This window comes from Nonomuraea rubra (assembly GCF_014207985.1).
Lineage (GTDB): Bacteria > Actinomycetota > Actinomycetes > Streptosporangiales > Streptosporangiaceae > Nonomuraea > Nonomuraea rubra.
Genome location: NZ_JACHMI010000001.1, coordinates 8,474,308 through 8,529,702, shown reverse-complemented (window position 1 = coordinate 8,529,702; position 55,395 = coordinate 8,474,308). Strand labels below are relative to the sequence as shown.

The following is a 55,395-nucleotide window of genomic DNA, read 5'->3' as shown; positions in this document are numbered from 1 at the left end:
ATCGGTGAAGGGGAACGGGATCGCGCCGTCCACGACGAGCCCGAAGGGGCGGCGATGGCCGGGCGGCAGGGCCGAGCAGGAGGCGCAGCGGCATCCGGGTTCCGGCCAGCCCGCGCTGCCCGCCGTACCGGTGAGAAGGACTTTCACCGCGCCGAGCGTACAAAGCCGCCGGAACCCCGCCCCGACCGGGTCAGCGGGTGGGTGTGGCCTTCGTGCGGCGGCGGCGGGTGGCGACGGCGGTGCCGGCCGCCAGCAGGGCCAGGGCGGCCGCGCCCGCCGCGATGAGCAGGGCCGGCGGACCGGCGGGGGGCGGGGCGGGGGTGAGGGCGGTGCCGCTGCGCGCCGGGGCCGCCGGGTAGCCGTCCACGGACGTGACGCCGCCCGAGCCGTCCACCCGCACCCGGGAGGCCGCGGCGAGGAGCTGGGCCGTGGTGGCGTTCTCGGCGCCCGCCACGCACGCCGGCGCCACCCGCGCGGGCGGCTGTTCACCCGGGTGGGCGTCCGATTCCGCGTCGCCGTAGTCCACGGCCAGCACCACCCGCTTGTGGCCCGAGCCGGCCGGGTCCCCGCCGCACACCGCCTCGAACGAGGGCAGGTCCCCGCCCGGAGGCTCCCCGGCGGCCCCGTCCGGCGCCACCGAGAAGCGCCAGCCGACCACCGAGCCGTCCGGCGGCGAGTCCCCGGGACCGGCGGCCAGCCACGCGGTCCCGTCGCTCAGCCAGACGCCCCACGCCCGCGCGGAGCCGTCAGGAGGGGGTGAGGCGGCGACGGGGGAGGGGAGGGAGAGCAAGGCGGCCACCCCGAGGGCGACCCCTGCCACAACACGATACGCGCGCAGCATCGATTGACCTCCAAGCTCGGGAGTAGGGTTCCAGTGCCTGCGGAGGGTGCGCCGGCGAACCCGCGGAAAAGGAGCGTATGGCATGACATGGCGATGGCGTTATGAAAATGCAAATGGTGGTGAGGTAACCGATCGCCCCTTGCCGCGAGAGGTTTTTCCGAGCCAGGCCGACGCGGAGTCCTGGCTCGGCGAGAACTGGCGTGACCTGCTGGATTCGGGAGTCGAGCAGGTCGCTTTGCTGGATGAGGACCGTGTCGAGTACACGGGTTTGTCATTGCGTCCGGAGTGATTCCCGGATAAACGAAAAACCCCTTGAGCGCTTTGCGGCTCAAGGGGTTTTCGGTGCGGGGGATGTTACGGACGCGAACGCGGGCTCTGCGTCTTGGACGGGTCGCGCTCCACGACCGAGCCGAGCACGTCGTCGATGCGCTTCAGCACGTCGGCCTCCAGCTTGACGCCGGCCGCCTTCACGTTGTCACGCACCTGCTCGGGCCGGCTGGCGCCGATGATGGCGCTGGAGACGTTCGGGTTCTGCAGGACCCAGGCGATCGCCAGCTGGGCCATGGACAGCCCCAGGTCGGCGGCGATCGGCTTGAGCTCCTGCACGCGGGTGAGCACGTCGTCGTTCATGAACCGCGCGATCATGGCGCTGCCGCTCTTGTCGGTCGCGCGCGAGCCCTCCGGCGGCTGCTGGCCGGGCAGGTACTTGCCGGTCAGCACGCCCTGGCCGATCGGCGACCAGACGATCTGCCCCACGCCCTCCTGCTCGCACAGGGGCACGATCTCCGACTCGATGACCCGCCACAACATGGAGTACTGCGGCTGGTTCGACACGAGCCTGTCGAAGCCCATGTCGTCGGCGATCTTCAATGCCTGGGCGATCTGGTCGGCGTTCCACTCGCTCACGCCGACGTAGAGCACCTTGCCCTGGCGGACGAGGTCGTCGAACGTCTTGAGCGTCTCCTCCAGCGGAGTCTCGGCGTCGAACCGGTGCGCCTGGTACAGGTCGACGTAGTCGGTCTGCAGCCGGCGCAGCGAGCCGTTGATCGACTCGGTGATGTGCTTGCGGGACAGGCCCCGGTCGTTCTTGCCGGGCCCGGTCGGCCAGTAGACCTTCGTGAAGATCTCCAGCGACTCCCTGCGTACGCCCTTGAGCGCGCGGCCGAGCACCTCCTCGGCCTTCGTGCCCGCGTAGACGTCGGCGGTGTCGAACGTGGTGATGCCCTCGTCGAGCGCCGCCTGCACGCACTGCTTGGCGGCGTCCTCCTCGACCTGGGAGCCGTGGGTGAGCCAGTTGCCGTAGCTGATCTCGCTGACCATGAGACCGCTGCGACCAAGGTGACGGAATTCCATGGATCCGACCTTAATCCCGGCACATGGGATGATCCGATTCGGGATAGGGTGCGCGACGTGCTGAAGCTCGTTCGGCTGGCGCTCACGGCGGCCATCCTGACCGCGATCGCGGTACGGCTGCGCCGGCGCGCCCGCATGTCAGAAAGGCCGATCGCCACCCAGGCTCCGGCGGCGGCTCCCCGCACGCGGATGGGCCTCGTGTGGGCCGGCATCGCGGCGATCGTCGCGGTGACCCTGACGGCCGCGCTGGTGCCGGGCGGCACGGGCAGGGCCACGCCGGCCCCGACCGGCCCGCCGAGGGCGATGACCCCGGAGGAGTCCAGGCTGGCGGCCCTGCTGGCCCAGACGGCGCGGCAGGCGTCGCCCCAGCCGCCCGCGACACCGGCGCCCACGCCGGCCGAGACCCCCGACCCCCACTGCTCGCCCGCGCCCCGCCCGGTGACCGTGCGGCCCATCGACTCGAAGGTCAAGCGGGCCGTGGACCGGCAGTGGCGGCGGATCGAGCGGTGGCTGAAGGCGAACGCGCCCCGTACGTACCGCACCCTCGGCGCGCCCGGCAGGGCCCGCACGATCGCGATCGCCGAGGCGCAGATGGGCGTGGACCTCCCGGACGACCTGCGCGCCTCCCTGCTGCGCCACAACGGCTCGCGAGGGATGGACGGGTTCGGGTTCGGGGCCTGGTTCGACGGCGCGCCGAACCTCAGCATCCGCGACATCAGGGACACCTGGCGCCACATGTGCCGCTTCGACCCCACCGACCGCGGCGATGACCCGTGGAGGGAGTTCTGGAGCGGCCGGTTGATCCCGTTCCTCTCCTTCGCCGAACTGGAGGACGGCTCCGCGCAGTGGGCCGTGGTCGACTCCGCCGACGGTTCGGTCGGCTGGGACGACACGATCGCCGGCCTGGCCCCGCGCATGCCGTCCTACTACGCGCTCATGCGGGCCGTGGCCGACGCCCTGGAGAAGGGAACGGAGTTCGACGGCTGGCGGCCCGCGGTCGAGCGAGGCGTGCTGCGCTGGGAGTACGCGGAGTACGGCAACCCGTAGCGGCTAGCGCTTCGGCGGCACCGGCTTGCCGCCGGGCAGCACCTGGGGCGGCGGGAAGCGCAGCTTGCGGATCTGCAGCGCCCGCATGGCCGCGTAGAAGCCCACGCCCTTGACGCTCTCGCCGGGCAGCTTCTCCGCCACCAGCTTCTTCACCTTCCACGACACGTAGACCGAGGTGAAGAGCACGCCGATCATCATGATCGGCCAGCCGATCGTGACGACGTAGCCGAGGACCTGCGCGCGCACCGCCATCGGCCACGGAATCCACGTGGCCAGGAGGATCAGTAGCGAGAACGGCAGGAAATACTGGCTCGGGAGCCGCCGCGAGTCGACCCAGTCGCGCGCGAACTTGCGCGCCGGGCCCTTGTCACGAACGGGCAGATACCGCTCGTCACCTGCGAGCATGCCCTGGCGGGCCCGATCGCGCTCGGCGGCCTGCTTGGCCCGCATCTGCCGGTATGCCTCTTTGCGGTCTTTCGGCGCGGAGACGTACTGGCGCCGCTTGCCTTCGGCTTCCCGGCGCTTGGGTGTGGGACGACCTTTACCCTGGGGCTTAGGATCGTCAACGGGGACGGGGGTGTCGTCCACGGAGGTTTGGGAACGGCGTCGCAACACACGTCAACCCTACCTGGACTGCAACTTAGTGACGCCCCCGTGCGTTATGCGTAGGGTAATCCCAAGGCGGCTGCGCTGCATTGGGATTGACACCAGCACGACCTAGAAGGGGACGGCCGACGCGCATGAGCGTGATGAAGAGACTTTCGATGATCTTCAAGTCCAAGGCCAACAAGGCCCTGGACAAGATGGAGGATCCGCGCGAGACCCTTGACTACTCCTATCAGCGGCAGCTGGAGCTGCTGCAGAAGGTGCGGCGGGGGGTGGCCGACGTCGCCACCTCGCGTAAGAGGGTGGAGCTGCAGATCTCCGGACTTGAGAAGCAGGCCACGCGGCTGGAGGAGCAGGGCCGCAAGGCGCTGTCCGTCGGGCGCGAGGACCTGGCCCGTGAGGCGCTGCAGCGCCGGTCCAGCCTGCAGACGCAGATGGCCGACCTGAAGGTGCAGCACGACAACCTGCAGGCCGAGGAGGAGAAGCTGACCACGGCTTCCCAGCGGCTGCAGGCCAAGGTCGACTCCTTCCGCACGAAGAAGGAGACGATCAAGGCCACGTACACCGCCGCCGAGGCGCAGACGCGCATCAACGAGGCGTTCTCCGGCATCTCCGAGGAGATGGGCGACGTCGGCCTGGCGATCCAGCGTGCCGAGGACAAGACGGCGCAGATGCAGGCCCGTGCGGGCGCCATCGACGAGCTGCTGGCCAGCGGCGCGCTCGACGACTTCAGCGGCACCCGCGGCGACGACATCCAGGCCGAGCTCGACCGCATGGGCGGCGGCATGGACGTCGAGCTGGAGCTGGCCAGGATGAAGGCCGAGCTGGGCCAGGGCCCGGCGCCGCAGTCGGCGATCGAGCAGGGCCAGCCGCAGCAGCAGGCCCAGCCCCAGCCGCAGGCGCAGCCCCAGCAGCAGGGCGGCCAGACCCAGCAGTACCGCCAGCCCGGGGAGGGTGCATGATCGTCAGGATCATGGGCGAGGGTCAGGTGGAGATCTCCGCCGACGACATCTCGGTCCTCAACGAGCTGGACAGCGAGCTCGAAGCGGCCATCGAGGCCAGCGACGAGAAGGCCTTCAGGGTCAAGCTGCACGCGTTGCTCGACAAGGTGCGCCACGTGGGCAAGGCGCTTCCCGACGACAGCCTTGAGCCGTCAGAGCTGATCCTTCCCCCCGCGGACGCCTCGATCGAGGAGGTCCGGGAGATGCTGGGCGACCAAGGCCTCATCCCGGGCTGAGCCCGTGCGTACGCGGTTCGCGTCCGACCGCGGCCTGACCAGCCGCATGGTCGTGACGATGTTCCTGCTCGGGCTGCTCTACGTCGTGTTCGTCGGCGTCCTCGTCGCCCTCGGCGTGCGGGCGCTGACCGTGCTGGTGCTGGCGGGCGGCCTGCTGCTGGTGCAGTACTTCCTGTCCGACCGCATCGCGCTGTTCGCGATGCACGGGCGGGAGGTCTCGCCGCAGGAGGCCCCTGAGCTGCACGGCCTGATCGACAGGCTGTGCGCGCTGGCCGACATGCCCAAGCCGCGGGTGGCGATCGCGGATTCAGACGTCCCCAACGCGTTCGCCACCGGCCGCAACCAGAAGAAGGCGGTCGTCTGCGTGACGACCGGCATCCTGCGCCGCCTGGAGCCGCAGGAGCTGGAGGGCGTGATCGCCCACGAGCTGTCCCACGTCGCCCACCGTGACGTGGCGGTCATGACGATCGCCTCGTTCCTCGGGATCGTGGCGGGCCTGATGACCAGGTTCGCGCTCTACAGCGGGCTGGCGGGCCGCCGCAACGGCGGCCAGGGCGGGCTGCCCATCGGCGCCATCGTGCTGCTGGTCTCCGTCATCGTGTACGCCGTCAGCTTCCTGCTCACCCGCGCCCTGTCGCGCTACCGCGAGCTGGCGGCCGACCGGGCGGGCGCCCTGCTCACGCAGCGGCCGTCGGCCCTGGCCAGCGCGCTGACCAAGGTGACCGGCGACATGGCCAGGATCCCGACCAGGGACCTGCGGGAGGCGGAGCCGTTCAACGCCTTCTACTTCGCCCCGGCGCTGGCCAAGGGCCAGTCGGTGGCCGGCCTGTTCGCCACCCACCCGCCGCTGGAGCGCCGGCTCGAACAGCTCGCCGACATCTCCCGGCAACTCGGAAGGGGCTGAACGTCCATGGGCTGGCTCGACGCGCTGCTCGGCCGGTCGAAACCGGTCAAGCCCGACCTCGACGCGCTGTTCGCGCTGCCGTCCGCGGCCGTGACGCTGCAGGCGGCCACCGGGCTGGTGCCCACCGGGCTCGGCTCCGTGGCGTTCAGGGCCGCGGAGGGCGGCGCGTTCGCCACGGCGGAGAGTGACGCCAAGGCGCTGCTGGGGGAGCGCGTCGAGGAGTCCGACGACGGCTACGGCTACACCTGGCTGCTGGCCCGCCGCCCGGCGGAGGCGCTCGGCGACCTGGTCACCGAGCTGCACGCGGTCAACTCCACGCTGGAGGGGGCCGGGTTCGGGCCGTCGCTGCTGTGCTCGCTGGTGTCGTTCGCCGGTGACGGCAGGCGGCTGGCCGTGGTTTACCTGTACAAACGCGGAACCTTCTACCCGTTCGCCCCGCTGCCGGGGCAGAGGCGCGACAACCCGCTCGAACTGCAGGCCAGGGGAGCTCTGGAGGGCGAGCTCCCGCTGGAGAAGGATCTCAGCCGCTGGTTCCCTGTCTGGGGCGCTCCGGGGCTCTGACCGGGGTGCTTCTGGGCGGAGGTAGCCCGGAGTGATCTAATTGTTACGTGGAGCGAAGGTTGTTCGTGCTCGCCGCGTGCGCGTTCATCGTGGCGGCGGTGCTCGGCAGCGCCTGGGTGACCGGCCAGTTCACCACGCCCGCCGTGGACAGGACCGAGGGGTACGTCAGCGAGCTGGCCGCCGGCGACCAGCCGTGGACGCGGCTGTTCAGGGTCAGCGACGTCCTGTCGGGGCTGGCCTGCCTGGCGGGGGTGGCGCTGGTGCCGAGGGTGGCGCGCGAGTGGCCGGGCTGGCTGGCGCTGGCCGCGTTCGGGCTCCTCACCCTCGTGGCCGGGCTGTTCCCGCTGGACTGCGCCGCGCTCAGCGATCCGCTGTGCGGGCGGCGGGAGGCGTCCTTCGCGCACGTGGCGCACGGGCTGGCGCGGGTGCTGGGGACGGTCGCCGTGCTGGCGGCCATGATGCTGCTCAGCGCGCGCTGGGCGTCGCGGGCGTCGTGGCTGCTCACGTGGCTGACCCTGGCCGCCACCCTGGTCACCGCGCTCGCGCAGGCCGCCGGGCACGGCGTGGGGCTCGCGCATCGCGCCCAGCTCACGATGATCGCGGTGTGGCTGGTGTACGTCGCGCTGCGGCTGCTCGTCGCCGACGACCCCGAGGAGGCCGGGCCGAGGATCGCGCCCGGCCGCATGGGAGGGGTGGGCGGCGCCCGGGTCCGTACGGACGACGCCCCCGCCTGGAGCGGCACCCGCAGCGGGACGGACTCTGTGGCGGGATGCGGGCGGGCGCATGTCGTCGTGCAGGGGGCCGGGCCGGCGGTGCTGATCACGGCCGGGCTGGCCGGAGCGTGGTTCCACTGGGACGCGGTGGCCGCGCGGCTCGCGGGCGGTCACCGCGTCATCCGGTTCGACCGGCCCGGCCTCGGGCTCAGCCCGTGCGCACCCGTCCCGCCCACTCTGTACGGCGAGGTCGCCAGGCTGGCCGCGCTGTCGCCCCCGCACCCCCAGCGGGTGACCCTCATCGCCGACGGGGTGGCGTGCTGGCACGCGGAGGCGTTCGCCAGGCTGCACCCGCTGTGCCTGGCCAGGCTGGTGCTGGTGGAGCCCGCCTGCGCGGGCGAGCGCCGGCCGCTGCCGTTCGCCGGGACCGCCGGCAGGTGGCTGCCCGCGGTGGGCCGCACCTGGGGCGCCACCGCCCTGGCCCGCCTGACGGGGCCGCCCGCGCACCGGCTGCTCACCGGGACGGCCGACCCGTCGGGCGTCTACGGCACGGGCAGGGTGCTCGCGGCGGCGGCGGGGGAGTGGCTGGCCCGCCGCGGCATGGCCGCCGACCTGCGCCGGCTGCGGGCCGAGACGCCGTTCCCCGACGTGCCCGTCACCGTGATCAGCTCGGACGACCCCGACGGCTGCGCGGGCCACCTGGCGGGCGAGCTCGCGGCCGAGCACGTACGCCTGCCCCTGGCCGGCCGCCACCTCCGGCTCCGCGCCCCCCAGGCCGTCGCCGACGCGGCCACCTGACCCCGGCGGCCACCGTCGTCCGAGCCCCGCGCCCGGCGGGCGTCACCCGAGCCGCCCGCGCGCCTTCCCCGAACACATGACGGAACCCCGGGCGACCCACCAGAATGGCGGGAAACACGCCATATAGGGGGAGTCGCCAATGCCGGACCTCGCGGCCCTGAGAGCTGGGGACCCCGCGACGGTGGGCGAGTACCGCCTGGCCGGGCGGCTCGGCGAGGGCGGGCAGGGCATCGTCTACCTCGCCACGAACCCCACCGGCGGCAAGGTGGCGCTCAAGCTCCTGCGCGCCGACCTGGCCGGCGACGCCGAGGCGTCGGAGCGGTTCGTCCGCGAGGTGGCGCTGGCCAGGCGGGTGGCGCCGTTCTGCACGGCCCAGGTCGTCGAGACCGGGCTGTTCGGCGGGCGGCCGTACATCGTCAGCGAGTACATCGACGGCCCCACCCTGACCGACGTCGTACGCGAGCAGGGCCCCCGAGCGGGCACCTCGCTGCACCGGCTGGCCATCGGCACCGTCACCGCGCTGGTCGCCATCCACCAGGCCGGCATCGTGCACCGGGACTTCAAGCCGTCGAACGTGGTGCTCGCCTCCGACGGGCCGCGAGTGATCGACTTCGGCATCGCCAAGGCGCTCGACCTGACCTCGACGCTCACCGGCGCGGTGATCGGCACGCCGTCGTACATGGCGCCCGAGCAGCTCACGGAGAGCGGCCCCGGGCCGAAGTCGGACCTGTTCGCGTGGGCGTGCACGCTGCTGTTCGCCGCGTCGGGGCAGCCGCCGTTCGGGCAGGACAGCGTGCCGGCGGTGGTCAACCGGATCCTGCACACCGAGGCCGACACCGGCTCGCTGGCCGATCCCGCGCTGCGCGCGCTGGTCACGGACTGCCTGGCCAAGGACCCCGCCAGGCGCCCGTCGTCGAGCGAGGCCCTCATGCGCCTCCTCGGCCACAGCGCCCCCACCGGCCCCACCCCGCCCAGCGGCCCCCGCGGTCCGGCACCCGCCCTCCTGCAGCAGGGCACGGCCGCGGCCGCACCAGGCAGCGCCGCCGCGGGGAGCCTGCCGAGCGGAGCACCGGGTTTCGGGCCGGGCGTGTACCGGCCGCCGGGGGTGCAGCAAGGGCCCTACGTGCCCGGCCCGGCCACCAGCCCGGCGGGGCGCAGGCGTACCGGCTGGGTGGTCGCGGGCGGGGTCGCGGGCGCGCTCGTGCTCGCCGCCGCCAGCGCGTTCGTCGCCGTACGCCTGTCGGGGATCCCCGAGCGCACCACCTCGCCCGCACCGACCACCGCCGCGGCGGCCACCACCTCGCCCCCGCCCACCACCTCGCCCCCGCCCAGCACCACGGCACCGCCGACCGCCCGCGCGCTCACCCTCCCCGGCACGTCGGTGAAGCTGGAGGAGCGCGACGGCGACCCCATCAGGCTCGCCTCCTACACCGTGGACAGCGGCAAGCGCCTCTACGTCAGGAAGCACGCCACCGGCCGCTTCACCTCCGACACCCGCTACTTCGAGTACGCCCTCGACCCCGCCACCAACCGGGCCCTGGGCACCGACGTGGACTACAGCACCGACCTGTACGCGACCGTCTCCATCATCGACCACGTCAGCGACGCCAGACGCGTCGTCAAGCTCAGCCCCAAACCGGTCTTCCCCACCACGCCCCGCTGGTCGCCCGACGGCAGGTACGGCCTGGTCACCCTCTACAAGAGCAGCGGCGGCGAGACCGTCGAGTACGGCTTCGGCATCATCGACGTGGCCGCCGAGAAGGGGAGGACGTTCGAGATCAAGGACGCCGGCGCGGGGGAGTGGCGCTTCTTCTGGGACGCGGGCGGGCAGGCCGTGGGCACCTGGACCGGCGGCCGGATGAGGTTCTACGACCTGAACGGCAAGGTGGTGCGCACGCTGTCCGGCGTGGGCACGCCCGTGTGGGTGGAGGGCGACGACATCTCCCCGTCCGGCACCCGCTTCCTGGCCCACTGCAGCTCGGCGGGCACCTCGCTGTGCGCCCGCCCCACCTCGGGCGGCGACGCGGAGCCGATCGAGATCCCGTTCGCCAGCAACCGGCTGATCGGCTGGTGGGACGACGACCACCTCGCGGTGTGGCGGGCGAAGGGCGGCGGGTACGAGGCGGTGGTGATCGACCTGTCGGGGAAGGTGAGCCGGGTGCTGGCGACGGCGGGCAAGAAGGCGGAGTTCGACAAGATGGGCTTCCGCTTCGGCCGGGTCTCCCCGTAGCCGCGCCGGCCGTTCTAGGATCGAGGCTGAACCCGCCCGGAAGGAGCTGGGGCTCGTGGACATCACCGTGACCGGCGAGGGCTCCGTCCTGGTCGCGCCCGACACGCTGCGGCTGCACGCGGGGGTCGAGGTCCGCAGGGCCTCGGCCGGCGAGGCGTTCGCCGCGGCGCGGGCCGCGGCGGCCCGGCTGGGTGAGGCGCTGCGGCAGGCGGGGATCGCGCCGGAGGACCTGTCCACCGCGGAGCTGTCCCTGGGCCCCGAGTACGAGTCGTACCCGAAGGTGTCGGCCTACCGGGCGGCGCAGGGGCTCCAGGTCGTCGTGCGTGACGTGAGCAGGGGCGATCACGTCATCGACACCGTGGTCGGCGTGGGCGAGGAGGCCAGGCTGCACGGCGTGGCCTTCGAGGTGGCGGAGCCGGGCCAGGCGCTGGCCGAGGCCAGGGTCAGGGCGTTCAGGCAGGCGGCGGCCAAGGCGGCACAGTACGCCGAGCTGGCCGGCCGCCCGCTGGGCCGGGTGGTTCAGGTCGAGGAGGTCGCGGGCGCGCCGCCGGTGCCGATGCGGCAGATGGCGCAGACCCTGGCGGCCGAGAGCGACGCCTCGATCAGCCCCGGCCGCCAGAGCCTCACGGTGCAGGTGAAGCTCGGTTACGAGTTCGCCTGACGCCTATGGCAGGGCGAGCATGCGGTCGAGCGCGACCTTGGCCCAGTGGGTGGTGTCGGCGTCCACGGTGATCTGGTTGACGACGTCGCCGAGCACCAGCGACTCCAGCGCCCACACCAGGTGCGGCAGGTCGATCCTGTTCATGGTCGAGCAGTAGCAGACCGTGCGGTCGAGGAACGAGATGTTCTTGTCGGGGAAGGTCTGGGCCAGCCGCTTGACCAGGTTCAGCTCCGTGCCGATGGCCCAGCTCGAACCCGCGGGCGCCGCCTCCAGCGTCTTGATGATGTGCTCGGTGGAGCCGACGTGGTCGGCCTTGAGCACGACCTCGTGCCGGCACTCGGGGTGCACCAGCACGTTCACGCCGGGGATGCGCTCGCGCACGTCGTCCACGGACTCGGCGGTGAACCGGCCGTGCACCGAGCAGTGGCCGCGCCACAGGATCATCCTGGCGCGCTCCAGCTCCTCCTGCGTCAGGCCGCCGTTGGGGCGGTGCGGGTTCCACACCACGCAGTCGTCCAGCGACATGCCCATCTCCAGCACCGCCGTGTTGCGGCCCAGGTGCTGGTCGGGCAGGAACAGCACCTTCCGCCCCTGCTCGAACGCCCAGTCGAGAGCGCGGCGGGCGTTGGAGGAGGTGCAGACCGCGCCGCCGTTCCTGCCGCAGAAGGCCTTGATGTCGGCACTGGAGTTCATGTACGTGACCGGGATCACCTGATCGGCCAGCCCGGCGTCCTCCAAAGCCTCCCAGCACTCCTCGACCTGGTCGAACGTGGCCATGTCGGCCATCGAACAACCCGCCGCCATGTCAGGCAGGATCACCCTCTGGGCGTCGGTCGTCAGGATGTCGGCGGACTCGGCCATGAAGTGCACGCCGCAGAAGACGATGAACTCCGCCTCGGGCCGCGCGGCGGCCTGCTGGGCGAGCTTGAAGGAGTCGCCCGTCACGTCGGCGAACTGGATGACCTCGTCACGCTGGTAGTGATGGCCGAGCACGAACAGGCGGTCGCCGAGCGCCGCCTTCGCCTTGCGCGCGCGGTCCACCAGCTCGGGGTCGGAGGCGGGCGGCAGCTCGCCGGGGCAGTCGACCCCCTTCTCGCTGTGCGGATCGGCATCCCGGCCGAGGACGTAGAGCGGCAGTCCGGTCTGGGCAACCATGTCCATACCCCCTTATCGTCGATTTGACGATACTCATCATGACACACGGCGCCCCGTGGTTATTCCGGGGGAGCCGACCCCGGGAATGTGTGGCATCGCCCAGGTGTTGGTAGCGTCATTAGTAGGACGTCAGAAACAGACAGCCGGGTTAGGGAGTCAGCAGATGACGGTTGAGAGCAGCGAGACCACGGCACAGGGCCTGATCCTGACTGAGGCCGCCGCCGCCAAGGTCAAGAGCCTGCTCGAGCAGCAGGGCGAGGAAGGTCTGCAGCTGCGGGTCGCCGTGCAGCCGGGAGGTTGCTCCGGCCTGCGCTACCAGCTCTTCTTCGACGACCGTTCGATGGACGGCGACGTCGTGTCGGACTTCGGCGGTGTCAGCGTGGTCACCGACCGGATGAGCGCCCCCTACCTGATGGGCGCCTCCATCGACTTCGTCGACACGATCGAGAAGCAGGGCTTCACGATCGACAACCCCAACGCCACGGGTTCGTGCGCTTGTGGAGACTCGTTCAACTAGCGCTCGACCGGCGCTGGAGGGAGGTCCCGCCCGCCTTTGTGCGTGCGGGACCTTCGCGTATTCTCGTGGGGCCCATTGGCCTGCTGACAACGAGGAAGAAGAATCCCGTGCGCATTGCCGTGACCGGCTCAATCGCGACAGACCACCTGATGACCTTCCCTGGAAGCTTCGGCGATCAGCTCATCGCCGAGCAGCTCGACAGGGTGTCACTCTCCTTCCTGGTCGATGATCTCCAGATCCGGCGCGGCGGTTGCGCCGCGAACATCGCCTTCGGAATGGCCTGCCTCGGTCTCAACCCGATCCTCGTGGGCGCCGTCGGCAACGACTTCGCCGACTACCGCTCCTGGCTGGAGCGCCACGGCGTGGACTGCGGCTCCGTGCACGTCTCCGAGACGCAACACACCGCGCGCTTCCTGTGCACCACCGACGAGAACCACAACCAGATCGCCTCCTTCTACACCGGCGCCATGGCCGAGGCGCGGCTCATCGAGCTGCAGCCCGTCGCGGACCGGGTGGGCGGGCTCGACCTGGTGCTGATCAGCCCCAACGACCCCGACGCGATGCTGCGCCACACCGACGAGTGCCGCCAGCGCGGCATCCCGTTCGCCGCCGACATCTCCCAGCAGCTCGCGCGCATGGCCGACGAGCAGATCCGCCAGCTCGTCGACGGGGCCGCCTACCTGTTCTCCAACGACTACGAGAAGGGGCTCATCGAGCAGAAGACGGGCTGGTCCGACGAGGAGATCCTCGGCCGGGTCGGCGTCCGCGTCACCACGCTCGGCCCCAAGGGCGCCGTCATCGACCGCAAGGGCGAGCCGTCCATCCAGGTCGCCCCCGCCCCCGAGCGCGGCAAGGCCGACCCCACGGGCGTCGGCGACGCCTTCCGCGCCGGCTTCATGTCCGGGCTGGCCTGGGACCTGTCGCTGGAGCGCTGCGGCCAGATCGGCAACCTCACCGCCACGCACGTGCTGGAGCGCGTGGGCGGGCAGGAGTACGAGCTGGGCCAGGAGGTCTTCCTGGAGCGGTTCGGCGCCGCGTACGGGGCGGAGGCCGCCACCGAGATCGCCGAGCACATCCGCTGCTACCACCCCTGAGCCCGGGAAACGGTGAAGGCCGCCCCGGCTCGCGGGACGGCCTTCACGTGTGCGGTCAGCGCAGCGCGTAGACCCGGTGCACGAACTCGGCGAGCTGGTCATCGGGCAGGTGCCTGGCCAGGTCGGCCTCGCTGATCATGCCGACGATGCGGCCGTTGTCCATCACCGGCAGCCGCTTGATCTGGTGCTCCTCCATGCGGGCCAGCGCTTCCTCCACGGTGGCCTCTGGCGGCACCCAGACCAGCCCGGTGGCCAGCTCTCCCGCCGTCACCTGCGCCGGGTCGTGCCCGGCCGCGACACATTTGACGACGATGTCGCGGTCGGTGATGATGCCCGTCACGCGGTCGTCAGGACCGCACACGGGCAGCGCCCCCACGTCGTTGTTGCGCATCATCTGCGCCGCCCGGTCGAGGGTCTCGTGCGCGCCGATGCACTCCGCCCCCGTGCTCATGACGTCGCGGGCGGTCTCGTTCGGTTGTCCGCTGATCATGGCTTCCCCTGCATGTCGATGGACTCGTACGGAAGGCCCCTACCCACCGTGCGAGACTGAATCGGGGATTTGCGGACGGCCGGAAATTCAGTAGTTCCGCATGACGTGGATCGCCCAGCCGCCCGCGGGCAGCTCGTACGACCCGACGTGGCGGTGCGACTTCAGCCGGCACCACGCCGGCACGTCCGTGTACGCGGCCGGATCGTCGGCGAGCACGGCCACCACGGCGTTCAGCGGGACGTAGTTGATCTGCTCGGCCAGCATGATGATCGGGATCGGGCACTTCTTGCCCAGCGCGTCGATCGTCAAAGCCGGCTGCGTCACCTCGGTCATGCGACTCCCGCGTCCTGGCGGATGCGGCGCACCAGCTCGGGCAGCGCGGCGAGGAACCTGTCGACCTCGTCCGCGGAAGCGCCCCTGGGCAGCGACACCCTGACATTCCCATGCGTCAGCACGCCCATCGCTTCGAGGACGTGCGATGGACGAAGCGTACTAGCGGTGCACGAACTTCCGGACGATACGGCGAATCCGGCCTTGTCCAGCTCGGTCAGCAGCGCCTCCCCGTCAACGTACAGGCACGAAAAGGTCACGATGTGCGGCGCCCGGTCAACGGGGTCGCCGATGACCTCCACGTCCGGCACGATCTCCGGGACGGTCCGCCTGATCCTGTCGACGAGCGCGGAAAGCCTCGCCTGCTCCCCGGCCTCGGCGGCCGTCGCACGCAGCGCCGCCGCCGCGGCGACGATGGCCGGCACGTTCTCGAAGCCGGGCACCCGGCGCCGCTCCCGCTCGTCCTCCGGCAGGTACGAGCGGAACCGCGTGCCCTTGCGCACCACCAGCACGCCCACCCCCGCCGGGCCGCCCCACTTGTGCGCGCTGGCCGCCAGCACCGACCAGCCCTGCGGCAACGGCATCCGGCCGGCCGTCTGCGCCGCGTCCACCAGCAGCGGCACGCCGTGCTCGCGGCAGGCCGCCGCGGCCTCCGCCACCGGCTGCAGCGTGCCCACCTCGTGGTTGGCCGTCTGCAGGCACGCCAGCGCCGTGCCGGGCCGCGCGACCGCCTCGGCGAAGCGGCCAGGGTCCACCCGCCCGCTCAGCGTCACGCCCACCGTCTCGACCGTGCCGCCCTCGCGCTCGTGCACCTGCCCCGCGTGCAGCACGCTGGAATGCTCGACCGCGCTCACCACCAGATGGCGCCCGGCCCTGTGCCTTCCGTGTAGGGTGCCGAGGACGCCGAGATGCACGGCCTGCGTGCCGGACGTGGTGAACGAAACCTCGTCGGGGCGCGCGCCGAGCACCTCGGCCACCTCCGTGCGGGCCTGCTCCAGCAGCAGGTGCGCGCGGCGGGCCTGGCCATAGAGTCTCGCGGGATCGGCCCAGCCGGCGTCGATCGCCGTCAGCAGCGCCTCGCGCGCCTGAGGGTGGAGCGGTTCGCTCGAAGCCGCGTCGAAGTAAGCCACGAGACTCATCGTCCCACTTGCGGCGCCACCGAGGGGTCGCGCGGTAGGGCGAGGCCCCTGCACGCTAATGTGTCTGCTTGTCAGTCTGTGCTTGATGCAGAAAGAGCAATACGAGCGCCCAAGGGAAAGACTCTTGGGCTTCATCTGTGGGGTAGGCGATCCGTGAGTCCGACTCGCCGTACGACGCGGCGTTCGTTGGCCCGGCGCAGGGTGCCGCGCGCCGCCGCTTTGGCGTTGCTGCTGGCCACTGCTACGGCGTGTGCTAATGACGTCCCCGAGGCCGACTGGTCTCGCGGCCTTCTTCCCGACCACATCACCGAGCAGGGCGGGATCGTCCAGAGTCTGTGGAACGGGGCCTGGATCGCCGCACTCGCCACGGGTGCCGTCGTCATCGGTCTGATCATCTGGGCGTGCATCTTCCACCGCAAGCGCCGGGCCAAGGCCGAGCTTCCGCCGCAGGTGCGTTACAACCTGCCGATCGAGATGCTCTACACCTTGATCCCGCTGGTGATGGTGTCGGTGTTCTTCTTCTTCACCGCCCGCGACAGCGACGCGCTGGCCAAGGTCGACGGCGACGCGCCGGTCAAGGTGAAGGTCGAGGCCTTCCAGTGGAGCTGGCGCTTCACCACGACGGTGAACGGCAAGCCGCTCAAGCCCGTCGCCGGCGTGCCGGTGAGCGACTACAAGCAGGGCCCGCAGCTCGTTCTGCCGGTGAACACGAAGGTCGAGTTCGACCTCCAGACCGACGACGTCATCCACTCGTTCTGGGTGCCGGAGTTCCTGTTCAAGCGGGACGTGATCCCCGGCATCCCCGAGGGTGACCCCGGGCGCAAGTTCCAGATCAACACCCTCAACAAGCCAGACGTCTACGCCGGCCGCTGCGCCGAGCTGTGCGGTGTCGACCACAGCCGAATGCTGTTCTCCGTGAAGCTCGTTCCGCAGGCTGAGTGGGACCAGTACGTCGCGACCCAGGCTGGGAGTGCCCAGTGACCGCCATTCACGAACCCCTGACGACCGCGCCGGTCAGGCCCACGGGAAGCCCCAAGGGCCAGATCATCGCCAAGTGGCTGTCCTCGACCGATCACAAGATCATCGGGCACATGTACTTGATCACGTCGTTCGCCTTCTTCCTCATCGGCGGCGTGATGGCCCTCGTCATGCGGGCCGAGCTGGCGCAGCCGGGGCTGCAGTTCACCAGCAACGAGCAGTTCAACCAGCTGTTCACCATGCACGGCACGATCATGCTGCTGATGTTCGCGACGCCGCTGTTCGCCGGCTTCGCCAACGAGCTGATGCCGCTGCAGATCGGCGCCCCCGACGTGGCGTTCCCGCGGCTGAACATGGTCAGCTACTGGCTCTACCTGTTCGGCAGCCTCATCGCCGTCTCCGGCTTCTTCACGCCGGGCGGCGCCGCCTCGTTCGGCTGGTTCGCGTACACGCCGCTGTCCAACGCGATCAACTCGCCCGGCATCGGCGGCGATCTGTGGATCATGGGTCTGGCCCTGTCGGGTCTGGGCACGATCCTCGGCGCGGTCAACTTCATCACCACGATCATCTGCATGCGCGCACCCGGCATGACCATGTTCCGCATGCCGATGTTCGTCTGGAACGTGCTGCTGACCAGCATGCTCGTGCTGATGGCCTTCCCGGTGCTGGCCGCCGCGCTGCTGGCGCTGGAGTCCGACCGCAAGCTCGGCACCCACATCTTCGACTCCGAGAACGGCGGCGCGCTGCTCTGGCAGCACCTGTTCTGGTTCTTCGGGCACCCCGAGGTGTACATCATCGCGCTGCCGTTCTTCGGCATCGTCACCGAGATCATCCCGGTCTTCAGCCGCAAGCCGATCTTCGGTTACATCAGCCTCGTGGGCGCGACGATCTCGATCGCCGGTCTGTCCATCACGGTCTGGGCGCACCACATGTTCCCGACCGGCCAGGTGCTGCTGCCGTTCTTCTCGTTCATGACGTTCCTCATCGCCGTACCGACCGGTGTGAAGTTCTTCAACTGGATCGGCACGATGTGGCGCGGCCACCTGAGCTTCGAGTCGCCGATGTTGTTCTCGGTCGGCTTCCTCATCACCTTCCTCCTGGGCGGCCTGACGGGTGTCATCCTGGCCTCGCCGCCGCTCGACTTCCACATCAGCGACACCTACTTCGTCGTCGCCCACTTCCACTACGTGGTCTTCGGCACCGTGGTGTTCGCGATGTTCGCCGGGTTCTACTTCTGGTGGCCCAAGTTCACCGGCAAGATGCTCGACGACAAGCTGGGCAAGCTGCACTTCTGGCTGCTGTTCGTCGGCTTCCACACGACGTTCCTCGTCCAGCACTGGCTGGGCATGGCCGGCTTCCCGCGCCGCTACGCCGACTACAGCGCGGCCGACGGCTTCACCGACCTCAACATGCTGTCGTCGGTGGGCGCGTTCGTGCTGGGCGCCTCGACGCTGCCGTTCTTCTACAACGTCTGGAAGACCTGGCGCAGCGCGCCCAAGGTCACCGTCGACGACCCGTGGGGCTACGGCAACTCGCTGGAATGGGCCACGAGCTGCCCGCCGCCGCGGCACAACTTCACCTCGCTGCCGCGCATCCGGTCGGAGCGTCCCGCCTTCGACAAGCGGTTCCCGCACGCTTCCGCCAAGTCCGACCACCCGGAGGTTGAGTCCCGATGAAGGTGCAGGGATGGTTGTTCCTGCTGTGCGGCCTGTTCTTCGCCGGCGTGGACATCGCCTACTGGTTCTGGACGAAGGCCGCCACCGGCAAGGGTGAGCCGGTCGGCACGACCGCCATGGCCATCTCGGTCGGCTTCGCGTTCATGGTCGGGTACTACCTGATGTTCACCGCGCGCCGCATCGGGGCGCAGCCGGAGGACAACAAGCAGGCCGAGATCAGCGACGGCGCGGGCGAGCTGGGCTTCTTCAGCCCGAGCAGCTGGTGGCCGCTGTTCCTGTGCCTGGCGGCGGCCTTCGCCTTCGCCGGGTTCGTGATCGGCTTCTGGATGTTCCTGATCGGGGTCTTCCTGGTGATCATGGCCATGATCGGGTTCGTGTTCCAGTACTACCGGGGTCACTTCTCGCACTGAGCCCACCGACCTGGAGCGGGCGTTCTCCCTTGGGGGAGGACGCCCGCTTTTTGGTGTTCTTTACCAGTGCGCGGATGTGGTGATTCGATCACTCAGGGTAATAAAGGAGGCAGAAATGGCTTGATGGTGGACGAGGGAGTACTCGTGGGGCGCGGAGCGTATGGAACGGCCGGGCTGCTGGCCCTGGCCCTGCTGACGGCGTGCTCGGCGGGTCCGGCCGAGAAGCCCGAGGGGGTCGCCATGGCGGGCGGGGCGCGTGGCGCCCCTGTAGGCGTCTCTCCGGCGGACAAGGCCGCCGACGTGCCCACGGACCAGCCCGTGGTCGTGTCGGTCCACGGGGGCAGGCTGAAGAGCGTACAGGTGCAAGGCGGCAAGGCCGGCCCGCTGAAGGGCGTCCTGAGCGCCGACGGCACCCGCTGGCGCAGCGTCGGGACGGCCAGGCCCGGCACCTCCTACACCGTCACCGCGGTCTCCGTGGACGCCTCGGGGAAGGCCAGCGAGACCAGGAGCGCGTTCACCACGGCCAAGGGGAACAAGGTCTTCGACATCGAGACCATCACCCCGAACAAGGACGACACCGGGCTGACCGTCGGCGTCGGCATGCCCGTCATGATCGCCTTCGACAAGCCCATCGCCGACCGGGTGGCCGTCGAGCGCAACCTGACCGTGCACAGCTCCAAGCCGGTCGAGGGGGCCTGGCACTGGTTCGACAGCCAGCACGTGGACTTCCGGCCGGAGAAGTACTGGCCCGCGCACACCAAGGTGCGGGTGGAGGCCAAGCTGGCGGGGGTGCGCGGCGGGCCCGGCATGTACGGCAAGCGCGACGTACGGCTCGACTTCAAGATCGGCCGCTCGCAGATCACCAAGGGCAGCACCGACGAGCACGTGCTGCACGTCAGGCGGAACGGCAAGAAGATCCGCACCATGCCGATGAGCGCCGGCCAGGGCGGCCAGTGGAAGTACTACACGACCTCGGGCATCCACCTGGCGATGTCGCGCGAGCCCGTCACCGTGATGACCTCGCCCGGGATCGGCCCGGGCTCGCCGGGCTACTACCAGCTCACCGTCTACAACACCGTGCGGATCTCCAACAGCGGCGAGTACGTGCACAGCGCGCCGTGGTCGGTGGGCTCCCAGGGCAACTCGAACGTCAGCCACGGGTGCGTGAACATCAGCCCGGCCAACGCGGCCTGGTTCATCAAGAACACGCTGATCGGGGACCCGATCATCATCACCGGGTCGCCGCGGAAGCTGGAGCCGACCAACGGGTGGGGGCACTGGCAGGAGAACTGGAAGCAGTGGCTCAAGTGGAGCTCGCTCAAGGCGGGGCCCACGCTAGCGCTGCGCTGAGGCGCCACGTGTGACGGCCCGCATCGAAGGTCGGTGCGGGCCGTTCCGTGTGTGCCCGGGCCCGGCCGCCGCGCGGAGGCGTCAGGAGGCGGGTCCGTCAGGAAAACGGGCCGTCAGGAAAACGGGCCGTCAGGAAAACGGGCCGTCAGGAGGCGGGCCGTCAGGAGGCGGGGCGTCAGGAGGCGGGGCGGAAGGAGCCGCTGGCCTCGATCCAGCGGTCGAGGGTGGCCGCCGCGGCGCCGGAGTCGATCGCCTGGACCGCGCGGGCGTAGCCGTCGATCATGGCCGAGTCGAGGTCGTCGCCGGGGCCGTCGAGCGCCACCAGGGCGGCCGCCGTGTTCAGCAGCACGGCGTCGCGCACCGGGCCGGTCTTGCCGCGGACGAGGTCGTGCACGGCCTGGGCGTTGAACGCCACGTCGCCGCCGCGCAGCGCGCCCACGTCGGCGCGCGGGATGCCGAGCACCGCCGGGTCGAACGTGGTCTGCGTCGCGGTGCCGTCCCTGACCACCCAGACCGTCGAGGTGGCGGCGATGGTGAGCTCGTCGAGGCCGTCGTCGCCGCGGAACACCAGCGCGGAGACCCCGCGCTCGGCGAAGACGCCCGCGAGCACCGGCAGCATGCCGGCGTCGTAGACGCCGATGGCCTGGGCCGACGGGCGGGCCGGGTTGGTGAGCGGGCCGAGGAAGTTGAAGATCGTGGGCACCCCGATCTCCTTGCGCGTCGGGCCGGCGAAGCGCAGCGCGGGGTGGTAGACGGGGGCGAAGCAGAACGCGATGCCCGCGTCGCGCGCCACCTGCGCCGTCTGCTCCGGCGTGAGGTCGAGCCGGATGCCCAGGTGCTCCAGCACGTCGGCGGCGCCGCAGGACGACGAGGCCGCGCGGTTGCCGTGCTTGACGACCCTGGCCCCCGCCGCGGCGGCCACGATGGCGGCCATGGTGGAGACGTTGACGGTGTGCGCCCGGTCGCCGCCGGTGCCGACGATGTCGACCACCGGCCCCTCCACGGTCAGCGGCGTGGCCAGGTCGAGCATGGTGCGGGCGAGCCCGACCACCTCGGCCACGGTCTCGCCCTTGGCGCGCAGCGCGATCACGAACCCGGCGATCTGGGACGGCGTCGCGGCGCCGGACATGATCTCCCGCATCGCCCAGGCCGACTCGTCGGAAGTGAGGTGCTCCCCCGACAGGAGAGCGGAAAGCAGGGTGGGCCAGGTCGTCCGGGAGTCCATGGGCTACCTACTTAGCGTTGAGGCGGGTGGAGTTACGGCGGCGCATCAGATCGGCAACGGTATCGGCCAGGATCATGGGCTCCAGGGGCTGCGACACGACCGCGTCGGCCTTGGACCAGTCGGCCAGCCAGCGGTCGTCGCGCCTGGCGATGATCAGGCAGATGGGCGGGCAGTCGTAGACCTCGTCCTTGGCCTGGCGCGCGACGCCCATGCCGCCGGCGGGCTGCGTCTCGCCGTCGAGGATCGCCACGTCGATCTCGCCCGACCCCAGCCACTGGTGGACCTTGGGCTCGGTGGCGCACTCCACGATCTCCACGAGGGGTACGTCGGCCGCGGGGCGCCTGCCGATGGCCTGGCTCACCTCGGCCCTGGTGGCGGCGTCGTCGCTGTAGACGAGGACCTTCATCTTCTCGTCGGTGCTCCCAGTGGACATCGGTCGCGCTCACTATCAGTCGAAGCGGTATGGTCACCTGGGATCGTACCGGTGTGCCGGGACGCAAACCCAGGGCACCATGCCTGGTGGGTGTTATGTGGCAATTATCCCAGGTTGGCTACCGGTTTGTACCTGCTAACGGGGGGTCGTGCGCCGGACCGACCACCGGAGCCGCAATAATGCTGCCCGTGGCGACAGCATCCGCAATAACTTCGACGACGACAGCACAGTCGTACCGCAGACCGAACCTGGTCAGTGTGGGCACGATCGTCTGGCTGTCCTCCGAGCTCATGTTCTTCGCGGCGCTGTTCGCGATGTACTTCACCATCCGGTCGGTGAGCGAGGGCAAGGGCCTCGAATGGGGCCCGGCACTCCTACCTGCGGGCGCAGAGGCCGCAGAGGGAGTCGCTCACCTGAACATCCCGTTCGCGACGGTCAACACGATCATCCTGGTTCTGTCGAGTGTGACGTGCCAGCTGGGCGTGTGGGCCGCAGAGAAGGGGCAGGTCGGAAAGCTCCGCTTCTGGTACATCGTCAGCTTCCTCATGGGCGCCGTCTTCGTCGCCGGGCAGCTGTACGAGTACATGGAGCTGGCGTCAGAGGGCGCGACCTTGTCCGCTAACGCCTACACCTCGGTGTTCTACCTGACGACGGGCTTCCACGGCCTGCACGTGACCGGTGGCCTGATCGCGTTCCTGTTCATGCTGGGACGCACGTACGCCGCGAAGCGCTTCACGCATGAGCAGGCCACCAGCGCGATCGTCGTGTCCTACTACTGGCACTTCGTTGACGTCGTCTGGATCGGTCTTTTCGCGACCATCTACATCATTCGTTAAGGAACGGGATCTCTGTGACTAGGATCACCGCTTGGCGGCGGCATCCCCTCGCGAGATACGCCGTCCTGATTTTGGCCTTGGCGCTGGTCGGGATGGTATACGCCGCCTTTGTCCAGGCGGGTAAGCCTGCCGACGCGGCACTGGCGACTGGCAAGGTCGATGACGTGGCCGAGGGCAGGAGCCTGTTCGAAGCGCACTGCATGAGCTGCCACGGCACCAACGCGCAGGGCACCTCGACGGCGCCCACGCTCATCGGCGTCGGCGCCGCGGCCGTCGACTTCCAGATGAGCACCGGCCGCATGCCGGCCGGCGCGCCCGGCCCCCAGGCGCCGCGCAAGCCGCTGGCCGAATGGGTCGACGAGACGAAGATCCGCCAGATCTCGGCCTACGTCCAGTCGCTCGGCGGCGGCCCGCAGGTGCCCGGCGCCGAGCAGGTCGACCCGAAGCTGGGCGACGCGGGCAAGGGCGGCGAGCTCTTCCGCGCCAACTGCATCCAGTGCCACAACTGGGTCGGCGCCGGTGGTGCGCTGACGCAGGGCAAGTACGCGCCCAACCTCAACGAGGCGACGCCGGCGCAGATCTACGAGGCGATGATCACCGGTCCGCAGGCCATGCCGGTCTTCAACGACACGACGATCACGCCCGAAGAGAAGCGCAGCATGATCGCCTACATCACCCAGGTTCGTGAGCAGAGGGACCCGGGCGGTTTCGCCCTCGGCCGGATTGGCCCCGTCACCGAAGGTCTCGTAGCGTTCGTGGTGGGCATCGCAGCCCTCTGCCTCGCCGCCATCTGGATCACCGCGAAGAAGCGACAGAAGTCATGACAGACAACGAGCACGAGATCGAGCAGCCCGATGAGCGCGTGCCCAAGCGCGTCATCGGTACCCCCGCGCCGGGCACCTCGATGCTCGGCACCGCGGAAACGGCGGAAGCCGACCAGGACGTCCCCGGCGTGACGCTGCAGGACCCGGTCAAGGCCCGCAAGGCCGAGAAGATCGTGGCGCTGTGCTTCACGATCACGTTCCTCGCGGCCATCGCGTTCATCATCTCCTACGTGTACTTCCAGGTCGGCAGCCCTGAGGCGACGGGCAACTCCAACCTGGCGCTGGGCAGCACGCTCACCATCGCGATCCTGGGGCTGGCGGTCGGCATCGTGATCTGGGTCCGCCAGATCATGCCGAAGTACTCGCTGATCCAGGAGCGCCACGCGATGGCCTCCGACGAGGAGGACCGCGACGTCGTCGCGGACACCTTCCTGCGGGGCGCCAACGAGAGCGGCTTCGTCAAGCACAAGCTGCTGCGCCGCACCCTGCTGCTGGCGGCCGCGCCGCTTGGCCTGGTGCCGCTCGTCCTGCTGCGCGACCTCGACAACAACCGGATGCCGGGCGCGAAGTTCAACGAGCAGCTGCGCCACACGGTGTGGGGCGAGAAGACCAAGGAGGGCAAGCCGCTCAGGCTCATCGTCGAGGGCACCGGCCAGCCCATCAGGGCGGCCGACTTCAACTCGCCCGGCGGCATCCTGTCGGTCGTCCCCGAGGGTCACGAGCACGACCTGAACGCCCTGGCCAAGGCCACGCTGATCCTGATCAAGTTCCGTCCGGAAGAGATCAAGGGCGGCACCAAGCTGAACTGGACGCACGACGGCATCGTCGCGTACTCCAAGATCTGCACCCACGTGGGCTGCCCCGCCGCCCTCTACGAGCAGAACACCCATCACATCCTCTGCCCGTGCCACCAGTCGACGTTCGACGCCGCCGACGGCGCCAAGGTCATCTTCGGTCCGGCCGCGAGGCCGCTGCCGCAGCTGCCGATCACCGTCGACGCCGAGGGTTACCTCATCGCGCAGGGCGACTTCGACGTGCCCGTCGGTCCCAGCTACTGGGAGCGCGGTGACGCGGAGGCAGCGGTCAGGGAGAAGGGAGGCCAGGCATGAGTGACCTGAAGGCCGTACCCAAGGCCATCGCCGGGCCGACGAACTTCCTCGACGAGCGCCTCGGGGGCGCCAACGCCCTCAAGCGCAACCTGCGCAAGGTCTTCCCCGACCACTGGTCGTTCCTGCTGGGTGAGATCGCGCTCTACTCCTTCATCATCCTGCTGCTGACCGGTACGTTCCTGACGTTCTGGTTCAAGCCCAGCATGATGGAGGTCGCCTACGACGGCTCGTACGCGCCGCTCAAGGGCGTCATGATGTCCGAGGCCTACGCGTCGGCGCTGGACATCAGCTTCGACGTCCGGGGTGGTCTGCTCATGCGGCAGATGCACCACTGGGCGGCCCTGCTCTTCGTGGCCGGCATGATGGTCCACGCGCTGCGCGTGTTCTTCACCGGCGCCTACCGCAAGCCGCGCGAGATCAACTGGATCATCGGCGTGCTGCTGCTGACGCTGGCGCTGGCCGAGGGCCTGACCGGCTACTCCCTCCCCGACGACCTGCTCTCCGGCGCCGGTCTGCGGATCACCGAGGGTGTGGCGATCTCGCTGCCGCTGGTGGGCACGTACATCACGTTCTTCCTGTTCGGCGGCGAGTATCCCGGCGAGGCGGTCATCTCCCGGTTCTACTCGCTGCACATCCTGCTCATCCCCGGCATCATCCTGGCGCTGGTCACGGCGCACATGGTGCTCATGTGGGTGCAGAAGCACACGCAGATGCCGGGCAAGGGCCGCGACAACAAGAACGTGGTCGGCGCGCCGTTCTATCCTGCCTTCATGGCGAAGGCGGGCGCGTACTTCCTCTTCACGCTGGCCGTGATCAGCGGTCTGGCGACGTTCACCCAGATCAACCCGATCTGGCTGTTCGGACCGTACACACCGGCGGACGTGTCGGCGGGGTCGCAGCCCGACTTCTACATGGGCTTCCTCGAAGGCGCGCTGCGCATCATGCCGGCCTGGGAGATCAACCTCTTCGGCACGTCCCACGCGGGCACGCTGCCGCTGAGCGTCATCATCCCGGCGCTGGTGCCGATGGGCATCATCATGACCGGCCTGGCGCTGTACCCGTTCCTGGAACGGTGGGTCACGGGCGACAACCGCGAGCACCACGTGGCCGACCGCCCGCGCAACAACCCGCACCGCACCTCGATCGGCATGGCGGCCATCACGTTCTACGGCGTGCTGTGGCTGCTCGGCGCCAACGACGAGATCGCGGCGAACTTCCACGTGAGCCTCAACCACACGACCTACGCGGGCCGTGTGCTGATCTTCGTCGCGCCGGCCCTGGCGTACCTGATCACCTACCGCATCTGCCTCGGCCTGCAGCGCTCCGACCAGGCGATCATCTCGCACGGTGTGGAGTCCGGCGTGATCAAGCGGCTGCCGCACGGTGAGTTCATCGAGGTCCACACGCCTCCGACGGAGGACATCGAGGCTCACATGCGCGGCAAGGAGCCGGTGCCGATGTTGCCGGTGGACGAGGACACCTCGGGCATCCCGCCGAAGGGCATGCGCGGGCCGCTCGGCAAGCTGCGCGGGCGCATGTCCAAGGCGTACGGCGGGGAGAAGATCCCGCTGGACGACGGGCATGGGCACGAGCACGAGGACGAGCACGCCGCCATCGGCGGTGGCGGCGACGACCGGAGCATCACCCACTGAGGCCCTACTGAGGCCCTGACGCCACAACCGCACGGGCCCGGACGAGAAGTGACTTCTCGTCCGGGCCCGTCGGCGTTGGTGCGGGTGGGTGTGTCAGGGACAGGTCCGGCGGCCGGGCGCGGGCGTGCGCCGGCGAGGGGCCGGTGGTGGGTCAGTCGGCCTCGGGGAAGCCGATGGAGAAGGCCGCGTCCAGGTCGTGCTTGGAGTAGGCGCGGAAGGCGATGTGCGTCTCCGTGTGCAGCACCCCGGCGACCTTGTTGATCCGCCCCGGCACGACCTCGGCGATCTCCTCGTACGCCGCGACCCGCACCATGGCGAGCAGGTCGTACTCGCCGGTGATGGAGTAGACCTCGCTGACCCCCTCGATCTCGGCGATCGTCTGGGCGACCTCCGGGATCCGGTCTACCTCTGCATTGATGTGGACGATAGCCGTGACCATGTATCAACTCTATCGTTTCACCTCAAAGGTCGCCCCTCCCGAGGGCGGCGTTGGTCGAGATGCCGGTAAGCGAGGTCAATGCGGGCCTTGTGCCGCCCGGCGCCGAAGGCGGGCAGGCTCCACTCGCCCTCCACCTCCACCAGCCGCACCCCGGGCGACTCCAGCCACCGCAGGATGCACTCGGTCTCCTCCGCGCTGGCCGCGTGCACGGGCCCGGGGCCCGGGATGACGACCTCGGCGGTGGCCTTCAGCGAGGCGACGAAAGGGGTCGGGTGGGTGCCCTTCTGCATGACCCCGGCGGCGGCGAGGCGGCCGTAGCGGACCACGTGGATGTCCCAGCCGCCGCCGAAGGCCGGGCTGGCGGCCACGAGCTGCGGGATGCGGGTGATGGCGCTGAGCCGCTGCATGCGGGCCGCCGTGCGGACGAACGCGGCCAGCCGGTCACGGTCGACCGACGCCTCCTCGTAGCGCTGCTCGACCGACAGCCGCTCCATGCGGGCCGACACGGCGCTGAAGACGGTGGACGCGTCGAGGGTCATGGCGCGGCGGGCGTTCTCGACGTGCACGGCGTACTCCTCGGGGCTCTCCCTGCCCTCGCAGGGCGCGCCGCAGCGGCCCATCTCGTGCAGCACGCACGCCGCCCGCCGGGTGCGCAGCGTGACCGGCTGGGTGCACTGGCGCAGCGGGATGGCCTCGTGCAGGGCGATCCGGGCGTCGTCGGCCAGGCGGGCGCTGGTGAAGGGGCCGAGGTAGGTGGCGCCGTCGTCCTTGAGGTCGCGCACGATCGACAGCCGGGGGAAGGCGTCGGTGGTGAGCTTGAGCCACAACATCTTCTCCGGGAAGCGGGAGCGGCGGTTGTAGCGGGGCTTGGCGCCGCCGATCAGGCGCAGCTCGCGTACCTCGGCCTCCAGCCCGGTCGAGCAGACGATGTGCCGCACCCGCTCGGCGATGCCGATCATCTCGCGGATGCGGGGACGGGTCTCGCCGGCGGTGAAGTAGGAGCGCACGCGGTTGCGCAGGTTGGTGCTCTTGCCGATGTAGAGGACCTCGCCGCGCTCGTCCTCGAACATGTACACGCCGGGCGCGTGCGGCACCGACTCGGCCAGGTGGCGCTTGCGCTGCTGCTCGGGAGTGGGGGCCCGGACGAACGACTTGAGCTCCTCCAGCGTGTGCACCTGGAAGGAGCCGGCCCGCTCGATCAGCCCGTGGAGCACGTCCACGGTGGCCCTGGCGTCCTGGAGTGCGCGGTGGCACGGCTCGACGGGGCTGCGGAAGAACCGCGCGAGCGTGGCAAGCTTGGCGTTGGGCGTCTCGTCGCGGGTCAGCACCCGCCTGGCCAGGTCGACGGTGTCGACGACGGGATTGGCCGGCGGGGGGTAGCCGAGCGCGGCGCAGGCGGCCTTGACGAATCGGGTGTCGAACCCCGCGTTGTGCGCCACCAGGGTGGACCCGCGGATGAACTCCAGGAAGCTCGGCAGCACCGACTCGATCTTGGGCGCGGCCACCACCATGGCGTCGGTGATGCCGGTCAGCACGGAGATGAACGGCGGGATCGGCCCGCCTGGATCGACCAGCGTCGAGAACTCGCCGAGCACCTCGCCCGCCCGCACCTTGACCGCCCCGATCTCGGTGATGGCGTCCTCGGCGGGCGAGCCGCCGGTCGTCTCGAGGTCGAACACGACGAACGTGACTTCGCTCAGCGGCGTGCCGAGCTCGTCGAGAGTGCCTTGAACCGGATCCACGAACCAAGACCATAGAGAGCCGGACCGACAGGAACGAGTAAGCACCCCTCTTGATCCTTAGTTACCCTTCCCTTTATGTCCGCGGGAAGACTTGCCGGCCGTTACTCCCTGCTCCGCCCGCTGGGCGCGGGCGGCATGGGGAAAGTGTGGCTGGCCAGGGACGAGATGCTTGATCGCGAGGTCGCGGTCAAGGAGCTCACGCTGCCCGAGGGCATGTCCGACAAGGAGCGCCACGACCTGGTGACCAGGGCCGTGCGCGAGGCGCAGGCCATGGCGCGGCTGCGCCACCCCGGCATCGTGGCGCTGCACGACGTGGTCGTCGAGCAGGAGCGGCCGTGGCTGGTCATGGAGCTGCTGCGGGGCCGCACGCTGGCCGAGACCGTGCGCGACTTCGGCCCCATGCCGCCCGACTACGCGGCCAGGGTCGGCGCCGACGTGCTCGAGGCGCTGATGGCCGCGCACGCCCAGGGCATGCAGCACCGCGACGTCAAGCCGGGCAACGTGTTCCTGACCGAGAGCGGCCGGGTGGTGCTCACCGACTTCGGCATCGCCAGGCAGGAGGGCCAGGCCACGCTCACCGAGCAGGGGCTGATGATCGGCTCGCCCGGGTTCATCGCGCCCGAGCGGCTGGAGGGCGAGCCCGGCGGCCCCGCCGCGGACCTGTGGTCGCTCGGCGCCACGCTGCACGTCGCGCTGATGGGCGTGCCCGCCTACGAGGGCTCGGCCGCCCAGCGCATCCGCGCCACGCTGACGCAGCCGGTGCCCGCCATGCGGGGCCCGCTCGGGCCGCTGGTGAGCGCCATGATGGCCTACCGGCCCGCCGCCCGTCCCGATCCGCGCCTGGTCGTCCAGGGGCTGCGGCAGGTGGCGGCGGGCGGTCCGGCGCCGCAGTTGCAGCTCAACGCCGATGTGACGGCGCCGCGCGCGGCGCGGCGGCGCGGCCGGGCCGCGCTCTGGATCGCCGCGGCGGCGGTGGTGGTGCTGGCGGCGGCGGGCGCGACCGGGTTCGTGCTGATGAACCGCGGCGGCTCCGGCGCGTTCACCGTGCCGATGGACGTCTGCACGCTCATCTCCCAGCAGGAGGTGGGCAGGGTGCTGCTCACCCAGCGGCCGCCCGCGGGCGTGCCCGGCTCCGACGAGGTCGGCCCCAAGTGCGGCTGGCCGCTGACCGGCACCGGCGTGGGCCTGCAGGTGCAGAAGGACTCCGACACGGTCGACCCGTGGTCCATGACCGAGGGCTCGGCCCGCACGCTCTTCCGCAACCAGCAGCGCTACTGGGCCAAGTACGACACCGTCGACTGGAGCTGGCCCGAGATCGGCGTGAAGCAGGCGATGCGGGCGGCGCGCACGCCGGTGCGCCAGGTCACCGGCGTCGGCGAGGAGGCGTTCGGCTTCGAGCTGAAGGGCCCCACGGGCCGCATGATCTCGGCCCACGTCTACTACCGGCTCGCCAATCTGGTGGTCAGCGTGGAGTACACCACGCTGAGCGACAAGCCGACCGACGAGGACATCAAGCAGGCGGCCCTGAAAGCCGCGCAGGCGAGCGAGCGGGCGTTGCGCGATGCCCGGTGACCTCTACCTGCTGGCGGGCCGTTACCGGCTGATCGAGCGGCTCGGGCAGGGCGGCGCGGGCACGGTGTGGCGGGCGATCGACGACATGCTCGACCGGCAGGTCGCCGTCAAGCAGGTGCGCGTGCCCGAGGGGCTGGGGCCGAGGGAGCGGGCGGAGTTCGCCGACAGGGCCATGCACGAGGCGAGGTCCGCGGGGCGGCTGCGCGACCCGGCGATCGTGCTCGTGCACGACGTGGTCCTGGAGGGCGACCAGCCCTGGATCATCATGGACCTGACCACGGGCCGCTCGCTGGACAAGGTGATCAAGGAGCGGGGGCCGCTGCCGCCGGGCTTCGTGGCCGCGGTCGGGCTGCGGGTGCTGTCGGCGCTGGAGGTCGCGCACGCGCACGGCATCCTGCACCAGGACGTCAAGCCCGCCAACATCCTGCTCGACGCCGACGGCACCGCGATGCTCACCGACTTCGGCATCGCCGCGCCGATGGGCGGCAGGGGCGACATGTTCGGCAGCGCGGGCTCGCCCGGCTACATGGCTCCCGAGCGGCTCAACGAGCAGCCGTCCGGCCCGTCCGCCGACCTGTGGTCGCTGGGCGCGAGCCTGTACACCGCGGTGGAGGGCCGCGCGCCGTTCGAGCGGGCGCTGCCCGCCGCCGTCGCGGCGGCGGTGCTGCTGCACGAGCCGCCGTTCCCCGCCCGTGCGGGGCGCGAGCTGGGCGGGCTGCTCATGGCCATGCTGGCCAAGGACCCCGCCGCCCGCCCCACGGCGGCCCAGGTCCGCCAGGTGCTGACCGCGCTGACGGGGGCCGGCACGGCTCCCGGCCATCGCCAGCAGCGCCATCGTCAGAAGCGTCCCCGCAGGTGGTGGCCGGTGCCGGCCGCGCTCGCCGCCGTCGTCGCGCTGGGCGCGGGCGGCTGGTACGCCGCCGCCGCGCTCACCAGGCAGGAGACCGGCAGGTACACCACCGCGCCCGACCCGTGCACCCTGCTCACCGACGCCCAGGCCGCCCGGCTCGTGAAGGGCACCCCGAAACGCAGCCTCACCAGGCCGGGCGAGTGCCAGTGGCTCATCCGCGAGGGCACGGTCCCCGCCCGCAGCCTCGTCGTACGCATCTGGGCCGAGCGGCCCAACCGCGACCTCGGCGGGCCCGAGGTGGCGCAGCGCCGCTTCGCCAGCGAGAAGAGCACCCGCGCCGCCGCCGAGGGCCTGAGCCAGCGGCAGGCGTACGGAGCGGTCACCGCCATCACCGGCGTGGGCGAGGCGGCGATCACGCAGAACGGCTTCAAGTTCTACCTCAACTCCACCACGAGCGGCAGCGCCGACAGCATCCTGCTCTTCCGCACGAGCAACCTGCTGGGCGAGGTGCGCTGGCGCCGCGAGGATGTGCCGGTCGACGGCTCGCCAGGCAAGGACGCGGCCGACGCGATGGCGGACCCGGAGACGGCCATCGCCGCCGCCCGGCTGATCACGGCGGCGCTGGCCAAATGAGACATAGCGAGCAAAGACGCTGCAAGCACCTTGCAAGTGGCGTGACTACCATGTCTCCCCGCAAGTCAGGGCAACCCCAGGAGTCCCAGTGAACCCCGGTAGCGAGTTCCAGCCGCCCAACACCCCTCACCAGGTGCCAGGCAGGCCGTTCCAGCCGCCGGGCCCGCCTCCCATGCCGCCGGGCGGCATGCCTCCCATGCCACCGGGCATGCCGCCGACCATGCCCTCCATGCCCTCCATGCCCTCCATGCCGCCCATGCCGCAGCCCCCACCGCCCCCGCGCCGTCCGGCCTGGCTCCTGCCCACCCTCGCCGCCGCGCTCGTCGTGCTGGTCGCTGCGGGCGGCGTGGGGGCCTACTTCGTGTACGGCAAGGTCTCCGGGGGTCCGGCTCCCACCGGCACCCGTTCCTCCTCGCCCGCCAAGCAGCCCGCCGCCGCCGCGACCGCTCCCGACGTGTGCGCCATGCTGCCCGAGGAGGAGGCCGAGCGGCTGGTGCCCGGCGCGACCGTGGCCAGGTCGTCCCGCGACGGCGACTACACGGTCAACTTCGGCTGCAACTGGATCAACCAGCGCATCTCGTTCGGCGAGTTCTGGCGCAGCCGGGAGATCGACGTCAAGATCGAGCAGCACAAGGGCGAGGGCGCCAAGACCGGCCGGGCGATGGCACAGAGCTCGTACGAGGTGGAGTACCGGGGCGGCAAGTTCGGCGAGACCGCCAAGCCGTCGCTCGACCCGGACGAGAAGGAGTACATCTCCCCGGTCAAGGACATCGAGGGCGTCGGCGACGCCGCGTTCGCCCAGTACACCTGGCGCCGCGACGGCGAGCTGCTCTGGTACGCCTACGGCACCGCGCACGCCCGCGTCGGCGACATGACGATCGAGGTCAAGTTCCAGGCGGGCCAGCAGCGCAAGGACGCGCAGATCCTGAGCAACGAGAGCACGAAGGCGGTCACGGAGGAGAACGCCATCCGCGAGGTGAGCGGGCTCGTCGGGCACATCGCCAAGGGCGTGGCGGCCTGGCAGGCGCAGAACCCCGGCGTGCTGGCCAAGGCCGAGCCGTCGGCGGCGGCCACCGTCTCGCCGACCGTCAGCGCGACGCCCTCGCCCACCGTGCTGGCCTCCTTCCCCGCCGACTGCCAGGCCGTGACGGAGACGGCCACCCGGCTCGTGCCCGAGCCGGTGACCCGCGCGCGCGGCACCGCGGTCGGCGACGACGGCCAGACCGAGTGCCGGTGGCTCAACCGGGAGCTGTCCGGCGGGCCGGGTGTCGCGAAGATCCGTAGCGCGCTGATCACCGTGCACCGGTTCACGAACCGGGCGGGGGTGGCGGACGAGCCCGCCGCCAAGGCGTACTACGCCGGCGAGTACGGCCGTGCCAAGACCACCGCCAAGTCCTCGATCGGGGCCATCACCTGGGGCGCGCTGACCGACGTCGAGGGGCTGGGCGACCAGGCGTACCAGCAGTACGTGCAGACGAGGAGCGGCGAGGTCTCCGCCTCCAGTGGCTCGGTGATCGTCCGCCGGGGCCCGGTGGTGGTCACCGTCGACTACTCCGGCCACCAGCGGCCCGAGGGCGAGGCGACCAACTCGCCCGAGGTGAAGATGATGCCCGAGAAGGAGGCGATGGCCGGCGCGCTCACCCTGGCCAGGGCCTACCTGGAGAAGACGCCCGGCAGCTAGCCGGTTTCGTGACCCTGACTCATGATCTGCGGCAACGGTTAATGCGGCTGCAACCCGGTTGCAAGCGGGACAAATACGGTTATGTCTGCAAGCACCTGAGCCGCGCGATCATGTTTGTCCAGTACAGGGGCATGGGCAAACCGTGGGGGATCTCGCGGCTCATTGCTTTCCCGGGTCAGGAACGGCTCCAGCAACCCCGGGACGGCCCGCGCCGCCAGGTCGAGCCCGTCGCCGCGGCCCACGTCCACCACGTCGTAGTGACCCCGGCCCGCCGCCGTCGTCGCCGAGACCGTCAGCAGGCCGGAGCGCCGCTGGAAGTACGACTCGGTGAAGGTCCAGCCCGCGATGCCCCTGCGGTCGAGCGCGACCGTGCGCCGCACCACGGCGCCCCTCCTGGCGACCAGATGGCGGGGGCTGAGCGCGTGCCCGAGGCTCGCGGCGCTCGTCACGGCGTGCCACAGCCCGTACGCCAGCACCGCCACCGGCACCAGCCACGCCCAACCGCCCGCCCAGATACTCACCCAGGGCCACGCCGCCGCCACGCCGGCTCCGGTGACCAGTGCCGTGACCAGCGCCCGTACCAGCCGCCTGCGCCTGGCCGCGGCGGGGTGCGCCACCAGCGCGGGCACGCCGGCGCCGGCGATCGCCGCGGCGACGCGCACCGCCAGGGCGCGCGGCATCGGCGGGGTGAGCGCGGCGGCGTCCTCGGTCTCGTCGCCGGAGCTCTTGCCCAGCCCGGTGGCGATGGACCTGAGCCGGGCGGCGCCGGCCAGCCGCAGCAGCAGCGGCTCGCCGAGCTCGACGCCGCGCAGCCTGCGCTCCTCCAGCGTCAGCGACCGGCTGGTCAGCAGGCCCCTGCGCATCCTGAGCCGGCCCGGCTCGCGTTCCAGCCGGTAGCGGGCCCACGACTCGGCGAACAGCAGCATCGCGCCGAGCACGCCCACCACCAGGTTCGCCGCGAGCACCAGCGGGACGGTCACCAGCGGTTGCGCCACCAGCCACTCCCACAGGCCCGTCGCGAGCCGGGTGGTGAACCTCTTGAGCCCGAACGAGTCCAGCGCCTTGTACAGCGCCCCGAGCACCACGGCCGCGCCCGTGAACGTCCACACCGACAGCGGCGCGTACCGGATCCACGACCAGCTCAGCTCCGCCAGCGGCCCGCCGCCAGGCTCGGCCTGCTCGCCCTGGTGCAGCAGGGTGCGGCGCAGGGCCTCGGCGTCGTGCCTGCTCAGCGGGTCGAGCTTGAGCTCCGAGCCGCCTTCCGCGTGCTCGCCCGTGCCCACCTTGGCCACGGTCAGGCCGAAGATCCGGTTCACCGGGTCGGCGCGGAGATCGACGCTGCGTACCCGGTCGCGCGGGATCGAGCGGTGCTGGCGGACCGTGATGCCGGAGCGCAGCTCCAGCCGTTCGGAGGTGAGCCGCCAGCGGGTGGTGCGCAGCCTGAGCACGTCGTACGCGACCACGCCGGCCACGATCAGCACCGCCGCGCCCGCGCAGGCCGCCACCATCCCGCCCACCGGCCAGTCGCGGCCCGCCAGGAAGCGCACCAGCCCCGCCGAGGCGCCCGCCACGAGCGCCAGCGACTTGACCGCAGACGCCCACAGGCTCCGCCGCGCCAGCCCCTGCCACCCGCCGTCACCCGCAGGGTCCGTGTGCCGCTCCGCCGCGGCCGGGGACGTCTCGTACGGGCTCACGTCGCGTCCCCCGGAGTCGCCTGGGTGATCGCGGTCAGGCGCTCGGCCAGCTCGGCCGCCACCTCGTGATCCAGCGCCTCGATCTTGACGGCCCCGGCGGAGGACGCGGTGGTCACCGTGACGTCCGCCAGCCCGAACAGCCGCTGCACCGGCCCCCGCGCGGTGTCGACCCGCTGGATGCGCGACATCGGCGCCACCCGCCAGGTGTGCGTCAGCACCCCCTTGCGCGTGTAGACGGCCTGGTCGGTGACCTCCCACCGCTCCACCCGGTACGCGGCACGCGGCGCCACGACCGCCACCACCAGGCAGCCCGCCGCGAACACCCCCGCGGCCACGCCCAGCCACACCGGCCGCTCGGTGAACAGCCAGTACGCCGCCACGGCCGCCCCCGCCACCGGCACCATGAGGATCAGCCACTGCACCGTCCACCAGGCCACGGCCCGCGGATCGACCTGATGGCGCGGCGGCCGCAGCCGGGTCGCGCTCATTGCCCGTCCTCCGCTCTGTCCATGGACTCGGCGACGGCCAGCAGCGCGAACCCGAGCACCCCCATCACGATCGTCGCGAACACCTCGTATCCCTCCAGGAACGGCAGCAGGTTGACCACGAGCAGGTCGTGGGCCCACCGCCACCATCCGAGCAGGCCGTTCACCAGGCCGCCCACCCCTTGCAGGACCAGCAGCCAGCCGAACACCCTCAACACCGCTTGCATGCCGTCCAGCCTCGCCCGGCCGCCCGGCCGCCCGCGTCGGCCGTTGGTCTCGGCAGGCACCGACTTTGGTCGGTGTCGCCGCACCCGGGGAAGGGCCTAACCTCGATGAACGTGACGGAACTGCGGGGAGACGGCGCCGCCACCTCCGAGTACCGGTGGGCGCTGCCGTCGGTGCTGCTCGGCGACGGCAGCGCGGGCGGGCGCGTGCGGCGCTCGACGCGCGACTGGATCGTCGACATCCTGCTGTTCCTGCTGGCGTGCGGCCTGACCTTCCTGTCCCTGATCGAGCTCAGGGCGCAGCACCCGCCGGAGCCGCTGATGTTCGCCGAGCAGGTCACCGGGGCGCTGTCGTGCGCGGCGGTGTGGCTGCGGCGCAGGTGGCCGGTCGCGCTCGCGGTGGTCACCGGCCTGCTCTCCTCCTACCTGGAGATGCCCGGCGGGGCGTCGGTGGCCGCGCTGTTCACGGTGGCGGTGCACCGCCCGTTCAAGATCTCCGGGCCGATCACGCTGTTCAACCTGCTCACCCTCATCCCCTATGTCTCGCTCCGGCCCCAGACCGAGCTCGACCGCACCTGGACGGCGGCGCTCGGCGTGGCGATCGTGCTGACCGTGTTCGCCTGGGGCATCGTGATCAGGGCCAGGCGGCAGCTCGTCTGGTCGCTCAGGCAGCGCGCCGACAGCGCCGCCGAGGAGGCCAAGCGGCTCGAACGCGAGCGCATCGCGAGGGAGATGCACGACGTGCTGGCCCACCGCATCTCGATGCTGAGCCTGCACGCGGGCGCGCTGGAGTTCCGCCCCGACGCGCCGCCCGGCGAGATCGCCAAGGCGGCCGGCGCGATCAGGGCCAACGCCCACCTGGCGCTGCAGGACCTGCGCGAGGTGATCGGCGTGCTGCGCCACTCCACCTCCGAAGGCGAGGGCGGCGAGGGCGGCGAGGGCACGGTGCCGGAACGGCCGCAGCCCACGCTCGCCGACCTGCCCGCGCTGGTCGAGGAGTGCCGCCACGCCGGCATGGACGTACGGCTCGACCTGCGGGCCGACGGCGCGCCCGAGGGGCCGGGCCGCAACCTCTACCGCATCGTCCAGGAGGCGCTCACCAACGCGCGCAAGCACGCGGGCGGCGCGCCGGTGACCGTCACCGTCGAGGGCGCCCCCGGCAAGGCGCTGTCGGTGGAGGTGCGCAACCCGCTGGGAGGGCGCCATGGCGGGCTCGGGGTGCGGCACGGCGCGCGCATCCCCGGGGCGGGCGCCGGGCTCATCGGGCTGACCGAGCGGGCGGAGCTCGCCGGCGGCAGGCTGGAGCACGGCGCGACGCCGCAGGGGGAGTTCGTGGTGCGCGCCTGGCTGCCGTGGCCGGTGGAGACGACTCAGGAGGACGACGCATGACCGCCGACGGGCCGAGCACAGGGCCGATCACCGGGCCGATCAAGGTGCTGATCGTGGACGACGACGCGATGGTGCGGGCCGGGCTGTCGATGATCCTCGGCGGCGCGGCCGACATCGAGATCGTCGCGGAGGCCGGTGACGGGGCCGAGGTGCCGCCGCTGGTGGGGGCGCACCGGCCCGACGTTGTGCTGATGGACATCCGGATGCCCGGCATCGACGGGCTGACCGCCACCGAGACGCTGCGCCGTACGCAGGAGCCGCCCGAGGTGGTGGTGCTGACCACCTTCCACGCCGACGCGCAGGTGCTGCGGGCGCTGCGCGCCGGGGCGGCCGGGTTCCTGCTGAAGGACATCGCGCCCGGCGACCTCGTGCAGGCGATCAGGAAGGTGGCCGCGGGCGAGCCGATCCTGTCGCCCGCGGTGACGCGGCAGCTCATCACGCACGTCTCCGACGGCGGCGGGCCGGGGGAGCGCGGCGAGCGCGCCAGGAGGCTGCTCGGCCGGCTCAGCGAGCGGGAGCGCGAGGTGGCCACGGCCGTCGGGCAGGGCAAGTCCAACGCCGACATCGGGCGCGAGCTCTACATGAGCGTGCCCACGGTCAAGGCGCACGTCTCCCGGATCCTCACCAAGCTGGGCCTCAACAACCGGGTCCAGGTGGCGCTGCTCGTCTACGACGCGGCTTCGTAGCCGGCCAGCAGCTCCTCGATGGTGGCCCGGTGCAGCACCAGATCGTCGGGGTCGTCCGGCATGGGCAGCTCGCCGAAGTGGATCCTGCGGTGCCAGATCCTGGCCATGATGACGCCGTGCCGCAGCGCCGCGTACAGCTCGTAGAAGTCCAGGTCGCGCGGCTCGTAGCCGGTCAGCTCGCGGTAGGTCGCGCAGACGTCCTCGCGGCGCATGAAGCCCGGCATGCCGGGCAGGCCCGCGCTGACCGTGATGTCCTGGAAGAACCGGTGCAGGAAGATCATCCAGGACAGGTCCAGCTCGCGCGGCCCGATGGCGGCCATCTCCCAGTCCAGCACCGCGACCGGGTCGAAGCCCTGGTACATCACGTTGCCGATCCTGGCGTCGCCCCATGTCAGCACGTCGGGGCCGGGGTCGTCCGGCCAGTGCGCCTCCAGCCAGCCGAACGCCCGCTCCAGCAGCGGGACCCGGCGCTTGCCGTGCGCCCATTCGTAGTAGGCGCGCTGCGCCTCGACGTGCGCGCGCAGCCCGGCGGCGCCGAACGGGGCCAGCTCCTCCGGCGTGAACGGGGTCTGGTGCAGCGCCGCGACGATGCCCACGCTGGCGTCCTGCAGCCGGCGCTGGTCCGCGGGGGAGGCGTCGTGCAGCCAGCCGCCGAACGTGTACGGCATCACGTCGGGCGGCACCTCGCCGTCGGCGCGTTCCATGACGAAGAACGGGGTGCCGAGCGGGCCGGGGTCCGGCTCGAACCACAGGGGCCTGGGCGCTGGGATCCCAGCTTTTTCCCTGGCCAGGCGCATCATCTCGAACTGGGCCCGAAGATCGTAGGAGGGAAAAACCGGAACGGCTTCCACCGCAGGTGCGAGCCTGGCTACGCAGCGCGTACTCCGCCCGTCCCAGGTGGCGGTGAAGAACAGGGTCTCGCTCGAAAGGCCGTTCTCGGACGGTCTGGACATCTCGGACACCGAGGCGTTCGCGCCGACCCGGGCGCGGAGCCAGACGGTGGCACGTTTCCGCAGTTCTTCGAGGTCACGGGTGGAAGTGCGCAGCTGTTCCGTCACAGGGTGCCTCCCGGATGGACATGTGCCCTTCGACAGTCGTATACCCCCTAGCAAGCGCTTGTCCATATTCGGGCGGCCGTTACGGTCAGGTACGCAACAGCCGTACCCTTGTCTGAAAGGGCATGTCACGAAGGGACAAGTGGGATGAGTTCAGCGGGTGAAGGCCTGTCTCGCCCGCTTCCCGAGCAGGTGCGGCTCAATGTCGTGGATCTGGCTTCCCAGGTTCTCGGGTCGATGCCCGCTGCCACCATCCCGCCTCCGCTGCGCGGCATCGCCAAGTTCGACCCCCGCAAACGGGCCAAACTCGGCAGCGCGCCCATCGCGGCGCAGCTCGAGAACGACAAGAAGTTCCGCGAGCTGGTCGCCGAGTCCGTGGCCGCCGGCTGGCCCGAGCTGGTCGCCTCGCTGGCCGAGGGCAACGTGCCGCCCGCCGCCGACCCCGTGCTCGTGGCCGCGGCCGCGTACCTGACCCGGCCGCCGGGCTGGGCGGAGATGATCGAGACCGCCCGCGCCGACCTGGAGCAGTCGGCGGTGGCGGCCGAGGACCTGGAGCGCGAGGAGACCGTCACCCGGCTGCGCGAGCAGCTCGCCGCGCAGAAGAGCGCCGCCAAGGAGGAGGCCGACCGGCTGCGCGAGCAGATCAAGGCCGCCCGCGCGGAGAACTCCGACCTGCGCCGCAAGCTGCACGACGCGCGCGAGCGCGCCAAGGCCGCCGCGCGGCGGGCCGAGGAGATGGAACGCACGGCGGAGGAGGCCAGATCGGCCGCCACGGCCGCGGGCAGCGCCGGCGAGTCCGAGCTGCGGCGGCTGCGCGAGCGGGTGGCCGACGTGGAGAAACAGCTGGAGGCCTCGCGCCGGGCCGCCCGCGAGGGCAGGAGCATCGAGGACGCGCGCATCCGGGTGCTGCTCGACGCCCTCCAGGACGCCTCGGCCGGGCTCCGGCGCGAGCTGGCCCTGCCCACCACGATCAGCCGGCCCGCCGACTCGGTCGCGGCCGTCACCGGCGAGCGCCCCGGCGTGCGCGGCGTGCCCGCGCGCGCCCTGGCCGACGACGACCCGCAGCTCCTCGACCAGCTCCTCGCGCTGCCGCAGGTGCACCTGATCATCGACGGCTACAACGTCACCAAGACCGGCTACGGCACCCTCACCCTCGCCGACCAGCGCACCCGGCTGATGACCTCGCTGGGCGGGCTGGTGGCGCAGACCAGGGTCGAGGTGACGGTGGTGTTCGACGGTGCGGAGCTCAACGCGCCCGTGCAGGTGGTGGCGCCGCGCGGGGTGCGGGTGCTGTTCAGCGCGCCGGGGGAGATCGCCGACGACCTCATCCGGCAGCTCGTCCGGGCCGAGCCGTCCGGCCGGGCCATCGCCGTGGTGTCGTCGGATCGGGAGGTGGCCGAGTCCGTCAGGCGGATGGGCGCCAGACCCGTTCCGTCTGGCTTGCTGCTGCGCCGGCTGGGCCGCGCATAAATTACGAATTGGTGGGTTTGGCGATACCTCGCCTGCCACTTCTGTACTATTTCGCCCCAGGTGTAATCCCTGGGAGGCGATACAGTGAGGTTTGGCAGGGTACCGGTGGCCGCGGGTCTCGCGTTCGGACTGGTGCTGACCCCGCTGGGAGCTGCCCTCGCCGATCCCCGCCCCACCTTGGCGCAGGCCAAGGCCAAGCTGGAGAAGCTCAACGACAAGGCCGACAAGGTCGTCGAGCAGTTCAACCAGGCGAACGAGCGCTACAAGAAGGCCAAGGGCACCTACACGAAGCTGAACGACAGCTACAAGCGCAAGCTGCAGACCGTCGCGGAGCTGCGCGCGCAGGTGATCGGGATGGCCGTCGAGAGCTACAAGCTCGGTGAGGACGTCACCTCCTGGCCCGGCATGTTCGGCTCGGACAACCCGCAGGCCATGCTCACGGGCTGGGCCGTCGCCGGGCAGCTCTCGCGCGAGCGGGCCGAGAAGCTGGCCGCCTTCGATCGCGAGAACAAGGGGCTGAAGACCGAGCGTGACAAGGCCGAGGTCGCGCTGGACGAGGCCGAGGAGGAGCGCGACGCCGTCGAGAAGGAGCGCTCCGAGATCCGCAAGCTGATCGCCGAGCAGAAGAAGCTGCTGGACAGGCTGGGGGCGTACAACCCCGGCAACCCGAACAGCACCGGCATCAAGTACACGGGTCCGGCGTCGGGCAGCGCGGCGGCGGCGTTGCGGTTCGCGTTCGCGCAGGTGGGCAAGCCGTACATCTACGGCGGCACCGGGCCGCGGGGCTTCGACTGCTCCGGGCTCACCCAGGCGGCCTGGGCGGCGGCGGGGGTGTCGCTGCCTCGTACGACGTGGCAGCAGTGGTCCTGGGGGGCCAGCCGGAAGGTGGACCTCGACGCGCTGCAGCCCGGAGACCTGATCTTCAGCGAAGGGCTCGGGCACGTCAGCATGTACGCGGGCAACGGGCAGATCGTCCATGCGCCGCAGACGGGCGACGTCGTCAAGGTCGTCAAGCTCTCCGCGTACGGCCGTTCCCTGGTCGGAGCGGTTCGCCCGTAAGCAGGCCGGTTGTGAGGCCGTTTCGCGGTCACCGGCGCTTCTACTATCGCGCATCGTAGACCGGTGGCCCGGGAGCGCTCCCAGTGGCGTTGCTCACGTTTAAAGGGCGACAAATGTGACGTAGGCGACAAATGCCACCTGACAAGCTCGGTGATTTCGAAGTGTGAGCAGGGTCACATTTCAGTAACGGAACCTGGTGTTCCAGCAGGGGTTTCCAACTTGACTCACCCCTCTGGCTGATCTTTACAACCTGACTCAGCCTTTGCCGATCCTTGACCTTTCGGCGTAGCTTCTGGCGTCGTCGCGGTGAACAAGCCATGTCGCCGCGAATCCCGCATCGGTCCCTCCCGATGTGCGACAGATAAAAAAATCCGCCGGTCGCACCCCGAGCATCCCCACATCGAATCTCGATCGGGGCACGCGACCTGCCGAATCCGTGCAGCCAGGAGGCACGGAGCCGGGGACCCAAGAGATCCCACGTTCCCCAAGGGATCAGGGGTGAATCGGCGCGCCCATCGCGCCGTAGGGCGACTTCCACGCCCGAATCCGTCAGCTAACCCGGTAGGCGTTCGTGGAAGACACAAGGAGAAATCCTGTCTAGTCCCCTGCACAACCCCCGCCTGTCCCGCCTTGCCCTGAGTGGCGTAGCACTCACGATGACCGTGACGGCCGGAGGTCTGATCCTCCATGCCCCAACGGCTCAGGCGGCGACGACGAGCGAGACGGCCACTCTGACGACGGTGAAGGCGGAAACCACCGCCAGGACGTCCCAGAAGGCCACAGCAGCCCAGCGAAGGGCCGCCAAGCTCGCTCGGCAGAAGATGAAGGCCCGCAAGGCCCTCGCCGTGGCCAAGAACCAGATCGGTGACCCGTACCGGTACGGAGGCACAGGGCCTGGTTCGTTTGACTGCTCCGGTCTCGTCCAGTTCGCCTGGAAGAAGGCCGGCGTCAAGCTCCCGCGCGTGGCGAGCAGCCAGTTCGCCCGCACCAAGCACAAGGTCTCCTGGCGCAATCTCCAGCCTGGCGACCTGATGTTCTTCAGCGGGCTCGGCCACGTGGGCATGTACGTCGGCAAGGGCAAAATGATCCACTCGCCGCGGACAGGTGAACGGGTACGCGTCGACAAGCTGAGCGGATGGCGCCGATCGTCCTTCGTGGGCGCGGTCCGACCCGGCATGTGAAGAAGCCCCGTCCGGATTCCTGGAGGATTTCCTGGATCCGGACGGGGCTCTCGCACGTCCGGAGCCCTCCGCCGGCGGGGAGCACTACGATCGGGCATCGTGTTCGAGCAGGTGAGCCGGCGAGCCGTGGTGACGGGCCTGCTGCTTCTCGTCCCCGCCGCCGCCACCCCGCTGCCCGGTTCCCCCATCCTTCCCCCCGAGCTGCGCGGCCTGTGGCCCGGACGGCGTACGGCCGTGAGCCGCGGCGCCCGTTCCACCGTGGCGGGGCCCGGCACCGTTCCGGCCGAGCGGCTCGACGAGCTGGCGCGCAGGGCCGACAGCGCGGGCGCGCGGGTCTCGGCCGTGCTCGGCAGGCCCGTACGCCCCCTGGTCGTGCTGCCGGAGTCCGGCCGTGACGCCGCCCGCCTGGCCGGCGGGGGACGGCTCGACGGGCTGGCCGCCGTGGCCGACGGCCGGCGCGTGATCGTCGTGCCCGAGGCGTTCGCCACGCTCAACCCCACCGGCAGGGACGTCGTCCTCACCCACGAGCTGACCCACGTCGTGGCCGGTACCGGCGGCCTGCCCGTCTGGCTGTACGAGGGTTTCGCCGACTACGTCGGCTACCGCGACGCCGGGCTGCCCGTGACCGTCGCCGCCGCCGAACTGGCGGCCGAGGTGCGGGCCGGACGGCTGCCGAGCGCTTTGCCCGGACCTGCGGCTTTCGCGGCGGATGGGCGTGACCCCGACCGGCTGGCCCGGGCGTACCAGGAGGCCTGGCTGGCGTGTCGCTTCCTCGCTGACCGGTTCGGTGAGGGGACCCTGGTGGGGCTCTACCGTGCAGCCCAGGTGGCGGGCGTCGATCGGGCGCTCGCCTCGCTGGGGCTCTCCGTCGCCACGCTGACGGCACGGTGGCGCGCGTACGTGCGGGATCAGCTCGGGTGAAGGGGAGGCCGATGGACGATCGAAGAGACACCGACGACGTGGCACGGGAAGGGGACGTGGCGGATGGCGCGATGGCCGCCGTGGGCGCCGCCGGCCATCCGGATGAGGACACGGCGCTCGGCGATGGCTCGTACGGGGAGGAGGCGGCGGAATCGGAGGACGCCGCCCGGCCCGGACACCCCCGCCCCAGCGCCGCTCACTCGGGCGCCGCTCACTCGGGCACCTCATACCCCGACAGCGCCCGCTCCGACAGCACGATGGCACCGGGGGACGCGGCGGGCTCCACGCCCGGCAAGGCGGCGGGAGGCGGGGCGGAGTGGCACGCGCCCGACGAAGCGGCGCGAGGCGAGGGGAAGCGGCACGTGCAGGGCGATGCGGCGGAGCCCGTGCCGGGGCATCGTGAGGAGGTGCCCATGACAGGAGGAGACGGCGGGACGCGGGCGGCGGCGATCGCGCTCGTGCTGCTGGGCCTGGTGATCGTGGCCGTGGCCGCCTTCAGCACCCCCTGGCAGGTACTGACCAGTGGCCCGCCCGACCCGGCCCGCGACTTCAGCGCCGCCCAGATCGCCAGGGCGCAGGCGTTCGACGCGGCCACCACCCTGCCGAGCTACCTCTCGCTGGCCCTCACGATCATCATCGCCGGCATCCTGGTCGCCACTCCGTTCAGCGCCAGGGTGCTGGGCAGGCTGCGGGGCCCGTGGTGGTTGCGGGTCGTCCTGGGCACCCTGGTGATCACCGCGCTCGTCGAGCTGATCAGGTGGCCGCTCGGCATCTGGGTCGAGACGATCCTGCGGGACTACGGCCTGTCGACCCAGGACTGGGCCGGCTGGGCGGGCGACCGGCTGAAGAACCTGGGCGTGGAGGTGTTCCTGGTCTGCGTCATGCTGCTGGCCCTGGTCGCGCTGGCGCGCAAGGTCAGGCGCTGGTGGATCCCCGCGGCGGTGGGCGCGTTCGCGCTGACGGTGGTGACGTCGTTCGTGTACCCGGTGGTGTTCGAGCCGCTGTTCAACGACTTCAGCTCCATGCGGCAGGGCCCCCTGCGCACGAACCTGCTGGACATGGCCGCGCGTGACGGCGTACCGGTCGAGGACGTGCTGGTCGCCGACGCCTCGCGCCGCACGACGGCGCTCAACGCGTACGTGTCCGGCTTCGGCGCCACGCGCCGCATCGTCGTCTACGACACGCTGCTGCGGGCCCCGCAGCGGGAGGTCGAGCTGGTCGTGGCGCACGAGCTGGGGCACGCCAAGTACGACGACGTGCTGTACGGCACGGTCATCGGCGCCCTGAGCGCCGGCTTCGGCGCGATCGCGCTGTTCCTGGTACTCAAGCCGCTACGGCGGCGCACCGGCGTCACCTCGATCAGCGACCCCCGGGCGGTGGGCGTGGTCATGGGCCTCATGACGATCGGCTCGCTGATCATGGGCCCGGCCCAGAACGTGATCAGCCGGCACATCGAGGCCAGGGCCGACGTGCACGCGCTGGACCTGACGGGGGATCCGGCCATGTTCATCGCCATGCAAAAACGGCTCGCCATAACGAATATTTCCGACTTGTCGCCGGATGCGGTGGAATATGTCCTCTATGCCTCCCATCCCTCCGGCCCCGAGCGCATCGCGATGGCCCGCGCATGGGCCAAGCTGAACGGCGTCCCCGAGCCGTGACCCACCCCGGCCACCCAGCCGACGCCCCAGCCGACGACCCCGCCGGCGACCCCGCCGGCGACCCCGCCGGCGACCTCGGCGGCGGCGTGCTCATCGTGACGAACGACTTCCCGCCCAGGCCGGGCGGCATCCAGTCGTTCGTGCACGGGCTCGCGCTGCGCACGCCCGGCGTCGTGGTCTACGCTCCGGCCTGGCCGGGCGCCGCCGAGTTCGACCGGCGCCAGCCGTACCGGATCGTGCGGCACCCGACGCGGCTCATGCTGCCCATCCCGGCCGTCGCGCGCACGGCGGCCGGGCTGGTGGCCGAGCACGGCGTGCGGACCGTGGTGTTCGGCGCGGCGGCGCCGCTGGGACTGCTCGCCCCGCGCCTGCGGCGGGCGGGCGCGCGGCGGGTGGTGATGCTCACCCACGGCCACGAGGCGTCGTGGGCGAGCGCGCCGGGCTTCCGCTCGGTGCTGCGCAGGATCGGCGGGCATGCCGACGTGGTGACCTACCTGGGCGAGTACACGCGCCAGCGGCTGGTGGCCGCCATCCCGGACGGCAAGCTCGTCCGGCTCGCGCCCGGCGTGGACGTCCGCCAGTTCCACCCCGGCGCCACCACGGCGGAGCCGGGCCTGGCCGGGCGGCCGGTCGTGGTGTGCGTCTCCCGGCTGGTGCCACGCAAGGGCCAGGACCAGCTCATCAGGGCCTGGCCCCGGGTGCTGCGCTCGGTGCCGGACGCGGTGCTGCTGCTGGTGGGCGGCGGCCCGTACCGCAAGAGGCTGGAGCGGCTGGCGGCCGGGCAGGAGTCGATCAGGTTCACCGGTACGGTGCCGGCGGCCGCGTTGCCGGGGTACTACGCCGTGGGCGACGTGTTCGCGATGCCGTGCCGTACCAGGCTCGGGGGAGTGGACGTGGAGGGGCTCGGGATCGTGTTCCTGGAGGCGTCCGCGACCGGGCTGCCCGTGGTGGCGGGCGCGTCCGGCGGCGCGCCGGACGCGGTCAGGCCCGGCGAGACCGGCCTGGTCGTGAACGGGGAGGACCCGGGCGAGGTGGCGCAGGCCATCGTGGAGCTGCTGACGGACCCCGACAAGGCGCGCAAGATGGGCGCGGGCGGCCGCGACTGGGTCGCCCGCGAGTGGGCGTGGGAGCAGGTGGCCGCCCGCTTCCACCGGCTGCTCTGACCCTTCGTGCGCTAACCCTTCGTGGAGCCGAGCGTGAGCCCGGCCACGAACTGCTTGTGCAGCAGCTGGAAGACGATCAGCGTCGGCAGCGCCACCAGCATCGAGCCGGCGGCCAGCAGGTTGTAGTCGGTGAAGAACTGGCCGCGCAGGTTGTTCAGCGCCGAGGTGACGGGCAGCTTGTCGCCCGACGACATCAGCACCAGCGCCCACAGGAAGTCGTTGTACATCCAGGTGAACTGCAGCGTGGACAGCGCCGCCAGCACCGGACGGCACAGCGGCAGCGTCAGCCGCCAGTACCGCTTCCACACCCCCGCCCCGTCCACCAGCGCCGCCTCGCTGATCTCCTCCGGGATCGTGCGCATGAAGTTCGCCATCACGAAGACGCAGAAGCCGAACTGGAACGCCACGTGGATGAGGATCAGCCCCAGGTAGGAGTCGTAGAGCGACTGCGAGTCCGACAGCCACGCCGGCAGCGGGACCAGCGTGTAGAGCGTGTAGAGCGGCGTGATGAGGACCTGCGGCGGCAGCAGGTTGCCCGCGGTGAACACGATCAGCAGCGTCCTGCGGCCCGGGATGCGCAGCCGCGCGATCGCGAACGCCGTGAACGAGGCCAGCAGCAGCGTCACCACCACCGCGGGCACCACGATGATCAACGTGTTGAGGTAGTAGCGGGGTAACTCGGCCTGCGTCCACGCCTGCGTGTAGTAGTCGAGCGTGAGCTGCTCGGGCAGCGAGACGTACCCCAGGCGGGCCGTCTCCTCGTACGGCCGCAGCGAGGCGTACACGGCCAGCACCAGCGGCAGCAGCCAGCCCAGCGCCACCAGCAGGAGGAAGGCGTGCAGCAGGACCCGCAGCGGCCGGACCGGGCGCCGCGCGGGCGCGCGCCGCGCCTGGCCGGGGGGAGCGGAGGCGGGCGCGGTGAGGGTCATCGCTGCTCCCCGGGCGTTCGCGACAGGCTGAGAGTCATCGCTCCTCCCTGAACATCTGCGAGAGGTACACCACGATGAACCCCATCGAGATCACCAGCAGGATCACCGCGATCGCCGAGCCGAACCCGATCCTGCTGGCCTCGCCCACGATGTTCTCGGTGACCAGCACCGACAGCAGCTCCAGCCCGTTCCTGCCCTTGTTGATGGCGTAGACGATGTCGAACGCCCGCAGCGCCTCGATCACCGTGATGACCAGCACGATCACGTTCACGGGCCGCAGCGTCGGGAACACCACCCGGAAGAACGCCTGCCGCTCGTCCGCGCCGTCGATGGCCGCGGCCTCCTTCAGCGCGGGATCGACCGCCTTGAGCCCCGCCAGATAGATGATCATGACGTACCCGACGTGCCGCCACCCGGCCGCGACCATGACGACCCAGATGTTGATGGAGCTGTCGCCCAGCCAGTCCACGCCCAGCCCGGTCACCGCGTTCAGCACGCCGTAGTCGGAGGAGTAGACGAGCTGCGCGATGAAGCCCACCACGGCCAGCGACAGCACGACCGGCATGTAGAGGGCGCTCTGATAGAAACGCGACAGCCGCAGCCGCCGGTCCAGCAGCACCGCGCAGAACAGCCCGAACGGCGTCGCGACCAGCCCGAGGAAGCCCAGCCACAACACGTTGTTGCGGACCGCCGACCAGAACGGGGGGTACTCGGCCGACAGGTCGTGGTAGTTCTGCCCGCCCACCCACTCGATGGGCCCGATCCCGTTCCAGTCGGTGCCGGACAGCCCGACGGAGGCCAGCGTGGGCCCCCAGATGACGCTCACGTTGACGGCGATGGCCACCCCCAGCCCGATGACCAGGACGGTCACGTCGCGGGCGGAGTAGCGACGGGTCTTGGCGGCCATCAGCGGAAGATGTTCGCCTTCTGCTTCTCGATGCTCGCCAGCAGGGAGTCGATCTCGTCCGGCTTGCTCACGAACGACTGCAGTGACGGGATCATCACGGTGGAGGCGAAGTCGGGCCGCGTGTCACGGTCGAGGAACTGGGCGATGTGCGTGGCCTTCGACACCAGCTCCGCGCCGCGCTTCTGCAACGCGCTGTAGCCGGAGGTGTCGGCCTTCGAGCTCGCGGCCAGCGTGCCGGGGTCCAGCTCCGTGGCGACGTCCTGCGAGGACGGCTGGGCGAAGTGCCGCAGCAGCGCCTTGGCGCCCTCCACGTTCCTGGCCTTGGCGGAGATCATGTAGCCGTCGATGGGGGCGTCGATCGAGTCCGTCCCGTACGCCGGGTTGATCTCCGGGAAGGTGAAGAAGTCGAGGTCGTCCCGGTCGGCCTCGGGGAACTGCTGGGCGACGAACATGCCGAGCAGGTACATCCCGGTCTTCTTCTGCGCCAGCGACTGCCCGGCCTCCTGCCAGGTGCGACCCAGCGCCGCCGGCTGGTGGAACTCCATCAGCCCCCGCCAGGTGTCGAACACCTGCTTGACCCGCGGATCCGTCCACGACTCCTTGCCGGCCATGAGCGAGATGTGGAAGTCGTAGCCGTTCATCCGCAGGTTGAGGATGTCGAACGTGCCCATCGCCGGCCAGCCGTCCTTGTCGGCGAACGCGATCGGGATCACCCCGTCGGCCTTCATCTTCCTGGCCAGCGCGGTCAGCTCGTCCAGCGTGGCCGGCGGCTCGTACCCCTTCTCCCGCCACAGGCTCTTGCGGTAGAAGACCGCCCACGGGTAGTAGGTGAACGGGATGAAGTACTGCTTGCCGTCGACGCCGGTCGACTGGTCCTTGAACGCCTGCGTGTAGTTGCCGCCGATCTCCTGCCACACGTCGGAGATGTCGACGGCCAGCCCCTGCTCGGCGAAGAACTGCATGCGGTAGCCCGCGAACCAGGTGAACACGTCGTCGGGCGTGCCCCTGAGGTAGCGGTTGATGTTCTCCTGGAACGTGTTGTGGTCGACCGTGTTGATCCGGCTCGTGGCCTGGGTGAAGCCCTTGACCACGGTCTCCAGGGTCTTCTTCGGGATCTCGTCGGAGGCGTTGGAGCCGATGGTGACCGTGCCGAGGTTTCCGCCGGACGCGCCGGGCGCCTGTGCGGGAGCCTGGCTGCCGGAGCCGCATCCGGCCAGGGCCGCGGGGACGCCGAACGCGGCGGCGGTGCCCAGCAGGAGATTGCGGCGTGTGATCGGCGGCCGTTGGTTCATGGTGGGTGCCTCCTTGCCGGACCCGTCAGAATCCCCCGAGTTCGCTCACCTTCCTTCATCGAAAAGCCAACATTTCGGACTGTCAACGGACGAAATCAGGTCATCATGCGGTGCGGTGCTCTGACCTTCATGATCTGGTGGGAGTGGAGGAGGGCGGGCTCTGGGGGGTGGGTGCAGGCCCGCCCTGTCAGGGGGTTAGTTCACATCGAGCTTGCGCTGGATGGTGAGGAGGATGCTCAGCATCTGCTGTTGGGCCGTCTCCATGGACTCCTGGTGTGACTGCACGGAATCCAGGGTCGCCAGCATGGACTTCTGGGAGAACTCCATCGAGTCTTGGCGTGACTGCATGGACTCCAGGGTCGCCAGGATGGAGTCCTGGGTGGTCTCCAGTGCGCCGAGCCGCTTGTCGACGTCGCCGAATCGCTCGTCGATCACGCCGAACCTCTTGTCGATGGCGTCGAATCGCTCGTCGATCGCGTCGAACCGCTTGTCGACGGCGTCGAATCGCTTGTCGACGGCGTCGAACCGGGCCTCCATCCTGCTGTCCAGCTTCTTGACCCGGTTGGCGACGTCGTTGATGCGCTCGGTGAGTTCCTGGCCGAGCTCGATCTGGTTCGCGCGAATCTGTACCAGCTCGTTGTGAATCTTCGTGACGAACTCGGTCCCAGAGTCCTTGATGGTCATGGAAATCTCCCCTAACGTAAGGCGAGGGACCGGGGATTTTCCGCATCTCCGGTCCCGTTCTTTGCCACGAGAATACCCCGGAAAAGACCGCGAGCAAGCGGGAATCGAAGGGAGATTCCCCTGCTCAGGCGGCACATATGGGACCCAATTCGGAATAATCCTCATATCCTGGTGAGGCCGTGGGGAGCCTGAAGAATCGTGTCCGGCTAAACGGCCCGGGAAAGGCGCTCAAACTGGTCGTCCGTCAACGTGATGGACAAAGCGGACACATTTTCCTCAAGGTGGGCAATCGACGACGTTCCGGGGATGGGAATCACCGTGGGGGAGCGGCGCAGCAGCCAGGCCAGTGACGCCTGCGCCGGCGTGACCCCGATCTCGGCCGCCACCTCCGCCAGCGGGCTCCCGGGCCCCGCATGCGAGCCGGCCGCGAACGGGAACCACGGCAGGAACGCGATCCCGTGCTCGGCCGCGTAGTCCACCACGGGGTCGTGCTCACGGGTGCTCAGGTTGTACAGGTTCTGGACGCTCGCGATGGGCGTGATCTCCGCGGCCTGGCGCAGCTCGTCCACGCCCACCTCCGACAGGCCGAGGTGGCGTACCTTGCCCTCGTCCCTGAGCTGCTTGAGCGCGCCGATCTGGTCGGCCAGCGGGTACTCCGGGTCGATGCGGTGCAGCTGGAGCAGGCCGATGCGCTCGACACGCAGCCGCCGCAGCGCCAGCTCGGTCTGCTGGCGCAGGTAGGCGGGGTGGCCGTGGGTGACCCACTCGGTGGGCGACGGGCGTACCACGCCGACCTTGGTCGCGATCGTCACCGTCCCCTCGTACGGGTGCAGCGCCTCGGCGATCAGCTCCTCGTTGGCGCCGAGGGCGTAGGCGTCGGCCGTGTCGAACAGGTCCACCCCCAGCTCGGCGGCCCTGCGCAGGAGCGCGATCGCTCCGGCGCGGTCGGCCGGGGGATGCCAGATGTGCGCCTCGGTGGCGGACGGTGCGGGCTCGGGGCCGTCGGCCAGCCGCATCGCGCCGTAGCCGATCCGGTTCACCGGGAGGTCGCCGCCGAGGGAAAAGGCCTCATGTGCAGGAATTTCGCTCATGGCCGTCACGCTAGGACTTCACATGGATGTGAGATTCAAGCCGGAAGGTTGTGAGGAGCGTCACATGAGGATCGGGGCGTTGTCGCGCGAGACCGGGGTCAGCCCGAGGCTGCTGCGTTACTACGAGGAGCAGGGGTTGCTGAGCTCTCACCGGGGCGAGGGCGGTCACCGGCGCTACGACGCCGGTGCGCCTGTCGTCGTCCGCCGGATCCGCACGCTGCTCGCCGCCGGTCTGCCGACCAAGGTCATCAGGGACGTGCTGCCGTGCGTGTCCGGCTCGGGCGAGGTGCTCGACGCCTGCACGCTGGGGCACCTGCGCGACCGCCTGACGGGGCTGGAGGCGCAGCTCGCCGAGATCCAGGCGACGCGCGACAGCCTGGCCGCGCTGGTGGCGGCGACGGAGAACTCGGCGCCGGTGAGCGTGACGCCGGTGAACGCGACGCCGGAGCAGGCAGCCGCCCGGGCCGCCTGACGGCGGGCGTCCGGCCGCCGGCCGTCCGCCGCGAACGGCCGGCCGCGAGCCGCCGGACAGGCTCGGTAGGCGCTCCCGACGGGCTCAGTGACCGCTGTAGAGCTCGTCGACGTCCTTGGCGAAGTCGCGCATCACCAGGCTGCGCTTGACCTTGAGCGTGGGCGTCAGATGCCCGCTCTCCTCAGTGATGTCCGCATCCAGAATCGTGAACTTCTTGATCTGCTCGGCCTTGGACACCGACAGGTTCGCCCGGTCCACCGCCCCCTGGATCGCCGCCAGAACCTCGGGATCGGCCCGCAGCTCCGCCACCTTGGCGCCGGCGGGGATGGCCTCGGGGTCGAGCGTGATCAGGGCCGCGACGAACGGCCGGCCGTCGCCCACGATCATGGCCTGGGAGATGAGCGGGTGCGCCCGCAGCGCGTCCTCCAGCGGCCCGGGCGCGACGTTCTTGCCCGCCGCCGTGACCAGGATCTCCTTCTTGCGCCCGGTGATCCGCAGGTAGCCGTCGTCGTCCAGCTCGCCGATGTCGCCGGTGTGGAACCAGCCGTCGGCGTCGATCACGTCGCCGGTCGCCGAGTCGTTCTTCCAGTAGCCGGGGAAGACGTTGCGGCCCTTGGCCAGGATCTCGCCGTCGCCGTCGATGCGCAGCGTGACGCCGGGCAGCGGCTTGCCGACGGTGCCGATCTTGTTGGCGCCGGGCATGTTGACCGAGACCGGGGCCGAGGTCTCGGTCAGGCCGTAGCCCTCGAAGACCTCGATGCCGACGCCTCTGAAGAAGTGGCCGAGCCGTTCGCCGAGGGCGGAGCCGCCGCACACCGCGGCCGACAGGCGGCCGCCGGTGGCCGCGCGCAGCTTGGAGTACACCAGCCGGTCGAACACGGCCCGCCGCAGCCGCAGGCCGAGGGACGCGCCGCCGGAGCTCTCCGCCTTGCTCCAGGCGACCGCCACGTCCACCGCGCTGGCGAAGATCCTGCCCTTGCCGCCGGAGATGGCCTTCTGCTCGGCGCTGTTGTAGACCTTCTCGAACACCCGCGGCACGCCCAGCAGGAACGTCGGCTGGAAGTCCTGGAGGTCGGGCGCGACGTTCTTCATGTTGGGCGTGTGCGCCATGATGGCGCCCGCCTCGATCAGCACGACCTGGATCATCCGCGCGAAGATGTGGGCCAGCGGCAGGAACAGCAGCGCGGCCGGGTCCTTGCGGGCGAACAGCGGCTCCAGCGGCCCGCGCAGCACGTTGAGCGCGGTGAACAGCAGGTTGTCGTGGGTGATCCGGCAGCCCTTGGGGCGGCCCGTGGTGCCCGAGGTGTAGACGATCGTGGCCAGGTCGGCGGAGGTGACGCCCTTCCTGCGCTCGTCCACGTCCGCGGCGGTGGCCTCGCCGGGCTCCGGCGTGCTGTCCACCCGCCAGATCGACCGCAGCTCGGGCGCGGCCTCCCTGACGGCCTCCTCGTGCGTGTCGAGCTCGACGAACGCCGCTTTCGCCTCGCTGTCGTGCAGGATCCACCTGACCTGCTCGACGGAGGACGTCTCGTAGATCGGCACGGTGACCCCGCCGACAGCCCAGATGGCGTAGTCGACCAGCGTCCACTCGTAGCGGGTGCGCGACATGAGCGCGACGCGGTCGCCGGGCTCGATGCCCGCCGCGATCAGGCCCCTGGCCACCTCGACCACCTGGTCGCGGAACTCGGCCGCGGTGACGACGGGCCAGCCCGAGCCGACCTTGCGGCGCATCACCACCGCGCCGGGCTCCTGCTCGGCGCGACGGAAGACGGTGTCGGCCAGGCCCGCGGAAGCGGGCACGTCGACCAGGACGGGGACGCTGTACTCGCGCACGAACTCAACTCCTCTTCGGGGACCGCCTGGACGTTACCGTCTTAAGTTACGCGCCGGTAGCTCCGTCATTGAGGCGTTATGAAGGGCATTTCTCACGCTAGCAGCCACCACCTGCCGGTACGCGCACCGGAAACGGCGGATCGCGGCGGGCTTAGGATCTCCCCATGAAGGTGCATGTCGTCAGCGACGTCCACGGCAGGGCCGACGCCCTGGCCCGTGCGGCCGACGGCGCGGACGCGCTGATCTGCCTGGGCGACCTGATCCTGTTCGTCGACTACGACGACCACGCCCAGGGCATCTTCGCCGACCTGTTCGGCGCGGAGAACGCCAGGCGGTTCATCGAGCTGCGCACGGCCAAGCGGTTCGACGAGGCCAGGGCCATGTCGGCGCGGCTGTGGGCCACGCTCGACGGCGACCCGCGCGAGCACATCGAGCGCAACGTACGCGCCCAGTACGACGTGCTCTTCGCCGCCATGCCCACCCCCGCCTACCTCACCTACGGCAACGTCGACCTGCCGCGCCTGTGGGCCGACTACCTCCGGCCAGGCCACCAGGTGCTCGACGGGCAGGTGGCGGAGATCGGCGGGCTGCGGTTCGGCTTCGTGGGCGGCGGTCTCAAGACCCAGTACCGCACCCCGCACGAGATCACCGACGAGGAGTACGCCGCCAAGGTCGAGGCCGTCGGCGAGGTGGACGTGCTGTGCTGCCACATCCCGCCCGCGCTGCCCGAGCTGCTGTACGACGTGGTGGCCAGGCGGTTCGAGCGCGGCAGCGAGGCCACGCTGGAGGCGATCAGGCGCACCCAGCCGCGCTACGCCCTGTTCGGCCACGTGCACAACCCCCTGCGCGCGCGGGCCCGCGTGGGCCGCACCGAATGCGTGAACGTGGGCCATTTCCGGGGGAAGGGCGTGCCGTACGTCCTCGAATGGTGATCTGACCGGCACCGTGCAGCGGTCCGCCGCACTCGGTGGTTTGTGCACTACGGTGGTCGCATGTCTGATCGCACCACTTCGAGCATCACCATCGGCGCCCCGCAGGCCGACGTGATGGCGGTCATCGCGGACTTCCCCTCGTATCCGGAATGGGCCGGGCAGGTCAAGAGCGCCGAGGTGCTCAGCGCCGACGCCGACGGCAGGCCGCAGAGGGTGCGGTTCGTCCTGGACGCCGGCCCGATCAGCGACACCTACACCCTCGCCTACACCTGGGAGGGCGACAGCGTGCGCTGGCAGGTGGCCGAGCCGGGGAAGATGGTCTCCGACCTCCGGGGGAGTTACCGGCTCGCCGGCGCGGGCAGTGGCACCGAGGTGACGTACGAGCTGACGGTCGATCTGAGCGTGCCCATGATCGGCCTGATCAAGCGCAAGGCGGAGAAGGTGATCGTGGACACCGCGCTGAAGGGCCTCAAGAAGCGCGTCGAAGGGCGCTGAGTTGAGCCCGCGGGTCCTGCTCTTCACCGGCAAGGGAGGCGTCGGCAAGACGACGGCCGCCGCGGCCACCGCCACGCTCGCCGCCAGGCGCGGCCTCAAGACGCTCATCATCTCCACCGACACGGCGCACTCGCTGTCCGACGCGCTGGCCACGGGGCCGGGCGAGATCGCCCCGGGCCTGCACCTGCACCAGGTCGACACGCAGAAGACGCTGGAGCGCCACTGGGGCGAGCTGCAGGACTACGCCAGGGGAGTGCTGACCGAGCTGGGCCTCGACCAGATCACCTCCGAGGAGATCACCGTCCTGCCGGGCGCGGAAGAGGTCATCGCCCTGCTGGAGCTGCGCGAGCACGCCCGCGAGGGCCGCTGGGACGTGATCGTGGTCGACTGCGCGCCCACCGCCGAGACGCTGCGCCTGCTGGCCCTGCCCGAGGCGCTCGACTGGCACGTCAACCGGCTCATGCCGGTCGGCCGCAAGCTGGTGCGGCTCGTCGCGCCGTTCGTGCGCGGCGTGGCCCGCGTGAGCGCCCCCGGCGAGGACGTGCTGAGCGCGGGGGAGCGGTTCCACCGCGGCCTGATGGAGGTGCGCGAGCTGCTCACCGGCGACCACGCCTCCGTGCGGCTGGTGCTCACCCCCGAGTCGGTGGTGCTCGCCGAGGCCAGGCGCACCCTGACCTCGCTCAGCC

At 70.7% G+C, this 55,395-nt stretch carries 56 protein-coding genes and 1 riboswitch (2 of these 57 cut by a window edge); of the genes, 34 read left to right on the top strand and 22 right to left on the bottom strand.

The window, feature by feature from the left end; genetic code table 11:
* Nucleotides 1–147 carry the 5' end (the start) of a bifunctional adenosylcobinamide kinase/adenosylcobinamide-phosphate guanylyltransferase gene (locus tag HD593_RS64665; RefSeq protein ID WP_185106955.1) on the bottom strand. Its footprint begins 867 nt before the window's first position, so the window shows 147 of its 1,014 coding nt (coding positions 1–147); the start codon lies at nucleotides 145–147; the stop codon falls past the left edge of the window.
* Between the two features lie 43 nt (nucleotides 148–190).
* On the bottom strand, nucleotides 191–841 hold the full coding sequence (locus HD593_RS38785) for an SCO2322 family protein (RefSeq protein WP_185106954.1): 651 nt from the start codon (nucleotides 839–841) through the stop codon (nucleotides 191–193).
* Between the two features lie 82 nt (nucleotides 842–923).
* On the opposite strand from HD593_RS38785, the gene HD593_RS38780 reads away from it, so the two are divergent.
* Entirely contained in the window at nucleotides 924–1,130 is a 207-nt protein-coding gene (locus HD593_RS38780) for a hypothetical protein (protein ID WP_185106952.1), read from the top strand.
* A 65-nt stretch (nucleotides 1,131–1,195) separates the two neighbouring features.
* Here HD593_RS38780 and HD593_RS38775 read toward each other — a convergent pair whose 3' ends face one another.
* Nucleotides 1,196–2,194 carry an aldo/keto reductase family protein gene (locus HD593_RS38775; protein ID WP_185106950.1) on the bottom strand — a complete coding sequence of 333 codons (999 nt, stop codon included), beginning with the start codon at nucleotides 2,192–2,194 and terminating at the stop codon, nucleotides 1,196–1,198.
* Between the two features lie 57 nt (nucleotides 2,195–2,251).
* On the opposite strand from HD593_RS38775, the gene HD593_RS38770 reads away from it, so the two are divergent.
* The gene (locus HD593_RS38770) at nucleotides 2,252–3,241 is read left to right on the top strand and encodes an SMI1/KNR4 family protein (protein ID WP_185106948.1); all 990 of its coding nucleotides are present in this window, start codon (nucleotides 2,252–2,254) and stop codon (nucleotides 3,239–3,241) included.
* Between the two features lie 3 nt (nucleotides 3,242–3,244).
* On the opposite strand, the gene HD593_RS38765 is transcribed toward HD593_RS38770, so the two are convergent.
* On the bottom strand, nucleotides 3,245–3,829 hold the full coding sequence (locus tag HD593_RS38765) for a DUF3043 domain-containing protein (protein WP_312904015.1): 585 nt from the start codon (nucleotides 3,827–3,829) through the stop codon (nucleotides 3,245–3,247).
* A 152-nt stretch (nucleotides 3,830–3,981) separates the two neighbouring features.
* Between HD593_RS38765 and HD593_RS38760 the strand changes: the two genes are divergently transcribed.
* The 7 genes from HD593_RS38760 (at nucleotide 3,982) to HD593_RS38730 (ending at nucleotide 10,951) form a co-directional block, all read left to right on the top strand.
* The gene (locus tag HD593_RS38760; protein WP_185106947.1) at nucleotides 3,982–4,809 is read left to right on the top strand and encodes a PspA/IM30 family protein; all 828 of its coding nucleotides are present in this window, start codon (nucleotides 3,982–3,984) and stop codon (nucleotides 4,807–4,809) included.
* Nucleotides 4,806–5,084, top strand: a complete 279-nt coding sequence (gene pspAA, locus HD593_RS38755) for a PspA-associated protein PspAA (protein WP_080041207.1) — start codon at nucleotides 4,806–4,808, stop codon at nucleotides 5,082–5,084. The genes HD593_RS38760 and pspAA overlap by 4 nt, the downstream gene beginning before the upstream one ends.
* 4 nt (nucleotides 5,085–5,088) lie before the next feature.
* Complete coding sequence (gene htpX, locus HD593_RS38750; RefSeq protein ID WP_185106945.1) at nucleotides 5,089–5,988, top strand: zinc metalloprotease HtpX; 900 nt, start codon at nucleotides 5,089–5,091, stop codon at nucleotides 5,986–5,988.
* A 6-nt stretch (nucleotides 5,989–5,994) separates the two neighbouring features.
* Entirely contained in the window at nucleotides 5,995–6,549 is a 555-nt protein-coding gene (gene pspAB / locus HD593_RS38745) for a PspA-associated protein PspAB (RefSeq protein ID WP_185106943.1), read from the top strand.
* Between the two features lie 47 nt (nucleotides 6,550–6,596).
* Nucleotides 6,597–8,060 (top strand): DUF998 domain-containing protein, encoded by a 1,464-nt coding sequence (locus tag HD593_RS38740; protein WP_185106941.1) that lies wholly within the window; start codon nucleotides 6,597–6,599, stop codon nucleotides 8,058–8,060.
* Between the two features lie 139 nt (nucleotides 8,061–8,199).
* Entirely contained in the window at nucleotides 8,200–10,290 is a 2,091-nt protein-coding gene (locus HD593_RS38735) for a serine/threonine-protein kinase (protein ID WP_185106939.1), read from the top strand.
* 55 nt (nucleotides 10,291–10,345) lie between these two features.
* Nucleotides 10,346–10,951, top strand: coding sequence for an SIMPL domain-containing protein (locus tag HD593_RS38730; protein WP_185106937.1), 606 nt, complete (start codon nucleotides 10,346–10,348; stop codon nucleotides 10,949–10,951).
* A 3-nt stretch (nucleotides 10,952–10,954) separates the two neighbouring features.
* On the opposite strand, the gene nadA is transcribed toward HD593_RS38730, so the two are convergent.
* Complete coding sequence (gene nadA / locus HD593_RS38725) at nucleotides 10,955–12,112, bottom strand: quinolinate synthase NadA (RefSeq protein WP_185106935.1); 1,158 nt, start codon at nucleotides 12,110–12,112, stop codon at nucleotides 10,955–10,957.
* Nucleotides 12,113–12,269: 157 nt separating this feature from the next.
* On the opposite strand from nadA, the gene erpA reads away from it, so the two are divergent.
* The gene (gene erpA / locus HD593_RS38720) at nucleotides 12,270–12,623 is read left to right on the top strand and encodes an iron-sulfur cluster insertion protein ErpA (protein WP_185106933.1); all 354 of its coding nucleotides are present in this window, start codon (nucleotides 12,270–12,272) and stop codon (nucleotides 12,621–12,623) included.
* Nucleotides 12,624–12,730: 107 nt separating this feature from the next.
* A complete protein-coding gene (locus tag HD593_RS38715; protein ID WP_185106931.1) occupies nucleotides 12,731–13,717 on the top strand; it encodes a carbohydrate kinase family protein in 987 nt (328 codons plus the stop codon).
* Between the two features lie 55 nt (nucleotides 13,718–13,772).
* On the opposite strand, the gene HD593_RS38710 is transcribed toward HD593_RS38715, so the two are convergent.
* The 3 genes from HD593_RS38710 to HD593_RS38700 form a co-directional block, all read right to left on the bottom strand.
* A complete protein-coding gene (locus tag HD593_RS38710; protein WP_185106929.1) occupies nucleotides 13,773–14,207 on the bottom strand; it encodes a CBS domain-containing protein in 435 nt (144 codons plus the stop codon).
* 87 nt (nucleotides 14,208–14,294) lie between these two features.
* Complete coding sequence (locus HD593_RS38705) at nucleotides 14,295–14,540, bottom strand: sulfurtransferase TusA family protein (protein ID WP_185106927.1); 246 nt, start codon at nucleotides 14,538–14,540, stop codon at nucleotides 14,295–14,297.
* Nucleotides 14,537–15,676 carry a cysteine desulfurase family protein gene (locus HD593_RS38700; protein ID WP_221525188.1) on the bottom strand — a complete coding sequence of 380 codons (1,140 nt, stop codon included), beginning with the start codon at nucleotides 15,674–15,676 and terminating at the stop codon, nucleotides 14,537–14,539. Before HD593_RS38700 ends, HD593_RS38705 begins: the two co-directional genes overlap by 4 nt.
* A gap of 186 nt (nucleotides 15,677–15,862) precedes the next feature.
* On the opposite strand from HD593_RS38700, the gene ctaC reads away from it, so the two are divergent.
* From ctaC to HD593_RS38680, 4 genes are all read left to right on the top strand, one after another.
* Entirely contained in the window at nucleotides 15,863–16,657 is a 795-nt protein-coding gene (ctaC, locus tag HD593_RS38695; protein ID WP_246546942.1) for an aa3-type cytochrome oxidase subunit II, read from the top strand.
* Nucleotides 16,654–18,330 (top strand): aa3-type cytochrome oxidase subunit I, encoded by a 1,677-nt coding sequence (gene ctaD, locus HD593_RS38690; protein ID WP_185106923.1) that lies wholly within the window; start codon nucleotides 16,654–16,656, stop codon nucleotides 18,328–18,330. The genes ctaC and ctaD overlap by 4 nt, the downstream gene beginning before the upstream one ends.
* A complete protein-coding gene (locus HD593_RS38685; RefSeq protein ID WP_080041195.1) occupies nucleotides 18,327–18,740 on the top strand; it encodes a cytochrome c oxidase subunit 4 in 414 nt (137 codons plus the stop codon). Before ctaD ends, HD593_RS38685 begins: the two co-directional genes overlap by 4 nt.
* A gap of 144 nt (nucleotides 18,741–18,884) precedes the next feature.
* Nucleotides 18,885–20,090, top strand: coding sequence for a L,D-transpeptidase (locus HD593_RS38680; protein ID WP_185106921.1), 1,206 nt, complete (start codon nucleotides 18,885–18,887; stop codon nucleotides 20,088–20,090).
* Nucleotides 20,091–20,265: 175 nt separating this feature from the next.
* Here the strand turns inward: HD593_RS38680 and trpD are convergent, their stop codons facing one another.
* Nucleotides 20,266–21,315, bottom strand: a complete 1,050-nt coding sequence (trpD, locus tag HD593_RS38675; RefSeq protein WP_185106919.1) for an anthranilate phosphoribosyltransferase — start codon at nucleotides 21,313–21,315, stop codon at nucleotides 20,266–20,268.
* Between the two features lie 7 nt (nucleotides 21,316–21,322).
* Nucleotides 21,323–21,748, bottom strand: coding sequence for a response regulator (locus HD593_RS38670; protein ID WP_185106917.1), 426 nt, complete (start codon nucleotides 21,746–21,748; stop codon nucleotides 21,323–21,325).
* A gap of 179 nt (nucleotides 21,749–21,927) precedes the next feature.
* Between HD593_RS38670 and ctaE the strand changes: the two genes are divergently transcribed.
* From ctaE to qcrB, 4 genes are read left to right on the top strand one after another with little or no spacing between them, the layout of a single operon-like run.
* Nucleotides 21,928–22,584, top strand: a complete 657-nt coding sequence (gene ctaE, locus HD593_RS38665) for an aa3-type cytochrome oxidase subunit III (RefSeq protein WP_185106915.1) — start codon at nucleotides 21,928–21,930, stop codon at nucleotides 22,582–22,584.
* A gap of 14 nt (nucleotides 22,585–22,598) precedes the next feature.
* Nucleotides 22,599–23,408: a cytochrome bc1 complex diheme cytochrome c subunit gene (qcrC, locus tag HD593_RS38660; RefSeq protein WP_185106913.1), complete on the top strand. Its 810-nt coding sequence runs from the start codon at nucleotides 22,599–22,601 to the stop codon at nucleotides 23,406–23,408.
* The gene (gene qcrA, locus HD593_RS38655; protein WP_185106911.1) at nucleotides 23,405–24,517 is read left to right on the top strand and encodes a cytochrome bc1 complex Rieske iron-sulfur subunit; all 1,113 of its coding nucleotides are present in this window, start codon (nucleotides 23,405–23,407) and stop codon (nucleotides 24,515–24,517) included. Before qcrC ends, qcrA begins: the two co-directional genes overlap by 4 nt.
* On the top strand, nucleotides 24,514–26,169 hold the full coding sequence (gene qcrB / locus HD593_RS38650) for a cytochrome bc1 complex cytochrome b subunit (RefSeq protein ID WP_185106909.1): 1,656 nt from the start codon (nucleotides 24,514–24,516) through the stop codon (nucleotides 26,167–26,169). The genes qcrA and qcrB overlap by 4 nt, the downstream gene beginning before the upstream one ends.
* 151 nt (nucleotides 26,170–26,320) lie before the next feature.
* On the opposite strand, the gene HD593_RS38645 is transcribed toward qcrB, so the two are convergent.
* A complete protein-coding gene (locus tag HD593_RS38645; protein WP_043638385.1) occupies nucleotides 26,321–26,608 on the bottom strand; it encodes an Lrp/AsnC family transcriptional regulator in 288 nt (95 codons plus the stop codon).
* 17 nt (nucleotides 26,609–26,625) lie between these two features.
* Nucleotides 26,626–28,350: a DEDD exonuclease domain-containing protein gene (locus HD593_RS38640; protein WP_185106907.1), complete on the bottom strand. Its 1,725-nt coding sequence runs from the start codon at nucleotides 28,348–28,350 to the stop codon at nucleotides 26,626–26,628.
* 75 nt (nucleotides 28,351–28,425) lie between these two features.
* On the opposite strand from HD593_RS38640, the gene HD593_RS38635 reads away from it, so the two are divergent.
* The 3 genes from HD593_RS38635 (at nucleotide 28,426) to HD593_RS38625 (ending at nucleotide 33,086) form a co-directional block, all read left to right on the top strand.
* The gene (locus tag HD593_RS38635; RefSeq protein ID WP_185106905.1) at nucleotides 28,426–29,922 is read left to right on the top strand and encodes a serine/threonine-protein kinase; all 1,497 of its coding nucleotides are present in this window, start codon (nucleotides 28,426–28,428) and stop codon (nucleotides 29,920–29,922) included.
* Nucleotides 29,912–31,405, top strand: coding sequence for a serine/threonine-protein kinase (locus HD593_RS38630; RefSeq protein ID WP_185106903.1), 1,494 nt, complete (start codon nucleotides 29,912–29,914; stop codon nucleotides 31,403–31,405). The genes HD593_RS38635 and HD593_RS38630 overlap by 11 nt, the downstream gene beginning before the upstream one ends.
* Before the next feature lie 229 nt (nucleotides 31,406–31,634).
* Nucleotides 31,635–33,086 carry a hypothetical protein gene (locus HD593_RS38625; RefSeq protein WP_185106901.1) on the top strand — a complete coding sequence of 484 codons (1,452 nt, stop codon included), beginning with the start codon at nucleotides 31,635–31,637 and terminating at the stop codon, nucleotides 33,084–33,086.
* A 38-nt stretch (nucleotides 33,087–33,124) separates the two neighbouring features.
* Here HD593_RS38625 and HD593_RS38620 read toward each other — a convergent pair whose 3' ends face one another.
* From HD593_RS38620 to HD593_RS38610, 3 genes are read right to left on the bottom strand one after another with little or no spacing between them, the layout of a single operon-like run.
* Nucleotides 33,125–34,780 (bottom strand): PH domain-containing protein, encoded by a 1,656-nt coding sequence (locus HD593_RS38620; protein WP_185106899.1) that lies wholly within the window; start codon nucleotides 34,778–34,780, stop codon nucleotides 33,125–33,127.
* Nucleotides 34,777–35,268, bottom strand: coding sequence for a PH domain-containing protein (locus HD593_RS38615; protein WP_185106896.1), 492 nt, complete (start codon nucleotides 35,266–35,268; stop codon nucleotides 34,777–34,779). Before HD593_RS38615 ends, HD593_RS38620 begins: the two co-directional genes overlap by 4 nt.
* Nucleotides 35,265–35,492, bottom strand: coding sequence for a hypothetical protein (locus HD593_RS38610; protein WP_185106894.1), 228 nt, complete (start codon nucleotides 35,490–35,492; stop codon nucleotides 35,265–35,267). Before HD593_RS38610 ends, HD593_RS38615 begins: the two co-directional genes overlap by 4 nt.
* Before the next feature lie 111 nt (nucleotides 35,493–35,603).
* Between HD593_RS38610 and HD593_RS38605 the strand changes: the two genes are divergently transcribed.
* A complete protein-coding gene (locus HD593_RS38605) occupies nucleotides 35,604–36,878 on the top strand; it encodes a sensor histidine kinase (protein ID WP_312904013.1) in 1,275 nt (424 codons plus the stop codon).
* On the top strand, nucleotides 36,875–37,564 hold the full coding sequence (locus HD593_RS38600; RefSeq protein ID WP_185106890.1) for a response regulator: 690 nt from the start codon (nucleotides 36,875–36,877) through the stop codon (nucleotides 37,562–37,564). Before HD593_RS38605 ends, HD593_RS38600 begins: the two co-directional genes overlap by 4 nt.
* Here HD593_RS38600 and HD593_RS38595 read toward each other — a convergent pair.
* The gene (locus HD593_RS38595; RefSeq protein ID WP_312904012.1) at nucleotides 37,546–38,622 is read right to left on the bottom strand and encodes a phosphotransferase family protein; all 1,077 of its coding nucleotides are present in this window, start codon (nucleotides 38,620–38,622) and stop codon (nucleotides 37,546–37,548) included. The genes HD593_RS38600 and HD593_RS38595 overlap by 19 nt on opposite strands.
* Nucleotides 38,623–38,766: 144 nt before the next feature.
* Here HD593_RS38595 and HD593_RS38590 point away from each other — a divergent pair, with 144 nt between their 5' ends.
* The 6 genes from HD593_RS38590 (at nucleotide 38,767) to HD593_RS38565 (ending at nucleotide 46,074) form a co-directional block, all read left to right on the top strand.
* Complete coding sequence (locus tag HD593_RS38590) at nucleotides 38,767–40,089, top strand: NYN domain-containing protein (RefSeq protein WP_185106887.1); 1,323 nt, start codon at nucleotides 38,767–38,769, stop codon at nucleotides 40,087–40,089.
* A gap of 105 nt (nucleotides 40,090–40,194) precedes the next feature.
* Nucleotides 40,195–41,148 (top strand): C40 family peptidase, encoded by a 954-nt coding sequence (locus HD593_RS38585; RefSeq protein WP_312904011.1) that lies wholly within the window; start codon nucleotides 40,195–40,197, stop codon nucleotides 41,146–41,148.
* Nucleotides 41,149–41,564: 416 nt separating this feature from the next.
* Nucleotides 41,565–41,731, top strand: a riboswitch (cyclic di-AMP (ydaO/yuaA leader).
* A gap of 73 nt (nucleotides 41,732–41,804) precedes the next feature.
* Nucleotides 41,805–42,329 (top strand): C40 family peptidase, encoded by a 525-nt coding sequence (locus HD593_RS38580; RefSeq protein WP_185106883.1) that lies wholly within the window; start codon nucleotides 41,805–41,807, stop codon nucleotides 42,327–42,329.
* Nucleotides 42,330–42,428: 99 nt separating this feature from the next.
* Nucleotides 42,429–43,250, top strand: a complete 822-nt coding sequence (locus HD593_RS38575; RefSeq protein ID WP_185106881.1) for a gluzincin family metallopeptidase — start codon at nucleotides 42,429–42,431, stop codon at nucleotides 43,248–43,250.
* An 11-nt stretch (nucleotides 43,251–43,261) separates the two neighbouring features.
* Nucleotides 43,262–44,911, top strand: coding sequence for a M48 family metallopeptidase (locus tag HD593_RS38570; protein ID WP_246546937.1), 1,650 nt, complete (start codon nucleotides 43,262–43,264; stop codon nucleotides 44,909–44,911).
* A gap of 92 nt (nucleotides 44,912–45,003) precedes the next feature.
* Entirely contained in the window at nucleotides 45,004–46,074 is a 1,071-nt protein-coding gene (locus HD593_RS38565; protein WP_379478835.1) for a glycosyltransferase family 4 protein, read from the top strand.
* 11 nt (nucleotides 46,075–46,085) lie between these two features.
* On the opposite strand, the gene HD593_RS38560 is transcribed toward HD593_RS38565, so the two are convergent.
* The 5 genes from HD593_RS38560 to HD593_RS38540 all read right to left on the bottom strand — a co-directional run bounded on the left by HD593_RS38560 (nucleotide 46,086) and on the right by HD593_RS38540 (nucleotide 50,977).
* The gene (locus HD593_RS38560) at nucleotides 46,086–47,003 is read right to left on the bottom strand and encodes a carbohydrate ABC transporter permease (RefSeq protein ID WP_185106877.1); all 918 of its coding nucleotides are present in this window, start codon (nucleotides 47,001–47,003) and stop codon (nucleotides 46,086–46,088) included.
* Between the two features lie 34 nt (nucleotides 47,004–47,037).
* Nucleotides 47,038–47,910, bottom strand: a complete 873-nt coding sequence (locus HD593_RS38555; RefSeq protein ID WP_185106876.1) for a carbohydrate ABC transporter permease — start codon at nucleotides 47,908–47,910, stop codon at nucleotides 47,038–47,040.
* Entirely contained in the window at nucleotides 47,910–49,202 is a 1,293-nt protein-coding gene (locus HD593_RS38550) for an ABC transporter substrate-binding protein (protein ID WP_185106874.1), read from the bottom strand. Before HD593_RS38550 ends, HD593_RS38555 begins: the two co-directional genes overlap by 1 nt.
* 195 nt (nucleotides 49,203–49,397) lie before the next feature.
* Entirely contained in the window at nucleotides 49,398–49,886 is a 489-nt protein-coding gene (locus HD593_RS38545) for a hypothetical protein (protein WP_185106872.1), read from the bottom strand.
* A gap of 206 nt (nucleotides 49,887–50,092) precedes the next feature.
* On the bottom strand, nucleotides 50,093–50,977 hold the full coding sequence (locus HD593_RS38540) for an aldo/keto reductase (RefSeq protein ID WP_185106871.1): 885 nt from the start codon (nucleotides 50,975–50,977) through the stop codon (nucleotides 50,093–50,095).
* Between the two features lie 64 nt (nucleotides 50,978–51,041).
* On the opposite strand from HD593_RS38540, the gene HD593_RS38535 reads away from it, so the two are divergent.
* Nucleotides 51,042–51,449, top strand: a complete 408-nt coding sequence (locus HD593_RS38535) for a MerR family transcriptional regulator (protein WP_185106869.1) — start codon at nucleotides 51,042–51,044, stop codon at nucleotides 51,447–51,449.
* A gap of 84 nt (nucleotides 51,450–51,533) precedes the next feature.
* Here HD593_RS38535 and HD593_RS38530 read toward each other — a convergent pair whose 3' ends face one another.
* Nucleotides 51,534–53,282, bottom strand: a complete 1,749-nt coding sequence (locus HD593_RS38530; RefSeq protein WP_185106867.1) for an AMP-dependent synthetase/ligase — start codon at nucleotides 53,280–53,282, stop codon at nucleotides 51,534–51,536.
* Between the two features lie 164 nt (nucleotides 53,283–53,446).
* Here HD593_RS38530 and HD593_RS38525 point away from each other — a divergent pair, with 164 nt between their 5' ends.
* The 3 genes in view from HD593_RS38525 to HD593_RS38515 are tightly spaced (at most 60 nt apart) and all read left to right on the top strand, a layout consistent with a single transcriptional unit that may run on beyond the window.
* Complete coding sequence (locus HD593_RS38525) at nucleotides 53,447–54,214, top strand: metallophosphoesterase family protein (RefSeq protein WP_185106865.1); 768 nt, start codon at nucleotides 53,447–53,449, stop codon at nucleotides 54,212–54,214.
* Nucleotides 54,215–54,274: 60 nt separating this feature from the next.
* Entirely contained in the window at nucleotides 54,275–54,709 is a 435-nt protein-coding gene (locus HD593_RS38520; protein WP_185106863.1) for an SRPBCC family protein, read from the top strand.
* Nucleotide 54,710: 1 nt separating this feature from the next.
* On the top strand, nucleotides 54,711–55,395 hold the 5' portion of the coding sequence (locus HD593_RS38515) for an ArsA family ATPase (RefSeq protein ID WP_185106861.1). The gene runs 524 nt beyond the window's last position; the window shows 685 of its 1,209 coding nt (coding positions 1–685); its start codon is at nucleotides 54,711–54,713; the stop codon falls past the right edge of the window.

What these genes read in the sequence shown, in the direction of transcription:
- HD593_RS38550 (WP_185106874.1), bottom strand. Translation starts at nt 49,202, where the DNA reads ATGAACCAACGGCCGCCGATCACACGCCGCAATCTCCTGCTGGGCACC.
- HD593_RS38615 (WP_185106896.1), bottom strand. Translation starts at nt 35,268, where the DNA reads ATGAGCGCGACCCGGCTGCGGCCGCCGCGCCATCAGGTCGATCCGCGG.
- HD593_RS38630 (WP_185106903.1), top strand. Translation starts at nt 29,912, where the DNA reads ATGCCCGGTGACCTCTACCTGCTGGCGGGCCGTTACCGGCTGATCGAG.
- HD593_RS38580 (WP_185106883.1), top strand. Translation starts at nt 41,805, where the DNA reads ATGACCGTGACGGCCGGAGGTCTGATCCTCCATGCCCCAACGGCTCAG.
- ctaE (WP_185106915.1), top strand. Translation starts at nt 21,928, where the DNA reads ATGCTGCCCGTGGCGACAGCATCCGCAATAACTTCGACGACGACAGCA.
- HD593_RS38535 (WP_185106869.1), top strand. Translation starts at nt 51,042, where the DNA reads ATGAGGATCGGGGCGTTGTCGCGCGAGACCGGGGTCAGCCCGAGGCTG.
- HD593_RS38525 (WP_185106865.1), top strand. Translation starts at nt 53,447, where the DNA reads ATGAAGGTGCATGTCGTCAGCGACGTCCACGGCAGGGCCGACGCCCTG.
- HD593_RS38610 (WP_185106894.1), bottom strand. Translation starts at nt 35,492, where the DNA reads ATGCAAGCGGTGTTGAGGGTGTTCGGCTGGCTGCTGGTCCTGCAAGGG.
- HD593_RS38570 (WP_246546937.1), top strand. Translation starts at nt 43,262, where the DNA reads ATGGACGATCGAAGAGACACCGACGACGTGGCACGGGAAGGGGACGTG.
- nadA (WP_185106935.1), bottom strand. Translation starts at nt 12,112, where the DNA reads ATGGACATGGTTGCCCAGACCGGACTGCCGCTCTACGTCCTCGGCCGG.
- HD593_RS38635 (WP_185106905.1), top strand. Translation starts at nt 28,426, where the DNA reads ATGTCCGCGGGAAGACTTGCCGGCCGTTACTCCCTGCTCCGCCCGCTG.
- HD593_RS38710 (WP_185106929.1), bottom strand. Translation starts at nt 14,207, where the DNA reads ATGATCAGCGGACAACCGAACGAGACCGCCCGCGACGTCATGAGCACG.
- HD593_RS38540 (WP_185106871.1), bottom strand. Translation starts at nt 50,977, where the DNA reads ATGAGCGAAATTCCTGCACATGAGGCCTTTTCCCTCGGCGGCGACCTC.
- pspAB (WP_185106943.1), top strand. Translation starts at nt 5,995, where the DNA reads ATGGGCTGGCTCGACGCGCTGCTCGGCCGGTCGAAACCGGTCAAGCCC.
- trpD (WP_185106919.1), bottom strand. Translation starts at nt 21,315, where the DNA reads ATGGACTCCCGGACGACCTGGCCCACCCTGCTTTCCGCTCTCCTGTCG.
- HD593_RS38785 (WP_185106954.1), bottom strand. Translation starts at nt 841, where the DNA reads ATGCTGCGCGCGTATCGTGTTGTGGCAGGGGTCGCCCTCGGGGTGGCC.
- HD593_RS38590 (WP_185106887.1), top strand. Translation starts at nt 38,767, where the DNA reads ATGAGTTCAGCGGGTGAAGGCCTGTCTCGCCCGCTTCCCGAGCAGGTG.
- HD593_RS38780 (WP_185106952.1), top strand. Translation starts at nt 924, where the DNA reads ATGACATGGCGATGGCGTTATGAAAATGCAAATGGTGGTGAGGTAACC.
- HD593_RS38685 (WP_080041195.1), top strand. Translation starts at nt 18,327, where the DNA reads ATGAAGGTGCAGGGATGGTTGTTCCTGCTGTGCGGCCTGTTCTTCGCC.
- HD593_RS38625 (WP_185106901.1), top strand. Translation starts at nt 31,635, where the DNA reads ATGCCCTCCATGCCCTCCATGCCGCCCATGCCGCAGCCCCCACCGCCC.
- HD593_RS38645 (WP_043638385.1), bottom strand. Translation starts at nt 26,608, where the DNA reads ATGGTCACGGCTATCGTCCACATCAATGCAGAGGTAGACCGGATCCCG.
- qcrB (WP_185106909.1), top strand. Translation starts at nt 24,514, where the DNA reads ATGAGTGACCTGAAGGCCGTACCCAAGGCCATCGCCGGGCCGACGAAC.
- HD593_RS38555 (WP_185106876.1), bottom strand. Translation starts at nt 47,910, where the DNA reads ATGGCCGCCAAGACCCGTCGCTACTCCGCCCGCGACGTGACCGTCCTG.
- HD593_RS38545 (WP_185106872.1), bottom strand. Translation starts at nt 49,886, where the DNA reads ATGACCATCAAGGACTCTGGGACCGAGTTCGTCACGAAGATTCACAAC.
- HD593_RS38560 (WP_185106877.1), bottom strand. Translation starts at nt 47,003, where the DNA reads ATGACCCTCACCGCGCCCGCCTCCGCTCCCCCCGGCCAGGCGCGGCGC.
- HD593_RS38760 (WP_185106947.1), top strand. Translation starts at nt 3,982, where the DNA reads ATGAGCGTGATGAAGAGACTTTCGATGATCTTCAAGTCCAAGGCCAAC.
- HD593_RS38705 (WP_185106927.1), bottom strand. Translation starts at nt 14,540, where the DNA reads ATGACCGAGGTGACGCAGCCGGCTTTGACGATCGACGCGCTGGGCAAG.
- qcrA (WP_185106911.1), top strand. Translation starts at nt 23,405, where the DNA reads ATGACAGACAACGAGCACGAGATCGAGCAGCCCGATGAGCGCGTGCCC.
- HD593_RS38775 (WP_185106950.1), bottom strand. Translation starts at nt 2,194, where the DNA reads ATGGAATTCCGTCACCTTGGTCGCAGCGGTCTCATGGTCAGCGAGATC.
- HD593_RS38600 (WP_185106890.1), top strand. Translation starts at nt 36,875, where the DNA reads ATGACCGCCGACGGGCCGAGCACAGGGCCGATCACCGGGCCGATCAAG.
- pspAA (WP_080041207.1), top strand. Translation starts at nt 4,806, where the DNA reads ATGATCGTCAGGATCATGGGCGAGGGTCAGGTGGAGATCTCCGCCGAC.
- HD593_RS38670 (WP_185106917.1), bottom strand. Translation starts at nt 21,748, where the DNA reads ATGTCCACTGGGAGCACCGACGAGAAGATGAAGGTCCTCGTCTACAGC.
- HD593_RS38700 (WP_221525188.1), bottom strand. Translation starts at nt 15,676, where the DNA reads ATGAGTCTCGTGGCTTACTTCGACGCGGCTTCGAGCGAACCGCTCCAC.
- HD593_RS38735 (WP_185106939.1), top strand. Translation starts at nt 8,200, where the DNA reads ATGCCGGACCTCGCGGCCCTGAGAGCTGGGGACCCCGCGACGGTGGGC.
- HD593_RS38520 (WP_185106863.1), top strand. Translation starts at nt 54,275, where the DNA reads ATGTCTGATCGCACCACTTCGAGCATCACCATCGGCGCCCCGCAGGCC.
- erpA (WP_185106933.1), top strand. Translation starts at nt 12,270, where the DNA reads ATGACGGTTGAGAGCAGCGAGACCACGGCACAGGGCCTGATCCTGACT.